This is a genomic window from Pseudomonas sp. B1(2018), from assembly GCF_003097365.1.
In the GTDB taxonomy this organism is placed as follows: domain Bacteria; phylum Pseudomonadota; class Gammaproteobacteria; order Pseudomonadales; family Pseudomonadaceae; genus Aquipseudomonas; species Aquipseudomonas laurylsulfatiphila.
This window is the reverse complement of sequence record NZ_PYUK01000021.1, coordinates 57,672-113,141: the sequence shown is the minus strand read 5'-3', so window position 1 is coordinate 113,141 and position 55,470 is coordinate 57,672. Positions and strand designations below refer to the sequence as shown.

General features: G+C 60.2%; 56 protein-coding genes (2 of these 56 running past the window's edge). 30 read left to right on the top strand and 26 right to left on the bottom strand.

Annotated elements, in window-relative coordinates; genetic code table 11:
* The 5 genes from C9422_RS26635 to C9422_RS26615 form a co-directional block, all read left to right on the top strand.
* Nucleotides 1-275, top strand: partial view of an amino acid ABC transporter permease gene (locus C9422_RS26635; protein WP_116582747.1) — the end only. Its footprint begins 367 nt before the window's first position; 275 of the gene's 642 nt are visible here — the last part of the coding sequence; its start codon lies off the left edge, out of view; the stop codon is at nucleotides 273-275.
* Between the two features lie 8 nt (nucleotides 276-283).
* Nucleotides 284-949 (top strand): amino acid ABC transporter permease, encoded by a 666-nt coding sequence (locus tag C9422_RS26630; protein ID WP_116582746.1) that lies wholly within the window; start codon nucleotides 284-286, stop codon nucleotides 947-949.
* On the top strand, nucleotides 942-1,718 hold the full coding sequence (locus C9422_RS26625) for an amino acid ABC transporter ATP-binding protein (protein ID WP_116582745.1): 777 nt from the start codon (nucleotides 942-944) through the stop codon (nucleotides 1,716-1,718). Before C9422_RS26630 ends, C9422_RS26625 begins: the two co-directional genes overlap by 8 nt.
* A gap of 90 nt (nucleotides 1,719-1,808) precedes the next feature.
* On the top strand, nucleotides 1,809-3,041 hold the full coding sequence (locus tag C9422_RS26620) for a diaminopropionate ammonia-lyase (RefSeq protein ID WP_116582744.1): 1,233 nt from the start codon (nucleotides 1,809-1,811) through the stop codon (nucleotides 3,039-3,041).
* A gap of 25 nt (nucleotides 3,042-3,066) precedes the next feature.
* Entirely contained in the window at nucleotides 3,067-4,236 is a 1,170-nt protein-coding gene (locus tag C9422_RS26615) for a M20 aminoacylase family protein (RefSeq protein ID WP_116582743.1), read from the top strand.
* A gap of 63 nt (nucleotides 4,237-4,299) precedes the next feature.
* On the opposite strand, the gene C9422_RS26610 is transcribed toward C9422_RS26615, so the two are convergent.
* Both C9422_RS26610 and C9422_RS26605 read right to left on the bottom strand, forming a co-directional pair.
* Nucleotides 4,300-5,082 (bottom strand): SDR family NAD(P)-dependent oxidoreductase, encoded by a 783-nt coding sequence (locus tag C9422_RS26610; protein ID WP_116582742.1) that lies wholly within the window; start codon nucleotides 5,080-5,082, stop codon nucleotides 4,300-4,302.
* A 121-nt stretch (nucleotides 5,083-5,203) separates the two neighbouring features.
* Nucleotides 5,204-6,124 carry a LysR family transcriptional regulator gene (locus C9422_RS26605; protein ID WP_116582741.1) on the bottom strand — a complete coding sequence of 307 codons (921 nt, stop codon included), beginning with the start codon at nucleotides 6,122-6,124 and terminating at the stop codon, nucleotides 5,204-5,206.
* A 148-nt stretch (nucleotides 6,125-6,272) separates the two neighbouring features.
* Here C9422_RS26605 and C9422_RS26600 point away from each other — a divergent pair, with 148 nt between their 5' ends.
* Nucleotides 6,273-7,178 (top strand): NAD-dependent epimerase/dehydratase family protein, encoded by a 906-nt coding sequence (locus tag C9422_RS26600; protein ID WP_116582740.1) that lies wholly within the window; start codon nucleotides 6,273-6,275, stop codon nucleotides 7,176-7,178.
* 292 nt (nucleotides 7,179-7,470) lie between these two features.
* On the opposite strand, the gene C9422_RS26595 is transcribed toward C9422_RS26600, so the two are convergent.
* The 8 genes from C9422_RS26595 to C9422_RS26560 all read right to left on the bottom strand — a co-directional run bounded on the left by C9422_RS26595 (nucleotide 7,471) and on the right by C9422_RS26560 (nucleotide 15,644).
* Nucleotides 7,471-8,451, bottom strand: a complete 981-nt coding sequence (locus C9422_RS26595; RefSeq protein WP_116582739.1) for a transketolase family protein — start codon at nucleotides 8,449-8,451, stop codon at nucleotides 7,471-7,473.
* A gap of 3 nt (nucleotides 8,452-8,454) precedes the next feature.
* Nucleotides 8,455-9,339: a transketolase gene (locus C9422_RS26590; protein ID WP_007979537.1), complete on the bottom strand. Its 885-nt coding sequence runs from the start codon at nucleotides 9,337-9,339 to the stop codon at nucleotides 8,455-8,457.
* A 79-nt stretch (nucleotides 9,340-9,418) separates the two neighbouring features.
* Nucleotides 9,419-10,522, bottom strand: a complete 1,104-nt coding sequence (locus tag C9422_RS26585; RefSeq protein ID WP_102699740.1) for an LLM class flavin-dependent oxidoreductase — start codon at nucleotides 10,520-10,522, stop codon at nucleotides 9,419-9,421.
* Between the two features lie 202 nt (nucleotides 10,523-10,724).
* Nucleotides 10,725-11,522, bottom strand: a complete 798-nt coding sequence (locus C9422_RS26580; RefSeq protein WP_116582738.1) for an SDR family NAD(P)-dependent oxidoreductase — start codon at nucleotides 11,520-11,522, stop codon at nucleotides 10,725-10,727.
* Between the two features lie 29 nt (nucleotides 11,523-11,551).
* On the bottom strand, nucleotides 11,552-13,051 hold the full coding sequence (locus C9422_RS26575) for a sugar ABC transporter ATP-binding protein (protein ID WP_116582737.1): 1,500 nt from the start codon (nucleotides 13,049-13,051) through the stop codon (nucleotides 11,552-11,554).
* 23 nt (nucleotides 13,052-13,074) lie between these two features.
* The gene (locus C9422_RS26570) at nucleotides 13,075-14,025 is read right to left on the bottom strand and encodes a sugar ABC transporter substrate-binding protein (protein WP_007979547.1); all 951 of its coding nucleotides are present in this window, start codon (nucleotides 14,023-14,025) and stop codon (nucleotides 13,075-13,077) included.
* A gap of 57 nt (nucleotides 14,026-14,082) precedes the next feature.
* Nucleotides 14,083-15,069 (bottom strand): ABC transporter permease, encoded by a 987-nt coding sequence (locus C9422_RS26565; RefSeq protein WP_116582736.1) that lies wholly within the window; start codon nucleotides 15,067-15,069, stop codon nucleotides 14,083-14,085.
* A gap of 59 nt (nucleotides 15,070-15,128) precedes the next feature.
* Nucleotides 15,129-15,644, bottom strand: coding sequence for a flavin reductase family protein (locus C9422_RS26560; RefSeq protein ID WP_102699744.1), 516 nt, complete (start codon nucleotides 15,642-15,644; stop codon nucleotides 15,129-15,131).
* 289 nt (nucleotides 15,645-15,933) lie between these two features.
* Between C9422_RS26560 and C9422_RS26555 the strand changes: the two genes are divergently transcribed.
* Nucleotides 15,934-16,860: a LysR family transcriptional regulator gene (locus C9422_RS26555; protein ID WP_178082438.1), complete on the top strand. Its 927-nt coding sequence runs from the start codon at nucleotides 15,934-15,936 to the stop codon at nucleotides 16,858-16,860.
* A gap of 159 nt (nucleotides 16,861-17,019) precedes the next feature.
* Here the strand turns inward: C9422_RS26555 and C9422_RS26550 are convergent, their stop codons facing one another.
* On the bottom strand, nucleotides 17,020-17,934 hold the full coding sequence (locus C9422_RS26550) for a pirin family protein (RefSeq protein WP_116582735.1): 915 nt from the start codon (nucleotides 17,932-17,934) through the stop codon (nucleotides 17,020-17,022).
* 123 nt (nucleotides 17,935-18,057) lie between these two features.
* On the opposite strand from C9422_RS26550, the gene C9422_RS26545 reads away from it, so the two are divergent.
* From C9422_RS26545 to C9422_RS26535, 3 genes are all read left to right on the top strand, one after another.
* Nucleotides 18,058-18,969, top strand: a complete 912-nt coding sequence (locus C9422_RS26545) for a LysR family transcriptional regulator (protein ID WP_116582734.1) — start codon at nucleotides 18,058-18,060, stop codon at nucleotides 18,967-18,969.
* Nucleotides 18,970-19,063: 94 nt separating this feature from the next.
* Nucleotides 19,064-19,879 carry an AraC family transcriptional regulator gene (locus C9422_RS26540; protein WP_116582733.1) on the top strand — a complete coding sequence of 272 codons (816 nt, stop codon included), beginning with the start codon at nucleotides 19,064-19,066 and terminating at the stop codon, nucleotides 19,877-19,879.
* Nucleotides 19,880-19,939: 60 nt separating this feature from the next.
* Nucleotides 19,940-21,061, top strand: coding sequence for a low specificity L-threonine aldolase (locus C9422_RS26535; RefSeq protein ID WP_371924859.1), 1,122 nt, complete (start codon nucleotides 19,940-19,942; stop codon nucleotides 21,059-21,061).
* 79 nt (nucleotides 21,062-21,140) lie between these two features.
* On the opposite strand, the gene C9422_RS26530 is transcribed toward C9422_RS26535, so the two are convergent.
* The 4 genes from C9422_RS26530 to C9422_RS26515 all read right to left on the bottom strand — a co-directional run bounded on the left by C9422_RS26530 (nucleotide 21,141) and on the right by C9422_RS26515 (nucleotide 23,724).
* The gene (locus tag C9422_RS26530) at nucleotides 21,141-21,398 is read right to left on the bottom strand and encodes an Atu4866 domain-containing protein (protein ID WP_116582731.1); all 258 of its coding nucleotides are present in this window, start codon (nucleotides 21,396-21,398) and stop codon (nucleotides 21,141-21,143) included.
* A gap of 15 nt (nucleotides 21,399-21,413) precedes the next feature.
* Nucleotides 21,414-22,151: an SDR family oxidoreductase gene (locus tag C9422_RS26525; protein ID WP_007979562.1), complete on the bottom strand. Its 738-nt coding sequence runs from the start codon at nucleotides 22,149-22,151 to the stop codon at nucleotides 21,414-21,416.
* Nucleotides 22,152-22,284: 133 nt separating this feature from the next.
* The gene (locus C9422_RS26520) at nucleotides 22,285-23,208 is read right to left on the bottom strand and encodes an NADP-dependent oxidoreductase (protein ID WP_116582730.1); all 924 of its coding nucleotides are present in this window, start codon (nucleotides 23,206-23,208) and stop codon (nucleotides 22,285-22,287) included.
* 75 nt (nucleotides 23,209-23,283) lie between these two features.
* Nucleotides 23,284-23,724: a DoxX family protein gene (locus tag C9422_RS26515; protein WP_116582729.1), complete on the bottom strand. Its 441-nt coding sequence runs from the start codon at nucleotides 23,722-23,724 to the stop codon at nucleotides 23,284-23,286.
* Nucleotides 23,725-23,877: 153 nt separating this feature from the next.
* Between C9422_RS26515 and C9422_RS26510 the strand changes: the two genes are divergently transcribed.
* A complete protein-coding gene (locus tag C9422_RS26510; RefSeq protein WP_116582728.1) occupies nucleotides 23,878-24,780 on the top strand; it encodes a helix-turn-helix domain-containing protein in 903 nt (300 codons plus the stop codon).
* Nucleotides 24,781-24,824: 44 nt separating this feature from the next.
* Here C9422_RS26510 and C9422_RS26505 read toward each other — a convergent pair whose 3' ends face one another.
* On the bottom strand, nucleotides 24,825-25,589 hold the full coding sequence (locus C9422_RS26505) for an SDR family NAD(P)-dependent oxidoreductase (RefSeq protein WP_116582727.1): 765 nt from the start codon (nucleotides 25,587-25,589) through the stop codon (nucleotides 24,825-24,827).
* 252 nt (nucleotides 25,590-25,841) lie between these two features.
* Here C9422_RS26505 and C9422_RS26500 point away from each other — a divergent pair, with 252 nt between their 5' ends.
* Both C9422_RS26500 and C9422_RS26495 read left to right on the top strand, forming a co-directional pair.
* Nucleotides 25,842-26,759: a LysR family transcriptional regulator gene (locus C9422_RS26500; protein ID WP_116582726.1), complete on the top strand. Its 918-nt coding sequence runs from the start codon at nucleotides 25,842-25,844 to the stop codon at nucleotides 26,757-26,759.
* 288 nt (nucleotides 26,760-27,047) lie between these two features.
* Complete coding sequence (locus tag C9422_RS26495) at nucleotides 27,048-27,941, top strand: LysR family transcriptional regulator (RefSeq protein WP_116582725.1); 894 nt, start codon at nucleotides 27,048-27,050, stop codon at nucleotides 27,939-27,941.
* On the opposite strand, the gene C9422_RS26490 is transcribed toward C9422_RS26495, so the two are convergent.
* The 3 genes from C9422_RS26490 to C9422_RS26480 all read right to left on the bottom strand — a co-directional run bounded on the left by C9422_RS26490 (nucleotide 27,929) and on the right by C9422_RS26480 (nucleotide 31,331).
* A complete protein-coding gene (locus tag C9422_RS26490; RefSeq protein WP_116582724.1) occupies nucleotides 27,929-29,101 on the bottom strand; it encodes a carboxymuconolactone decarboxylase family protein in 1,173 nt (390 codons plus the stop codon). The two genes, C9422_RS26495 and C9422_RS26490, sit on opposite strands and share 13 nt — an antisense overlap.
* 18 nt (nucleotides 29,102-29,119) lie before the next feature.
* Nucleotides 29,120-30,172 (bottom strand): alpha/beta hydrolase, encoded by a 1,053-nt coding sequence (locus C9422_RS26485; protein WP_116582723.1) that lies wholly within the window; start codon nucleotides 30,170-30,172, stop codon nucleotides 29,120-29,122.
* Between the two features lie 64 nt (nucleotides 30,173-30,236).
* Complete coding sequence (locus C9422_RS26480) at nucleotides 30,237-31,331, bottom strand: alpha/beta fold hydrolase (protein WP_116582722.1); 1,095 nt, start codon at nucleotides 31,329-31,331, stop codon at nucleotides 30,237-30,239.
* A gap of 204 nt (nucleotides 31,332-31,535) precedes the next feature.
* On the opposite strand from C9422_RS26480, the gene C9422_RS26475 reads away from it, so the two are divergent.
* Nucleotides 31,536-31,835 (top strand): DUF4189 domain-containing protein, encoded by a 300-nt coding sequence (locus tag C9422_RS26475; protein ID WP_116582721.1) that lies wholly within the window; start codon nucleotides 31,536-31,538, stop codon nucleotides 31,833-31,835.
* A 160-nt stretch (nucleotides 31,836-31,995) separates the two neighbouring features.
* Nucleotides 31,996-33,735 (top strand): dipeptidase, encoded by a 1,740-nt coding sequence (locus C9422_RS26470; protein WP_116582720.1) that lies wholly within the window; start codon nucleotides 31,996-31,998, stop codon nucleotides 33,733-33,735.
* A gap of 209 nt (nucleotides 33,736-33,944) precedes the next feature.
* On the opposite strand, the gene C9422_RS26465 is transcribed toward C9422_RS26470, so the two are convergent.
* Nucleotides 33,945-34,472 (bottom strand): GNAT family N-acetyltransferase, encoded by a 528-nt coding sequence (locus C9422_RS26465; protein ID WP_116582719.1) that lies wholly within the window; start codon nucleotides 34,470-34,472, stop codon nucleotides 33,945-33,947.
* Nucleotides 34,473-34,475: 3 nt separating this feature from the next.
* The gene (locus C9422_RS26460) at nucleotides 34,476-35,960 is read right to left on the bottom strand and encodes a PLP-dependent aminotransferase family protein (protein WP_116582718.1); all 1,485 of its coding nucleotides are present in this window, start codon (nucleotides 35,958-35,960) and stop codon (nucleotides 34,476-34,478) included.
* Nucleotides 35,961-36,076: 116 nt separating this feature from the next.
* Here C9422_RS26460 and C9422_RS26455 point away from each other — a divergent pair, with 116 nt between their 5' ends.
* The 5 genes from C9422_RS26455 (at nucleotide 36,077) to C9422_RS26435 (ending at nucleotide 42,591) form a co-directional block, all read left to right on the top strand.
* Nucleotides 36,077-36,841 (top strand): sulfite exporter TauE/SafE family protein, encoded by a 765-nt coding sequence (locus C9422_RS26455; protein WP_116582717.1) that lies wholly within the window; start codon nucleotides 36,077-36,079, stop codon nucleotides 36,839-36,841.
* A 176-nt stretch (nucleotides 36,842-37,017) separates the two neighbouring features.
* Nucleotides 37,018-39,144, top strand: coding sequence for a TonB-dependent receptor domain-containing protein (locus C9422_RS26450; RefSeq protein WP_116582716.1), 2,127 nt, complete (start codon nucleotides 37,018-37,020; stop codon nucleotides 39,142-39,144).
* Nucleotides 39,145-39,528: 384 nt separating this feature from the next.
* Complete coding sequence (locus C9422_RS26445; RefSeq protein ID WP_116582715.1) at nucleotides 39,529-39,990, top strand: MarR family winged helix-turn-helix transcriptional regulator; 462 nt, start codon at nucleotides 39,529-39,531, stop codon at nucleotides 39,988-39,990.
* Nucleotides 39,987-41,060, top strand: coding sequence for an HlyD family secretion protein (locus C9422_RS26440; protein WP_256590035.1), 1,074 nt, complete (start codon nucleotides 39,987-39,989; stop codon nucleotides 41,058-41,060). The genes C9422_RS26445 and C9422_RS26440 overlap by 4 nt, the downstream gene beginning before the upstream one ends.
* Entirely contained in the window at nucleotides 41,053-42,591 is a 1,539-nt protein-coding gene (locus C9422_RS26435; protein WP_116582714.1) for a DHA2 family efflux MFS transporter permease subunit, read from the top strand. Before C9422_RS26440 ends, C9422_RS26435 begins: the two co-directional genes overlap by 8 nt.
* A 62-nt stretch (nucleotides 42,592-42,653) precedes the next feature.
* Here C9422_RS26435 and C9422_RS26430 read toward each other — a convergent pair whose 3' ends face one another.
* Nucleotides 42,654-43,484, bottom strand: coding sequence for an oxidoreductase (locus C9422_RS26430; protein ID WP_116582713.1), 831 nt, complete (start codon nucleotides 43,482-43,484; stop codon nucleotides 42,654-42,656).
* A 130-nt stretch (nucleotides 43,485-43,614) separates the two neighbouring features.
* Between C9422_RS26430 and C9422_RS26425 the strand changes: the two genes are divergently transcribed.
* From C9422_RS26425 to C9422_RS26410, 4 genes are all read left to right on the top strand, one after another.
* On the top strand, nucleotides 43,615-44,526 hold the full coding sequence (locus tag C9422_RS26425) for a LysR family transcriptional regulator (RefSeq protein ID WP_116582712.1): 912 nt from the start codon (nucleotides 43,615-43,617) through the stop codon (nucleotides 44,524-44,526).
* A gap of 39 nt (nucleotides 44,527-44,565) precedes the next feature.
* Complete coding sequence (locus C9422_RS26420) at nucleotides 44,566-45,843, top strand: flavohemoglobin expression-modulating QEGLA motif protein (RefSeq protein ID WP_116582711.1); 1,278 nt, start codon at nucleotides 44,566-44,568, stop codon at nucleotides 45,841-45,843.
* A 167-nt stretch (nucleotides 45,844-46,010) separates the two neighbouring features.
* Nucleotides 46,011-47,579, top strand: coding sequence for a DUF3300 domain-containing protein (locus C9422_RS26415; protein ID WP_116582710.1), 1,569 nt, complete (start codon nucleotides 46,011-46,013; stop codon nucleotides 47,577-47,579).
* Between the two features lie 26 nt (nucleotides 47,580-47,605).
* Nucleotides 47,606-48,505: a DUF2950 domain-containing protein gene (locus C9422_RS26410; protein WP_116582709.1), complete on the top strand. Its 900-nt coding sequence runs from the start codon at nucleotides 47,606-47,608 to the stop codon at nucleotides 48,503-48,505.
* Between the two features lie 30 nt (nucleotides 48,506-48,535).
* Here C9422_RS26410 and C9422_RS26405 read toward each other — a convergent pair whose 3' ends face one another.
* A complete protein-coding gene (locus C9422_RS26405; RefSeq protein ID WP_116582708.1) occupies nucleotides 48,536-49,039 on the bottom strand; it encodes a GNAT family N-acetyltransferase in 504 nt (167 codons plus the stop codon).
* A gap of 144 nt (nucleotides 49,040-49,183) precedes the next feature.
* On the opposite strand from C9422_RS26405, the gene C9422_RS26400 reads away from it, so the two are divergent.
* From C9422_RS26400 to arsH, 4 genes are read left to right on the top strand one after another with little or no spacing between them, the layout of a single operon-like run.
* Nucleotides 49,184-49,531, top strand: a complete 348-nt coding sequence (locus C9422_RS26400; protein WP_116582707.1) for a metalloregulator ArsR/SmtB family transcription factor — start codon at nucleotides 49,184-49,186, stop codon at nucleotides 49,529-49,531.
* A 23-nt stretch (nucleotides 49,532-49,554) separates the two neighbouring features.
* On the top strand, nucleotides 49,555-50,838 hold the full coding sequence (locus C9422_RS26395; protein ID WP_007978309.1) for an arsenic transporter: 1,284 nt from the start codon (nucleotides 49,555-49,557) through the stop codon (nucleotides 50,836-50,838).
* 28 nt (nucleotides 50,839-50,866) lie between these two features.
* On the top strand, nucleotides 50,867-51,337 hold the full coding sequence (locus tag C9422_RS26390; RefSeq protein WP_102674275.1) for an arsenate reductase ArsC: 471 nt from the start codon (nucleotides 50,867-50,869) through the stop codon (nucleotides 51,335-51,337).
* Between the two features lie 11 nt (nucleotides 51,338-51,348).
* Nucleotides 51,349-52,044 (top strand): arsenical resistance protein ArsH, encoded by a 696-nt coding sequence (arsH, locus tag C9422_RS26385; protein WP_116582706.1) that lies wholly within the window; start codon nucleotides 51,349-51,351, stop codon nucleotides 52,042-52,044.
* A gap of 142 nt (nucleotides 52,045-52,186) precedes the next feature.
* Here the strand turns inward: arsH and C9422_RS32675 are convergent, their stop codons facing one another.
* From C9422_RS32675 to C9422_RS26370, 3 genes are all read right to left on the bottom strand, one after another.
* Nucleotides 52,187-53,008 carry a hypothetical protein gene (locus C9422_RS32675; protein ID WP_116582705.1) on the bottom strand — a complete coding sequence of 274 codons (822 nt, stop codon included), beginning with the start codon at nucleotides 53,006-53,008 and terminating at the stop codon, nucleotides 52,187-52,189.
* A 270-nt stretch (nucleotides 53,009-53,278) separates the two neighbouring features.
* The gene (locus C9422_RS26375; RefSeq protein ID WP_116582704.1) at nucleotides 53,279-53,665 is read right to left on the bottom strand and encodes a YkvA family protein; all 387 of its coding nucleotides are present in this window, start codon (nucleotides 53,663-53,665) and stop codon (nucleotides 53,279-53,281) included.
* Nucleotides 53,666-53,834: 169 nt separating this feature from the next.
* Nucleotides 53,835-54,287, bottom strand: a complete 453-nt coding sequence (locus tag C9422_RS26370; RefSeq protein WP_095967251.1) for an Lrp/AsnC family transcriptional regulator — start codon at nucleotides 54,285-54,287, stop codon at nucleotides 53,835-53,837.
* Nucleotides 54,288-54,438: 151 nt separating this feature from the next.
* Here C9422_RS26370 and C9422_RS26365 point away from each other — a divergent pair, with 151 nt between their 5' ends.
* Together C9422_RS26365 and C9422_RS26360 are read left to right on the top strand one after the other, a co-directional pair.
* Complete coding sequence (locus tag C9422_RS26365) at nucleotides 54,439-55,056, top strand: LysE family translocator (RefSeq protein ID WP_116582703.1); 618 nt, start codon at nucleotides 54,439-54,441, stop codon at nucleotides 55,054-55,056.
* Nucleotides 55,057-55,117: 61 nt separating this feature from the next.
* On the top strand, nucleotides 55,118-55,470 hold the 5' portion of the coding sequence (locus C9422_RS26360) for a MaoC family dehydratase (RefSeq protein WP_116582702.1). It continues 166 nt past the right edge of the window; only the first 353 of its 519 coding nucleotides appear in the window; it begins with the start codon at nucleotides 55,118-55,120; its stop codon lies beyond the right edge, outside the window.

Here is a 55,470-nt window from a genome sequence, read left to right as displayed (position 1 = left end):
CGGGATTGACCCTGCGACGCATCATGCTTCCACAGATGCTGACGACAAGTCTTCCCGGGCTTGTAAATGAAATGTCTCTATTGGTCAAAAGCAGTCCGGCGATAGCGATGATTGGCATCGTGGATTTAACCCGGGTCACCAACCGGATTGCTGCTGTGACCTACGATCCGCTTCCGCCCATCCTCGCGGCAGGCCTTCTTTACATTTTGATCATTGGTGGCCTTGTTCGCTTCCAGCGGATCGCAGATTCGCGCGCCAAGCGCCTGGCCATGTAGGGGACCCCATGAACGGAATTAAAATGCTGTGGGACAACCTGGATGTGTTCTCGGTTGGCCTCCAGAACACACTCATACTCTTTTGCGTATCGGCCGTGTTTTCATTTCTGTTGGCCTGCTTCATCGCCTTCCTGTTAGAAGGACGGGACAATATTCCCAGACGGCTTGTACGTGGGGGATTGGATCTCATGCGGATGCTGCCGTTTCTGATCTTTTTATACCTGCTTTATTACGGCCTTCCTAACGTTGGCATCAGCATGGATGTCTGGTCGGCCGGATTCATTGCATTGATTACTTATCACGGCGCTTATTTCGCCGAGATCCTCCGTGCGGCGAGAACTTCGTTACCTTCTGGCCAGGCAGAAGCTGCATGCGCTCATGGTTTCATCAACGCCAAGATGTATTGGAGAATCTTACTGCCGCAAATGGTGATGCGTTCAGGTCCGCTGTTTGGCAACCAATTAGTCTGCCTGCTAAAGGACACCGCCTTTTTATCGATCATCACCCTGATGGATCTAACCGCCGCAGCATCTGCAGTTCAAGCTAAATACTTCGTTCCGCTACCACCCTTCATATTTGTGATTGTTCTGTATTGGTCCATCACATTGTGTGTAGAGGCGTTATTACGTCGCCTGGGCCGGCGCGCGCAGAAAAGAGGATTGGTAAATGAATAAGTCAGCTCCAGTCGTTGAAATACGTGACCTGCATAAACACTTCGCCGGTATCGAGGTTCTTCGCGGGATCAATCTCAACGTTGAACGAGGACAAACCGTCAGCGTTTTAGGCTCATCCGGCTCAGGTAAGTCCACGATGCTGCGCTGCATCAACTGGCTGGAGGTTCCTGACGGCGGTGAGATTTACATCGGCGGGGATCGCATGGGGGTCAAGAGCGGTGGGGTTAAACCCATGTCAAACCGCGAACTTTCAGCCATGCGCGCTCGAACCGCCATGGTGTTCCAAAGCTTCAATCTCTGGCCGCATCTCACGGTGCTCCAGAATGTTACCGAGGCCCCTGTTCATGTCATGGGTGTTAGCCGAAAGGATGCCAACGATCACGCCGTTGCGCTGCTGGAAAAAGTAGGCCTGTCCCACAAGCACGATGCCTACCCCTGGTCTTTGTCGGGTGGACAACGACAACGCGTGGCTATTGCCAGAGCCCTGGCGATGAACCCTGAAGTCATTTTGTTCGATGAGCCGACCTCTGCTCTCGATCCGGAGCTTGTCGGAGAAGTCCTTGCGGTGATGCGCTCGCTGGCCGAGGACGGTTTCACCATGGTCATCGTCACTCATGAAATGGAGTTTGCGCGCGCCGTATCAAATGAAGTGGTCTTCATTGAAAAAGGACAGATCATTGAACGGGCTGCACCGGAAAAATTCTTCACGAATTCAGACAGTGAACGCGTACGTCAGTTTTTAGGGCACTACAGAACGGCGAGCGCATGACTGACCATGCCACTCGCTGATATTGCACCCAAAGCAACGCTATCCGCGCCCATCCACACGCCACTTCTCAATGAGTTACAAGGAACCGGTATGTTATTCGTAAATCCTCGCGCCTCTCGTTGCCCTTATCCTGCCGACCTCAAGGACGTCATGAGCGTCGACTCAGCACATGAATCACGAGACTGGCTATCGAGCTGGGAGCATCTGAGCCAGGACGCAACGCCGCTGTGGGAGCTTCCCGGCATTGCAACGGAGCTTGGTGTCGCACGGTTTTGGGTCAAGGATGAATCGACACGCTCACCCTTGGCCAGCTTCAAGGCACTCGGTGCCCCCATCGCGTTGATCAGGCTGATTCTGCGTCTCATGCCCCAGGAGTCCTTCGACCCCAAAGGGCTTATTACCGGCAGGTATCGGGAACGCCTTCGTGACTTCACCGTTATCAGTGCCACCGACGGAAATCATGGCCGGGCCCTGGCTGCCGCCGCTCAAAGCGTCGGCTGCAAATGCGTCATCGTCTTGCACGCCAATGTGAGTGCCGAGCGCGAGGCTGCCATTGCGGCGTACGGTGCTCGCATTATCCGTATTGAGGGCAACTACGATGAGTCTGTCGCGCATACGGCCAAGGTTGCTGAACAGAATGGATGGCCCGTCGTCTCCGATACGTCATACGAAGGTTACGAGATTGTCCCTCGTGATGTGATGCAGGGTTACGGCACCATCGCCGCCGAACTGATAGAGCAAACCACGGGGGATACCGCGGCACCCTGCCCCTTTACCCACGTCTTCCTGCAGGGGGGCGTTGGCGGAATGGCCGCCGGGATCAGCAGCTATCTCTGGGAGATTTATCAAGACCAACGACCTGCATTCGTGATGGTCGAACCCCGGCAAGCCGATTGCCTTTATCAAAGCGCGGTTCAGGGTCGTCCTGCCAAAGCGACAGGCTCGGTAGATTCCGTCATGGCGGGTTTGGCCTGTGGTGAAACCTCTCCCCTCGCCTGGCGATTCCTGGAGCCGAGCATCGATTTCTTTTTGACCATTGCTGACCACGAAGCTGTAACCGCGATGCGCAAGCTCGCTCAAGGGAGCGCAAACGATATTCCCATCGTTGCCGGTGAGTCGGGGGTGGCCGGTCTGGCGGCTGTTCAACTACTGGTGCGCGATCCAGAAGCAGCCAGAAAAATCGGCCTCAACAGTGACTCTCGAATCCTGATCATCAGTACCGAAGGTGCTACTGCACCGACAGTGTACGAAAGCCTGGTGGGTGAATCCGACGAAGCAGTGATCGACCGCCAGCGCCAATGGCAGAAACAAAAACATCTGTGATTCGAAGAGAGAAGGAGCACCTCCAGTGATCAACCAAGACGAATTCCACGCACAGCTTGTGAGCTGGCGTCATCACTTGCACCAACACCCCGAGGTCGGCTTCGAAGAGCTGCAGACCTCAAACTACGTTGCCGATGCGCTCACCTCTATGGGCCTGGAAGTTCACCGAGGTATTGGTGGCACGGGGTTGGTCGCGAGTCTGAAAATCGGTGATAGCCCGGCGGTCGTAGGCTTGCGTGCCGATATGGATGCGCTGCATATCCATGAAGATGCGCCGGGTCGCGATCACGCCTCCGTATCCGCCGGGAAGATGCATGCCTGCGGCCACGACGGCCACATGACGATGATCCTCGGAGCCGCGCGGCTATTGACCGAAAGTCGCGATTTCAACGGCACCGTGCGTTTCATTTTCCAGCCCGCCGAAGAACACGGCTGTGGTGCAAAAGCGATGATCGCCGACGGTCTGTTCGAGCGTTTTCCTGTTGATGCGATCTACGGTGCTCATAACATGCCCGGGCTACCCGCTGGATCGATCGCGACTCGCTCAGGGGGGATCATGGCCAGTGAAGATAACTTCGTTATTCGAATCAAAGGCCAGGGGACCCATGCGGCACGACCTCACATGGGGGTTGACCCAATCGTCATTGCGGCTGAAGTGGTGTTGGCGTTGCAGACCATCATTTCCCGAAACCTCGACCCGAGCGTTCCGGCGGTGATTTCGTGCACAGAGTTCATCACTGATGGAATCCGCAATGCGATTCCAACCCATGTTGTGATCAAGGGCGACACTCGCAGTTATGCGCCCGACGTCCAGGCCATGCTGGAAACGCGGATGCGAGAAGTTGCAGAAGGTATTTGCAGGCTCCACGGCGCTTCCTGCGAATTCGAATACTCCCATGAGTTCGCACCGACGGTGAACTGGGCACAGTGCACCCCCATCGCTGTTGCTGCCGCGACAAAAATCGTTGGCGCAGACAAGGTGAATGCTGAAATCCAGCCGATGATGATCTCGGAGGATTTTGGTGCCTTCCTTCAAGTCGTGCCCGGTAATTTTGTGTTCATCGGCAACGGCGAAAAGGCGGATGAAGGGGGCATTCCCCTCCACAACGCCAAATACGATTTCAACGACAATGTACTGACCACCGGTGCGCACTATTTCGCTGAGGTGGCCCGCACTGCCCTGTCTGCGGGATAGGCAAGAAGAGGACAGCACTGTGAAGTGCTGTCCTTTCGTCAGGGTGAGACAGCGGATACCCCTTCAAAGTATCGAGCGTATGGTTCCACCTTCAATGCGCATGGCCATGCCGTTGAGCGCCGGCGATGCTGCCAGGTGCAGGACGCTGCAGGCCACCTCTTCGGGCTCGATCATGCGTCTGATCAGGGATGTCGGTTCGGTCTCGTCAAAATAGTCGTGTACCACCTGTTGCGCCGAGATGCCCTTCTCTTCTGCGATTTCCCGGTGATAGCGCTTGACCGCCTCGGTATAGGTAGGCCCGGGGAGTATCGAGTTCACGCGCACCGCAGTGCCCTTGGTCAACTCCGCCAAAGCTCTGGAGATACCCAGCAGACAGGTTTTCATCGCGCCATAGTGAACCATCCACGGCTGCGGCTTGACGGCGGACTCACTGCTGATAAAGACAATCGACCCATGTCCGCGATTGAGCATGTCCTTCATGACAAGGCGCGTCATGCGCACACCGCTCATGACATTGACGTTGAAGTAATGAAACCACTGGGCATCGTCTGTTTCGAAAAAATCCCTGACCTCGAATATCCCGACATTGTTGATCAGGAAGTCGATCGGGCCGGACTCCAGGGCCATGTTGACCAGGCGCTCCGCCGCCCCGTCCTGCGTCAGATCGGCAACCAGGCCCCTGCTGGAGTCGCCCAGTTCTTGCACAGCAGCATTCACTTCGTCTGCCAATAGCCCGCTAATGACAACCTTTGCACCTTCGAGGATGAAGCGTTGGGCGATGGCCTTGCCAATGCCTGTCGCCCCGCCTGTGATGAGTGCGGTTTTGCCAGTCAGTTGATAATCCATGAAAGCGGCCTTGTTTGTTGTTATGCGCAAAATCTTGCCCCAGGCTCGGGCTGAAGTCTTTCAAGGGTTGCAGAAGACTGCTTTAACAAAACTCTGAAAATGGGGGCTTGACCTGCTGTCATTAAGGTCTGAGATGCGGGCCAATCCTTTCCAACAGAAAATCGATAAAAACCCTGACGCGATGGGGCAGTTGCTGTCCCGGGCCGATAAACACCGCATGAATCGCCTCGGTTTCACCGCTGTTGAATGGCTCCAGCAGCGGTATCAAACGCCCCGACTCGATATCGGCATTAATATGGAAGCTCGCGAGTCGAGCGATACCCAATCCCGCCAGCGCAGACTGGCGCATGCTCTCGCCATCGCTGAGCAAGGCATTGCCTTTGGGTTCAATCTCGATGCGCTGGCCTTCGGCGTCGCGATAAACCCAGGCCTGCGAATGACGATGAAAACCAAAGCTCAGCCGATTATGTCGCTGCAGGTCATCCAGGGTTTTCGGCTGACCGTACCGTGCGATGTACGCCGGTGACGCCACCGTGATCATTCGGCTTTCGCCCAGTCGACGCTGAACCAGGCTCGACTCCTTCATCGGTCCGGTTCGTATCGCGACATCTGCGCGTCGTTCCAGTAGATCCACAACGGTATCGGTCAACTCCACGTTCAGGGTGATGTCCGGGTAAGCCGCCAGAAAATCAGGCAATTGCGGTAACAAGCAATGCAGGCCAAAAGGAAGGTTGGCATTGACCTGAATCAACCCGCTAGGTTTGGCCACATTGGCAATATCACGCTCGGCGGAGTCAATCAGCTCAAGTATCCGCAGGCACTCATTGTTGAATCGCTCGCCTTCGGCCGTGAGCTCGAGGCGTCGGGTGGAGCGATGAAGTAAACGCGCACCCAGCCGCGTTTCCAATCGGGCGATCAACTTGCTCACCGCCGAGGGTGACATGTGCAGTAGCCGGGCAGCCTCGGAAAAGGTGCCTGCGTTGACGACTCGGGTGAACACTTCCATTTCGCCAGAGCGGTTGATGTCTTTGAGATTTAGCATGAACTGTATTCACAGATACTTGTAGTTAGAGCAGTCTAGCTCACAAACGGACCCCATCGTATCGTGAAGAGATTCCTTAACCAGGAATGACCGCGCCTTTGTTTCAAGTAGAGGCCGGGCAAACTCAAGATGCGAAGGAGACAGAACATTGAAAATTTTCGTTACCGGTGTGACCGGTTACATCGGCGGTTCGATTGCCAAATACCTGGTAGATGCGGGTCATGAAGTCACTGGCCTGCTGCGTAATCCGGAACAGCGCAGTGCGCTGCTGGCACTGGGCATCACCCCTGTGCTCGGCACCCTGGATGACGCGTTCATTCTTAGCGAACAGGCGCGTGCTGCAGACGCGGTCGTGAATGCGGCCAATTCGGATCATCTGGCCTCGGTTCAAACCTTTATCAGCGCCCTGAGCGGTAGCGGAAAAGTGCTGCTGCATACCTCAGGCTCCAGTGTTGTGGGGGACGATGCTCGCGGTGCTTATGAGCGTGCCGAGATCTTCACCGACGAGACGCCATTCACCCCCATGGACATCCGCAAGGATCGGGTTCACATCAACCAGACCGTGCGGCGCGCAGGTGTCGAACAAGGTATCCGCAGCATCGTGTTTTGCCCGACCATGATCTACGGTGAATCATTGGGATTGCCGGCAAAAAGCGATCAACTGCCCAAGCTGTTCGCGCAATCGCGCAAATATGGCGCCGGGGCCTACATGGGTGCCGGAGTACATCGCTGGTCCAACGTGCACATTGAAGATCTGGCAGAGCTTTATCGCCTTGCAATCGAAAAGGCCCCATCGGCCTCGTTGTTCTTCGCCGAAAACGGCGAAGCATCGTTCCTCGAAATCGCTACGTCGATCAGCAAATCACTTGGCTTTGGCGGCGAGATTCAAAGCTGGCCGGCTGATGATGCCATCGCAAAACTTGGAGATTGGGCGCGTTTTGCCATCGGCTCCAACAGCCGCGTGCGGGCAGTCAATGCGCGTACTCTGCTTGGCTGGAAGCCAAAGCGCGAATCGATTTTGCAGTGGATCGAAAACAGCGGAGTTCAATGGTAGTAACCGCTGACTGTCGAGATTCTGAAAGCTCACTTCGGTGAGCTTTTTTATGGGCTGGCGAATGCTGTTTCCAGGCAAATCCCACCCATAAAAAAACGTGCAACCAGGGTGATCGTCAATGAAGACCCTCGTTGCACGCCAGGCCCATTAAGCCTAAAGGGGAAATTCGTTATGGCGTTACTGCCGGTCAGTCATGTGGGAGCGAACCTGCTCGCGAAAGCGATGTATGCGTCGAATCATCGGCGACTGACACACCATCGCGAGCAGGCTCGCCCCCACCCGATATCAAGGCTTAACCCAACATCTCCCGCGCCACGCTTTCGATGCCCGCCGCATCCAGCCGGTAATGCCGATAGAGGTGAGTCGGCGGCGCAATGAGGCTGTACTCGTCGTAAATCCCATGGCGTCGCACTTTGACGCCAATACCTTCTTCGGCGATGACTTCACACACGGCGCCACCCAGACCGCCAATGATGTTGTGTTCTTCAACGGTAAGAATGGACCGGCTGTTGCGCGCAGCCGTCAGTACCGCTTCACGGTCCAATGGCTTGATGGTGGTCATATCGATCACGCCTACCGAACGCCCGGCAGCATTCAAGGCTCGCGCCGCTTCAAGGGCGGGGTGAACCGTGGAGCCGGTCGCGATGATGGTCAGTTCATCGCCCGTCAGGTGCACGGTTGCCTTGCCAAAGACAAAGTCCGGAACGGTTTCATACACCACCGGATCACGCCCGCGCTGGATGCGGAAGTAGATCGGTTGCGGGTAGTTGGCCGAAGCCAGGATCGCCGCCTTGAGCTGATTGCCATCGGCTGGAGCAACCACCGTGATATCGGCAATCGAACGCATGATCGCCAGGTCCTCGGTGGCGTGGTGCGAGGTGCCGTAGAAGCCCAGTGAAATCCCGGCGTGGTGGCCGATCAGGCGCACCGGCAAGGCTGAATACGCGACGTCCATACGGATCTGCTCGCAGCACAGCAATGGCAGGAAGGACGCAAAGGTCGCTACGAACGGCTTCATGCCTACTGCGGCCATCCCGGCCGCGGCAGATACCATGTTCTGTTCGGAAATACCGAACTGCACGAATTTCTCTGGATGCAGTTCGGCAAATTTAGAAAGGCCGTTGGAGTACTGAAGGTCGGCGGTTCCGGCAACGATTGGCTCGCCCCGTTCGACCAGTTCGATCAGGGCATCCGACAAGGCATTCAAGCTCGGTGTCTGGCTGTTCAGTTCCCGGTACTGCCAGGAGTTGTTCGACAGAGGTGCGGTATTCATGAGTTAGATCACCTTGCTTTTAATTTCGTCGATAGCACGTTGCGCATCTTCGGGATCGAGATACCCCAGGTGCCAACCCGGCTCGGTTTCCATGTAGGAAACCCCTTTGCCTTTGACCGTGTTGGCGATGACGCACACCGGCTGCGTGCGCGTCGTGTCGGCTTTGAGGCGTCGCAACAGGCTGGTGACTGCAGCGAGATCATGGCCATCCACCACGTGGGTCTCCCAACCGAAAGCAATCCACTTGTCCGCCAACGGCTCGATACCGATGACGTCATCGACATTACCGTCGAGCTGATAGCCATTGCGGTCGATGATCGCCACCAGGTTTGCAGTCTTGTGGTGGGCCGCCGACAGTGCCGCCTCCCACACTTGCCCTTCCTGCATTTCCCCGTCGCCGAGCATCACGTAAGTGGTGAACGACTTGCCCAGCATCCGCCCTGCCAGGGCCATGCCCAAGCCGCCGGACAGGGCATGACCGATGGAACCGGAAGAGAAATCCACACCGGGGACTTTGCGCATATCAGGGTGGTCGCCCAGGGGATTACCGAGACGCGTGTAGTTGTCGAGGATTTCTTTGGCGAAGAAGCCCCACTCCACCAACACTGGAAACAACCCGACGGCCGCATGCCCCTTACCCATCATGAAACGGTCACGGTCGGGCCATTTTGGCTCGGCGAACCGCAGGTCCATCACGTCGTAATACAACGCGGCGAACAACTCGGCGGCGGAGAACACTGAGGTGTAGTGGCCGACCTTGGCGATCTCGATCAGCCGGATGGTTTCCAGGCGAATGAACTGGGCTTTCTCTCGCAGTCGAGACAATTCGTTCTCGGTCAGTTCAAAAGCGTGATCCGCGCTTTCGCGGAAATTCGTCAAATCAGTCATATGTCGTGTCCAGGCGCAATACCAGAGTTTCGGCCGCATCCGCGACGCGGCCGCACATAAGCCCAGCGCAATCGGGCGATTACTGCGCTTTCAAGCGTGGCGTCATGTAGTCGTTGAGGCGCGGCATGACCTGCTGCGCGGTCAGCTGCATCGAGCGCCGCCACAGCGCTTCGTCGTCCCACTCGTGGAAGGTGGTCATCAAGGTGCCGAACGGCCCGGTCTGCTCACTGAACGCGACCAGTTGCTCGGTGACGGAATTGACGTCGCCGTAAATCACCATTTCCTTGATGCAGTGGTCGACCGTCACTTCCTCGTCGGTCATGTCGGGGCGGGTCTTGAAGATCTTGGTGTAATGGTTGGTGGCCAGGTTATCGATCATGTAGTCGAAGTAGCGCCGCAGCGTGCAGCTCTCTTGCGCCAGATAGTCTTCGGCCTGGGCCTGGGAGTCGGCAACGAACACCGAACGGGCCACTCGCCAATTATTGGCATCGGCCTTGATCCCGGCACTTTCCGCGCCCTGACAGTAAGCCAGCCAATGGGAAGCCACTGTTGCCGTCGGGTTGAAGTTGGCGGACATCAGGTCCCAATCCCTGGCGCCCGCAAGTTTTGCGGTGCCGGAAAACGGACTCATGGCCGTGGTTGCCACCCGAGGAAACGGCTTCTGGAAAGGCGTCGGCATGTAGCCGATCTCCAGTTCGTGGTGCACCGATTCCTTGAGGCTGACCTGGTAGTGCTGCGAGGAAAAATCATAGGGCGCGCCCGAGTTCCAGATCGCACGGATCATCTCGTAGCACTCCACCATCATCTGCCCACGGTCCTTGCCGTTGCTGCCGTACACCTCGAAGTCGGAAGCCAGCCCGCCCGGGCCGATGCCCATGATGAAACGCCCCTTGGACATGTGGTCGAACATCGCGGCATCGGCGGCGATTCGCGCCGGGAAATGGTGCGGAAGATTCAGCACTCCGGTGCACAGTTTCATGCGTTGGGTCAGCGGAATCAGGGTGGACAGAAATTGCAGCGCATTGGTAATCGGCTCGGTGCGCTGTGAGGTATGTTCACCGACCCAAAGCTCATCAAAACCGACGCTGTCGGCATGGACGGCACACGCGATGTCCTGATCGTACATCTCGTGATAGTCCCAGCCCTTGTGATGAAGTGGCTGCATGAACATGGCGAGTTTCATGTCGTTCTCCTGCTGTTTTCAGTGACCGGTGCACTGCGAAACTGTTTTCGCTGCACACCGTTTTCATGACGAGCGCTCGTTTCGCAGGCGTGCCAGTGCCCGCGCTGCAAGTCGCAACGTTCAAGGAATGGGTTAAATATCCGGGGCGATTGACGCGTGACTTCAGCGCGTACAACTCACCCTCAAATGCTTTGTTTGTGCTTCAACTTCCGTGCAGCAACCAGCCGCCGTCCACCAGCAAATCGATGCCCGTCACATAGGACGACAGCGGCGAAACCAGGAACAGCACGGCATCGGCGATCTCCCAGGGCTCGGCCGCCCGCCCCAAACCGATGTTGCCCAGCACGTTGTTCTGCCGGTGCTGTTCGAGCAGTTCCGGCTCCAGGTTGCCCGGCGTCGCGGTCAAGCCCGGAGAGATCGAATTGACCCGAATGTTGAAGGCACTCAAGTCCTTCGCCAGGCTCCGGGTCATGGCCAGAACCGCGCCCTTTGAAGCGTCATAGGTGCAGTGATTGGCCATGGGTCGGTGAGCGCAAATCGACGACAGATTGACGATCGCCCCGGCGCTTTTCTGCCGGCGCATTTGTCGTTGTACGGCCTGAGCGCCCAGAAACACCGCCCGCGTATTGATCGCGTGGACTGCGTCCCAGAAACCCGCATCGATGTCATCAACCGCCTGGAGCGGGTAGACGCCAGCGTTATTGACCCAGATATCCAGGCCACCGAAACGCTCGATCGCGGTGTCCGCCAACCCTTGAATGTCACTCGGACGACTGACATCGGTGGCGTGAAAGTCCACGGCGAAACCGGCCTCGATCAGTTCGCCGCTGCGCTCCGGCGCCAGACTGCCGATCAGTACATTGGCCCCTGCTTCGGCCAGGCGCCGACTGATGGCGAAGCCGATGCCGTTGCTGCCGCCGGTGACGACGGCGGTTTTTCCGGACAAATCCAGCAGTTCGGCAAAGGGCCGATACGGCAGTGCCTGGTACGGGTTCGACATGTTTGATCCTCCTCGATTAATGCCCGTCATCAAGCGGTGGCCAGGGTCATGATGCTGTCGGGGGCAATCTGCGGCCGATGCAGAATGCCCTGGGAACAGCCGCGCGCCATGACCATGACCCGATGGGACAGACCGATGACTTCCTCCAGGTCGGAACTGACGACAATCACTGACACCCCGGTTTTAGCCAGATTGATGATCAGTTCGTAAATCGCCGCGCGTGCGCCCATGTCGATGCCTCGGGTCGGCTCATCGAGGATGATGACTTTCGGATTGCGCGCGATCCATTTGGCGATCACCACTTTCTGCTGGTTGCCGCCGGACAACTTGTCGAGCATCTGCCCCGCCACGCCCTTGATCCCCAGCGTCGCAATGCGTTCACGAGCGAATGCCGCTACCCGGTGATTGGCCATGACGCCGCAAGAGCTGAGACTGTCCAGATTGCAGTAGGCCAGGTTCTCGGCAATCGTCTGGCTCAGCACCACGCCTTCGGATTTACGGTCCTCCGGGATCAGCACGACACCGGCATGGATCGCCGCCAGCACGTTATTGGCCGGCAGTGTCCGATCCCCAAGCATCACCCTGCCCTGGCTCAACGCACTCAACCCGGCGATCGCCTGAACCAGCTCCGTTCGACCGGCGCCGACGATACCGGCAATGCCGAAAATCTCCCCGGCCTTCACTGAAAATGACACATCGTGAAAGCGCCCCGCCTTGTCCGACAGATGCTCGACGCTCAATACCGACGCATCCCCTGGGGTCGGCAACTCCGGAAACAAACGGTCGATCGGGCGCCCCACCATCTGCGACACCAGGACGCCGACATCGGCCGCTCCGCTGTCGTGACGAGCGATCAGGTGACCATCGCGCATGACCACGACCTTATCGGCGATCCGCGCGATCTCATCCATGCGATGACTGATGTAGATGAAGGACACGCCCTCCTTCTTCAGTTCCTCGATCTGTTTGAACAGCAGGTCGGTTTCGTCCTTGCCCAGGGCTGCGGTCGGCTCGTCGAGAATCAACAGACGCGAGTTGAGCGTCAGGGCCCGGGCGATTTCCACCAACTGCTGGGCGGCGATTTTCAGTTGCCGCACCGGTGTATCCGGCGAGATATCCAGACCCAGGCGCCGCAGTTGCGTCTCTGTTTCACGGAACATCTTCTTGCGGTCGATGAGGCCGTCGCGGGTCGGCAGATGACCGAGGAAAACGTTCTCCGCCACGCTCAGGTCAGGCAGCAGGTGGACTTCCTGATGGATCATGTTGATCCCCAGCGCCATCGCAGCCCCCGGTCCACTCGGTGCATAGGGTTCACCGGCCAGGAACATCGTGCCTTTGGACGGCGTCAGTGCGCCGGCGACGATGGAGGAAAAGGTCGATTTACCCGCGCCGTTTTCCCCCAGCAATGCCACTACTTCTCCATAGCCGATATCCAGGCTGATATCTTCCAGCACCCTGACCGAGTTGAATGACTTGCCGATATTGCTTGCACGGAACAACGGCGCCTGGGTGGTATTGATCGCACTCATGACTTGCCCTCCCTTCACCGGTCTCAAGGATGCTGCTCAAGGAAGGTTGCTGCGTTTTCCCGGGTGGTGACGAAGGCCGGCAACAGCTGAGTCTTGGTGACCGGTTTGCCTTGCTGCAGATCGACCGCGGTACGCAACGCGGTACGACCCATTTCCACGGCTTGTTGCGTGATGGTCATGTCCAGTTTTCCATCGCGAATCGCTTCCAGGGCAGATGGCAAACCGTCATAACCGAACACCCAGACCTTGTGATCGATGTTGGCCACCTTTACCGCCTGAGCCGCACCGAGCGCCGGCGCATCGGAACGTCCGATGAACACGTTGATCTTCGGGTTCTTTTGCAGCATGTCCTGGGCGACCTTGAAGCCGTTGTCCTGCAGCCAGTCAGTCGGTTTGCGGTCGATGATCTTCATCTCCGGGGCCTCGGACAGCACCGCATCCAGGCCTTTGGCCCGAGCGACTTCAGTGGAATCGCCAAGAGTCCCTTGCAGCAGGCCGATTTCAGCCTTGCCGCCCGTCAACTTGATCATTTGCCGGGCCAGTTCGCCCGCCGCGGCCAGGTTGTCGGTAGAGATGTAGGCATCGCATTCGACGTTTTTCGGAAAGTTGTCAATGCAGATCACCGGCACACCCTGCTGTCGCGCCAGGCGCACAGGCACGGCCGAAGCAGCGCTACCGGTGGCGGTGTAGAGCAGCACATCGATGCCTTTGCTCAACATGTCCTGAATCTGACTGACCTGGCGCGCGGGATCGGCCTGTGCATCGGCCACCAGCACATTCTTGATGCCGAGGGTCTTGGCTTGCTCCATGACACCGTCTCGAACCATCAGGTAGAACACCCATTGCAGGCTCGGGATCGACATCCCCACGGTGATTTCGTCCGTCGGTTTGCTTTGAGCGTAAGCACCGGCCGACATCAGGCAACCCAGCAATGGCAACCACAGAAAACGAAGCGAAAAAGCAGACAGGTTCATGTTTTTTACCTTTTTATTGTGCGTGGAACGAGGCGGGTGTTGGCCAATGACCCGGGTTCAGTCGGCCTTGCGCTTGAGCAAGTCGAGCATCACCGCGAAAGCGATCACCGCGCCGATGACCACTTGCTGGACGAAGGGAGAAATACCGGCCAGGTTCAGGCCGTTGCGCAAAACGCCGATGATCAATACGCCGATGATCGTGCCGACCACACTCCCCGCACCGCCCTTGAGGCTGCCACCGCCGATCACCACGGCAGCGATCACATCCAGTTCGTATCCGACACCCGCGCCGGCACCGGCGGTGTCCAGACGGGAGGTCATGATGATGCCGCCCAGTGCCGCACAGATGCCGGAGATGATGTACACCGCGCTGGTGTAACCCTTGACCCGGATACCCGCGAGCTTGGCGACCTTGCTGCTACCGCCGATGGCATACAGGCTGCGACCGGGCACCGTGAACTTGAGAACGAACCAGAACACCAGCGCCAGCACCACGAAACAGCTCACGGTGAGTGACAGCACGCCGCCATAGCGAATAACCGAGAGGTTGCTGAACCACTCCGGAAATCCGCTGACTTGCGCGCCGTCCGTGACCATATAGGCCAGGCCACGTGCTATGGACATCATCGCCAGCGTCGCAATGAATGATGGCAGGCCAGCCCGAACCACCAGCAAGGCCGTGGTCGACCCACACGCTGCACCAACGGCTATCGCTCCGAGCATGGCCGCCCACATCGGCAGGCCGAGAACCTGTTCGAGCCAGCTCATGACCATGATCGCTACCGCCAGCACTGCACCCACCGACAGATCGATGCCACCGATGAGAATCACCAGCGTCATGCCCAGCGCCATGATGCCCAGCACCGTCACTTGATCCAGCACATTGAGCAGGTTGCTCAAGGTCAGAAAACTATCGGTAAAAAAGGTCAATACTGCACATAACAATAAAAGCCCGACCATCGGCCCCGCCACACTGTTATCCAGTCCGACCCACTTTGGAACCGACCCGGGCAGTCTTGTTTTTGCCAACAACTGATTATTCATACCCACATCCACTTCTTATGTAATTGTTATAAGATCGAGCAGTACGCGCCAACTACAAATTAACGACCCAACTCCCTGTAACGCCCCTCCATATAAAGAAGTGGCTCGTCCAGTGGCTGCGTGATGACATAAATGACGTTGCCGATAATCACCGTGTGCGTGCCGTGTTCAATCTCCTGCACTACTTCGCAAAAGATCGCAGCCTGGGCGTCGGCCAAGTAACGAATACCGTGAACACCCGTGCGCCAGTCACCCTCGACAAAACGTCGTTCGCGCAGATCGGGCTGGCTGAATATTTTGCAGATCGGTTCGTGCTGACTTTGCAGCATGTTCACGCAGAACAGCCCGGAACGCTTGATGATCGGTGAGGCACTTGCGCTGCGATTGACACAGATCAGGGCCGACGCAGGGTCCATCGACACCGAGGAAAAGGCAGTCGCAGCCAGGCCGTGGGGCTGACCATCGTCATCAAGTGTGGTGATCAGGGTTATAGAAGAGGCAAAGCGTCCCATTGCCAATTTGAACTGACCGGCCAGGTCTATCGAAGGGGCGGCCTCTTGATATTGAACGCGCATAGCATAAACCCTCTTTTTATTGTGACTCACAGGCACTGGCTAGCATTATTAACAATCAACCGGACTTTTCTATTCGATTTTAGGAAATTGACTCTTCACTAAAGCTGAAAGATGAACCAAACAACAAACACATTTGAATTCGTTTCACAGACACCCTCAAACCCCTATTCCAAAGCGCTTGCGAACTTATTCACCTTGTCCGTCGACTCTTTGACCAGATGGTTTTTACTGAATAATTGGCTGATACTTTGACAGCAATAAAAAGCAACTTTCACGAGGCGAAATCCCCATGGTCGATCGATTGCAGGACATGCGGCTGTTTCGCCTTGTCGTTCAGACAGGTTCACTTTCAACGGCGGGTCGGCAAATGGGCCTGTCGCCCGCGGCCATGAGTGGTCGACTCAAGGCGATGGAGGACTTCTATGGATTGCGCTTGCTCAAGCGCAACACCCGAAGCTTGAGCCCTACCGCCGAAGGGCAGTTGCTGTTTGAAAATGCCCAGAGAATTCTCGAGGAGGTCGACACCCTCGACAGCATCATCAAAAACGGCCACAGCGATTTGCTGGGCACTATTGGCCTGACGTGCCCTACCGATCTGGGTCGGCAGTGGATCAGCCAACTGGTCGATAGCTTCATCAGCGAAAATCCCCATATCCGCATTCGCCTTTTTCTCACTGACCGCGTACTGGACTTTGTCGAGTCCGGCTCGGACATTGCGATCAGGTTCGGCGACCTTCCGGACAGCACACTTATCGCGCGCTCCCTTGGAGTGGACCGGCACATAGTTTGCTGTTCTCCGCAGTATCTTGAGCAGCACGGCGCGCCGCTCAACCCTGAAGACCTGCAGCATCACAACTGCCTGGTACACCTGAGTGCAGACTTCACACTTGATCGATGGAAATTCATGGATAAAGGCGTGCCGACCACCATTCAGGTCAAGGGCAATCGGCTGGCCAACGACGGTTTCACCTTGCGCCAATGGGGCGTTCAAGGCTTGGGGATCATCTGGAAGTCAGCCTGGGAGGTGGCGGACGACATACAAGCCAAACGGTTGGTCCCGCTGCTTGAAGACTATCAATGCCCCAGCACCGGGTTTCACCTGCTGACCGAGGGTGGAAAAAAGCTGCCGTTACGGGTCAAGACCTTCGTCGATTTTGCCGTGCAGTACTTCAAGAAACTCGACACGCCGTCCCGATACAGCCTGCCCTCCCCCTGACAAGACCTGCTCAAGACATCGGCCTTGATCTGACGAACAGAGCACTGTTGGAGCCACCGTTGGAGTCCACAGGCGTAAGGCTTCGCGATACAGCGAAGCCACAGTTCCATCTCAAAATCCTTCGACCGGCACCACTTCGGCCAGGTCAGCACATCCGGGCTATTTGAAAACCGGCACGCTGCCTGAGCCGTCGGGCTTTTTCAGATACTCACGCAACCGGGCGCCAATCTCGGCGATTTTCGCCTCCCCCGCCCGCAAGGCTTGCGGATTGGTATGCACCGAGTAGTTGCCAAGTGCCAGGTCATAGGGATGGGGTAACGCCGAGCCGATCACGAAGACCGTGTCCTTGTGCATGGCCTTGAGCGTGACGGCACCGCTACCGGGTTCGAAGATCACCATTTCTCCCGCCATGACCACCCCGGGCTCGCCAAGGGATCCGCGGCTGACGCTCAACCACAACGACTCATGACCATCGGGCGGCACATAGCGCCAGGATTCCCCGGCACGCAGCGTGACCAGCAGATAATTGATGCCGGCGGGAGCGCGGACCGGACTTTGAACGCCCTGATAGGTGCCGAGAATCACCCGCGCCGGCCCCACTTCGGGCATCGCGCTCGACTCCAGGTACTGGCTGTCGACACTGGCGTTTTCCAACGCTGGCGGCAGCGCGACCCACAATTGAAAGCCCTGGATCCGTTTCGATGTCCCCATCGACATTTCCTTGCCGTGCCAGACCCCGCCTCCGGCCCGCATCCACTCGACACCGCCGTAGTCGATCATGCCCTTGCCCGAATCCGCATCCTCGAAGCGCAGGTTGCCTTCAGTAATGACGGTGACGGTGGCGATGCCCGAGTGCGGATGCATGGGCATGCCGTTGATGAACGAGCTCTCACCTTCGAACAGGTCCAGGAACACAAACGGCTTGATCAGCTGGCCGAGATCACCCGGGCTCATCAATCGGACAATAGCGCCATGCCCGCTGCCTGTGGTGCGGTAGCTGATTGCCCGATAGGAGTCGGTTTCACGCGCAGTGCCCGGAGCAACCGCGTTGTAAGGCTGTGGCAGAACATTCATCAGGATCACTCTAGACAGGAGGCCTCGCGGCCCGATACCCCAGACAATAGAGCGAGGCCGATTACTTGATTAGCCGGTACAATTGGATTGCACTCGTCCACCCATGTCAGGAATGACCGGCCCATGCTCGACCTCAACGACATCGCGATGTTTGTCCAGGTGGTCCGCTGCGGCAGCTTTGCCGAGGCGGCGCGCCGGCTGGGCATGCCGCCCAATACCCTGAGTCGCCGCATCCAGCAGCTCGAAGCGCACCTCGGCACACGGCTGCTGCAACGCTCGACCCGCAAGCTCACGCTCACCAGTGCCGGCCAAGGCTTTCACGAGCGTTGCGTGGGCGCCGTCGATGGACTGCTCGAAGCGGGACAAGCGTTGATGACCGGCAGCAACGAACCCAGCGGGCTGGTACGCGTGGCGGCTCCCGCTGACTTTTTCGACTTTTTCCAGATGGAGTGGGTGAGCGGGTTTCTGGCCGCGCACCCGCGTGTGCGGCTCGATTTCGTGCTCAGCGACGCGAAGGCCGACCTGATCGCAGAACAGATCGATGTCGCCTTTCGCGGCGGCCCCTTGCGCGATTCCGGCTTTGTCGGGCGCCAGATCCTTGATCCGCGCAGCGTCGGCATGGTGGCCAGTCCGGCCTACCTCGCGGCGCGTGGCGCCCCCCGCACCTTGCAGGACCTGGCGGACCACGACTGTGTGATCTCCGCACAGCCGGGCGGTCACGCCACCTGGCGCCTGGTCGGTCCCGAGGGCGAGGAAGAAGTGCAGGTTGCCGGGCGCTTCAGCGGCAATACCGCCCAGGCATTGCGCAAAGCCGCCGTGGCCGGGCTCGGCATCGCGTTGCTGCCGCCCGTAATGGCCAGGCTGGAGGTAGAGACCGGCACACTGATCCCGGTGCTGCCGCAATACCAGCCCAAAGGCTATGGCCTGAACGTGCTGTATCCGAGCCGCCGCCAGCTGCCGCTGGCGGTATCGGCATTCATCGGGCTGGTGATCCGGAAGATGAATACGGCAGACTCACCGCAGGTGCCTCGGTAACCACCCCCGTTACTGGCACCCCATGGATCTGAACCGCGGGAGCACCTAGACTTTGTGCACCCCTGCCCTCCTCGTCGATTGTTGAACGGGTCCCATGACTGAGCATGCCAAGTACCATCACGTGTCCGAAGTACCAGGCCTGGTCTTGGGTTCTGCACGCTTTGCGGATGTCGGCTTCGACCGCCATTACCACCTCGATTTCCACATTGGCTTTGTCACCGAAGGCATCCAGCGTCATCGTTCGAAAGGCGAGTCGTTTCTTTTGGGGCCGGGACGTATTGCCCTGATGCCGCCGGGTGAAATTCACGATGGTGCGTCCGAAGGCGGCGGCGCCTATACGCTCAAGACGTTCCGTCTGTCCCAGGCACTGATCGCGGACATGACCGAGGAGATCAGCGGTCAACCGAAGGAGCTTGAGTTGAGCAGTGTGTTGCTGGAGGACGCGCGGCTTGTCGGCAACCTGCGCGGGCTGCACGAAGCGATGCAGCAGGACGTCGGCCCCGGCAGCCTCGCGGTGCAGACGCAATGGATCACCCTGCTTGAACACCTGTTGCGCCAGTCACGGGCAATCACGCCCGAAAGCATTCCCGGATCGCTCTCAGCCCTGCAATGGTCCCGCGTCAGGGACTATTGTTTCAGCCACATCGATCAGCGCATCACGCTCGATGATCTTGCCGGACTGTGCGGTCTGGGCCGATTCCCGTTCCTCAAGCAATTCAAGCGGACCATCGGCATGACGCCGCACGCGTGGCTGCTTCGGCTGCGTCTGGAACGGGCGTGTGGCCTGCTATCGCGCAGCGGCCAACCGATCGTCGATGTCGCCCACGCCGTCGGCTTTTACGATCAAAGCCATTTCAACCGCGCCTTTCGCCAGGCATTCGGCGTCGCCCCCTCGCGCTACAGGACTTAGGGCGTCGCATCAGGCGACCGTCAATTTTTTACAAGCGCGACAACCGTCCCTCTCCCTAGGATGCGCCAATCCAGGCGAAACACCTTCGCCTGCGCAGCCGAGAGTTGGATGATGAACGGTGAAACAAGCAGACCGCCCGCCCTGGGTTTCTCAAGTGACAACATCGCAGGCGCATCGCCGGAGGTGGCACACGCCCTCGTGAAACACTGCACGGGCCAGGCGGGCCCCTATGGCAGCGACGAGTTGACGGCGCAGGTCCAGCGCAAATTCAGCGAGATCTTCGAGCGCGACGTGGAGGTCCTTCTCGTGCCCACCGGCACCGCCGCCAACGGCCTGTGCCTGAGCGCGATGACACCACCCTGGGGCAATATCTATTGCCATCCCGCCAGTCATATCAACAACGATGAATGCGGCGCGCCTGAGTTCTTCTCCAACGGCGCAAAGCTGATGACCATCGACGGCCCGTCGGCCAAGCTGGACATCAACCGACTGCGTGAGCGCACCCGCGAAAAACTGGGTGACGTGCACACGACCCAGCCCGCCTGCGTCAGCATCACCCAGGCCACCGAAGTTGGCAGCGTCTACACCCTGGACGACATCGCGGCCATCGGTGAGGTCTGCAAGTCGGCGTCCCTCGGGTTCCATATGGATGGATCCCGATTCGCCAACGCCCTGGTGTCCCTGGGTTGTTCGGCGGCAGAGATGACCTGGAAGGCCGGCGTGGATGCCCTGTCGTTTGGCGCCACCAAGAATGGCGTGCTGGCGGCGGAAGCCATCGTCCTGTTCAACGCCTCCCTCGCCACCGAGATGAGGTACCGCCGCAAGCGTGCAGGCCATCTCTTCTCCAAAATGCGTTTTCTTTCGGCGCAGATCGATGCGTACCTGACCGATGATCTCTGGCTGCGCAATGCCCGCAAGGCCAACGATGCCGCCCAGCGCCTGGCGCAGGGGCTTGCCGGGCTGAGCGGCGTTGAAGTGCTGGGCGGCACCGAGGCGAATATCCTCTTCTGTCGGCTGGACGCTGCCGTGATCGATGCACTGCTGAAGACCGGGTTCGTCTTCTACCATGATCGCTGGGGCCCCAACATCGTGCGTTTTGTCACCTCGTTCGCCACCACCGCCGAGGATGTCGATCACCTGTTGAGCCATGTGAGGCGAGTGGTGAGGTCGGTACACGCATAACGGGCGCAATACTCGATGACCGATGGCGGCGGTGCTCACTCTTAGTCAAATGAGCACCCGCCACTGCGGCGTCGGGCGTCTACATCTGGCGGTAAAGAATCATGCCCGCGTGATACAGAATCCCGTCGCGGAACTCCCCGTCAGCCGTGAAGCCGGTGTCATCGACGTACTCGATGTGGTCACCCTCCAGCCAATACCGACCCTGGTAGGCACTCGTCTTGCGGCCCCGGGCTTCATCGTATCGGCCGCCCGGTAACAGTTCATGGCGGATGAGCCCGTCTGCCGTGACCCACAGACCAACGTACTTATCCTGATCAGCAGATTTTTTCCTCGTCATGTTCAGGTCCTCCGTTCAGAACGCGCTGGCGGTCGGGCGGACAATCAGCTCACTGACGTCCACATCGGCAGGTTGTTCAATGGCGTAAGCGATCGCCCGAGCGACCGCCATTGCAGGGATGGCGATCTTGCGGAACTCGCGCATCTCGGCCCGCCCGCCTTCATCGGAAATGCTCTCGGCCAATTCGGACTCGGTAACCCCAGGAGAAATCACGGTGACACGAATGTCCCCGCCGACCTCCTGGCGCAACCCTTCCGAAATGGCGCGCACGGCAAACTTGGTCGCGCAGTAGACCGCCGCTGTCGGGCTCACGGTGTAGGCACCGATCGAGGCGATATTGATGAACTGGCCTGATTGCTGTTTTTGCATCAGCGGCAAACCGGCCGCGATACCATGCAAGACCCCGCGAATATTGACGTCGATCATCCGGTCCCACTCGGAGACTTTCAGCGCCTCGAGTTTCGACAGCGGCATCACCCCGGCATTGTTGACGATCACATCGACCCGGCCATGCAGCTTCAACGCAAAGTCCACAAACCCTTGCATGTCGTCTCGGCGGGTGACATCCAATGCCTGGAAGTGAGCGACTCCACCGCTCGCGTTGATCTCGCCACAGAGTATTTCGAGGCGCTCGGTACGACGTGCCCCGAGCACGACATGCGCGCCCTTGCTGGCCAACAGGCGCGCTGTCGCCTCGCCTATACCACTGCTCGCGCCGGTGATCAGAACGATTTTTTTCGAGATGTTCGACATGACCCTATTCCCTCACTTGAGTGTCTGGTGACGCGAGAGCGGTGTCTCGCTGCCAGTCCAGATTAGGAATAACGACGGTCGGCCAGTTAGTCAGATCCTTCTGACAACTTGCCTGATCCTGTCGGGGAACACCTTACTTCGTTGCGTCGAGGACAAGCCTGCCCTGTAAATGCCGGCCCATGCTTTTCTCGATCGCCACTTTCGCCTCACTCAACGGGAATGCCTCGACGTCGACCCTGAGGTGTCCCTTGTCGAACAGTTCGGCAATCAGCGAAAGCTGCCGGCCATCGGAGCGGGTGGCAAAGTTGGCCGGGGTCACACCGTAGTCGTTGGCCAGCGACATGTTCGGCAGGCTCACGGGCGATACCAGCACGCCGTGTTTTTTCAGCACCGCAAAGGAACGGGTCTGTGTGTCGCCGCCCACCAGGTCCAGTACCACATCGACACCGGACACCAGCTCTTCGAATGCCTGGGTCCTGTAGTCGATGGTGTAATCAGCGCCGAGGTCTTTCAGGTAAGCGTGATTGTGCGCGGAGGCCGTTGCGTAGACTTCAGCCCCCAGGTACTTGGCCATCTGCACGGCCATGCTGCCCACGCCCCCGGCCGCGGCGTGGATCAACACTTTCTGTCGACGTTGCACACCCGCGTGTTCGGTCAGGGCCTGCCAGGCCGTCAGGGCCGTGGCGGGGACAGCGCTGGCCTGCAAGGCACTGAGTGATGTGGGTTTCAGCGCCAGTTTTGCAACCTGGGCGACGGCTTTGCTCGCATAACCCCCGACGATGTTGATGAAGCCGAACACTTCATCGCCGAGGCTGAACTCAGTGACGCCCTGCCCCAGCGCGATCACGGTACCGGCCACTTCAACCCCCGGGGTAAAGGGCAGCGGCAAAGGGATGAACGCTTTCATGGCACCGGAGAGGATCTTCCAGTCAATCGGGTTAACTCCGGCTCCGGCGACATCGATCAGTACTTCACCGACACCGGCCACCGGGTCGGCAATGTCTTCCAGACGTAAAACTTCAGGGCTGCCGTATTCGTACACGCGTATGGCTTTCATGGAGGTCTCGACTATCGAAAAAGAAGGGAGAAGAACATTGCGCTGCGAGGGGCTGGCCTTCGCAGCGCGGGGCTATCAACGACGGCGAGCGTCGAGGCTGAAACGACCGGCACCGAAGGCCACGACCTGCAACAGGCCACCCGCCATCGCGATGTTCTTGAAGAAGTGAATGAACTGGTTTTGATCGCCCAGGGCGTTATGGAAGGCCAGTGCGGTAAACACGCTGAACACGGCCAGTACAGCGGCAACGGTGCGGGTGCGGTAACCGGCGATCAGTGCCAGGCCACCACCGATTTCAACGACGATCGCCAGCGCCAGCGCCAATTGCGGAAGCGGAAGACCGACTGAGCCGATGTAGCCGACCATCATGGCCGGAGCGGCCAGTTTCGAAAAACCGGAGAGGATGAAGATTGCGCTGAGCAGTACGCGGCCGATCAACGAGGCCGAAGCCTGGGTGACGTCGGAACGGCTCTGTTCAGCGGTGGCGGAATGAGCGATGTTTGCGGAAGTCGTCATGAGGCATTTCCTTCAATGGGGTGCGATTCGACATGAACCGCCCTGTTGAGGAAATGTTGCTCCTGGACAGCTCATCTGAATAGACGACTAATTTAGATCATTAGATTCGATAAAATAGACAAGATAATCCCCCCATCGAAAGGGAGCTCAATCGTGCAAACCGCTGAGCGAACGTCTGCAACAGGCCTGGAGGCCCACATTCGCGGTCAGCGCCTGGCCGCCTCCGACGAGGTTTTTTCCAACGATGTGCTGGTGCAGATCTTTACCCGCGAGCGCATCGAGCAAAGCGTTGTCGTTCCCGCCGTGGCTGAGCCGCTGATTGTCTGGGTACTTTCCGGGAGCGCCACCATTGAGGAACGGGAGGCAGGCGAAGCGTGGCGGGCGAGTGAAGTGACACAGGGGGATTTTTTCCTCACCACCAGCGCCATGCCCTACGAAATGCGCTGGCAAGTGACCAGTGCGGAACCCTTTGTAGTGATGCACATTTACCTCGGCCTGCCCCTGCTGGAACGAGCGATCCAGGAAACCGGCAAACACGTCACGGGTTCGATTTGTCTGCGTGAAATATCCGGGGGGCGTGACGAGACTTTGTCGTTGTTGTTCGAACAATTCAGAGTCGAACTGCAATCTCGGGGAGAAACCAGCCCGCTGCTGATGCAAGGCATCGCCCAGTGCATCGCCGTACACCTGGCGCGCCATTATCTGGATGCGCAAGCCGATAACATCGTTCAGCGCAACGCCCTGCCGGCCTTCAAGCTCAAGCGTGCGGTGACTGCGATGGAGGCGTCGCTGGGTGAGACGTTTTGCCTGGGGGATCTGGCCGACGCAGCCGGGATGAGCGAGTACCACTTCAGCCGCCTGTTCAAACGCGCCACGGGGCTTTCACCCTCGCGCTACTTCATCCGGCTGAGAATGACCAAGGCCAGGCAACTGCTGATCGAAACCGACATGAGCATCATCGATGCGGGACTTGAGGTCGGCTACAGCAGCGCCAGCCATTTTTCCCAGACATTCAAACGGGAGGTCGGCGTCCCGCCCAGTCATTACCGCAAATGAAAACGCGGCACGGCGCACGCCATGCCGCAACTACAACCGGCCAATCAACTGCCCACGGGAATGCTCATGCCGCCATCGGCCATGACCACCGAGCCGACAATGAAACTCGCGCGCTCGGAGGCCAGGAACGCCACGATCTCGGCGATTTCATCGGGCGAAGCCGCACGGCCGATCGGTGCCGACTTGCCGTGCTCTTGCAGGAAGCCCGGGCCATCTTCCATGAAGTGATTGAGCAGATTGGTGACCACGTCGCCCACGCCAATCGCGTTGACCCGAATACCGTGCTCTATCGCTTCCAGGGCCTGGGTTCGGGTCAGTTGAGCCAGAGCCCCTTTCGATGCGGTATAGGCCGCGATGCCCGGGAACGCGAAGTAAGAGGCATAGGACGCGATGTTGACGATGGCGCCTGACTTTCGCTTCATCATTTCCTTCGCCGCTTCACGGGAATGGAGGAACGCACCCGTCACGTTGGTCTCCATCTGCCAGCTCCAATCCTCGCGCGTCATCTCGACCAGAGGCTTGTAGATGATCCGCCCCGCGTTGTTGACCAGCACATCGAGCTTGCCGAAGTGTTGAACGGCCAGGGCAACCGCTTTTTCCGCCGAGCCATCGACCGTGATGTCGGCCACGAATGGCACCAGGCCCGGACGCTCGAGGGCGTTCACTTCAGGGTTGATGTCTTCGGCAATGACCTTGGCGCCACGGGCATGGAACAGCTCGGCGATGGCACGGCCGATACCGCTGGCGGCGCCCGTGACAATCACGACTTTGCCGGCGATCTCGTTGGGGGTAGCAATAAAATCAGTCATCTCGTTTCTCCTGGCAAGAGAGCAGCTGAACCATTCCAGCCGCTGCGCATACGCCTGAACGTATGCGGGGTGTCGCTTTCGACGACTCAACTGTCGCCGATCACGGTTCGCCACTCTTTAGGAGCCTTGTTCAACCTGTCGCGGTTTTGCGCTTATCTGCCTGGTGTTTCATTTTTCCAGCACACCGGGCGGATGCATGACGCTATACGATGTACCGGGATAATATTGGCCATTACGTTCGAGGAAATTGGCATGATCTCTGACCCCGGAACACCGACACTGGACCAGCTGCGCGTGTTCCTGACGGTCGTGGAAGTCGGCAGTTTTGCCGCGGCGGCCAGAAAACTGCACCGGGCCACCTCGGTCATCAGTTACTCGATCGCCAACCTGGAAATGCAGCTCGGCGTGTCGCTGTTTGACCGTCAGACCACCCGCAAACCCCAGCTCACCGATGCCGGCCGCACCGTGCTGGCCGAAGCCAGGACCATCGCCAACGGTATTCATGGATTGCGCGCCAAAGTGAAGGGCCTGCTCCAGGGGCTCGAAGCCGAGGTTCACGTGGTACTCGATGTGATGCTTCCCCCCGACCGGGTGGTGGACGCACTCAAGTCCTTTCGCGAAGAATTCCCGACCGTTGCCCTGCACTTGCATATGGAAGCCCTCGGCGCCGTCACTGAGCTGGTGATCAACCGTGGCGCGATCATCGGCGTCAGTGGGCCCATGAATGAAGGCATCGACGGTATCGAAAGAATGGGCGTCGGCAGTGTCGAGCTGATTCCGGTGGCCGCCCCGAATCATCCATTGGCATCGAGCGACTCGAATGCTCCGGGCGCCGGGCGAGAGTTCACGCAACTGGTGCTGTCCGACCGTTCGGTGCTGACCAAGGACAAGGATTTCGCCGTGCTCAGCAACCGCACCTGGCGGCTGGCGGACCTGGGCGCCAAACACATGCTGCTGCGTGAAGGCATCGGCTGGGGCAACATGCCAGCCCCGATGGTCCAGGAAGATCTGCAGAGCGGCCGACTCGTGCAACTGAACATTCCGGAATACAAAAGCGGCCAATATTCCTTCGACGTCATCTACCGCACGGATCTGCCACCGGGGCCGGCGGCGCGATGGTTGATTGACCGCTTCGTCCAACAAGGCTCGGCGCAGGCGGCATCGGCTTGAGGATGGAACTTGTCGATTTTCTGGAAATCCCGGGGGAACACAGATTACGAAATATCTGTAGGAGCTGCCGAAGGCTCGGGCCGCGTTCGGACGATCTTTTGATCTTGCTTTTGCGATCTGGAGATTGCTGAAGATCAAGATCAAAAGATCGCAGCCTTCGGCAGCTCCTACAATTTCCCGGAATTACGTGATGGACCATTTTTTGACCAGACCGTGAACGTTCCAGGGCAACACCATTACTCACTTCAGATGGCATAATCGCAACCGGTTCATAACAGGTGCGAATCAATGACCGTCGAAAGCTACGACCAACTGGCGATCTTCTCGGCCGTGGCACAGGAGCGCAGTTTCACCCGTGCCGCCGCCAGGCTGGGTATGTCGCAGCCGGCCTTGAGCCGCGCCATGCGCCAGCTGGAGGATCGACTGGGTGTCCGGTTGCTGTCTCGCACCACGCGCAGCGTTTCGCCGACTGAAGCCGGCGAGCATCTGCTGCGGGTGATCGCCCCCAGGTTCGAAGAGATCGACAACGAACTGGCCCTGCTCAGCGCGTTCCGCGACAAGCCGGCGGGCAAATTGCGGATCACGGCCGGCGAGCATGCAGCGATCACGGTTCTGCACCCCGTACTGGCCAAATTGCTGCCGGACTATCCTGACCTCAACATCGAAATCATCGTCGACTACGGCTTTACCGACATAGTGGCCGAAGGCTTCGACGCTGGCGTACGGTTGGGTGAGCAGGTCGCCAAGGACATGATCGCCATGCGCATCGGCCCCGACATGCGCATGGCGGTGGTCGGCTCCCCCGCGTATTTCGCCCGATATTCAAAGCCCGTCGTCCCGATCGATCTGATGCAGCACAATTGCATCACTTTGCGCATGCCAACTCACGGTGGGCTGTATTCGTGGGAGTTCGAGAAGAATGGCCAGCCAGTGAACGTCCGCGTCGAGGGCCAACTGGTGTTCAACAACATTGCCATGCGCCTGCAGGCCGCCCTGCAGGGGTTGGGCCTGGCCTACATGCCGGAAGACCAGGTGCAGGAGCATGTCGCGCAGGGCCGGTTGATCCGCGTGCTCACGGACTGGTGCGAGCCGTTCTCTGGCTACCACCTCTATTACCCGAGCCGGCGGCAGAGCTCGCCGGCCTTTACCCTGCTGCGCGAGGCCTTGCGCTATCCGGGCTGATTGGCCTGAGTGGCGTCCAGCGCCTCGGCGGCGCGCTTGGCGGCTTCAGCATCCCCCTGATCGGCCAGTAGCCGGGTCAACTGACGTAATTGCCCGACAGTCAGGCCGACCCGCAGGCTGGCGGCCATGTGCGAGCGCAGTTGTGACTCTACGCCCGGCGTGGCGGCCAGCGCCGCGACGGTCGCCAGCTCCCGACTTTGCCAGTCAAGGTTGTCGCGCTCGAAAATGTCGCCGAACAGATGCGTTTGCAGGTACTGATTGATGACAGGGACGAAGTCGAACAGCGGCCCCTGGACAGGCGCCCCGGCAATACGCGTCTGGTTGGCCTTGCCAACCGCCAGCAACTCATCGCCGACGGGAATGGTGCGACCGGGCTCGCGCCCCGCAACATCCTCGATACCCCCCTGTTTGCGTGCCTGGACCACGTTCATCAACTCGCCAAGGGCATTGAGGCTGCGCGGAAAACCGCTGTAGGCGTAGAGCTGCACCAGTATTTCCTTCGCCTCGCTGACCGTCAGCCCCGCATCAAGCCCCTGGTTAAGGGCCGCGTTGAGTCGGGGAATATTGCTCGTGGCCATGGCGGCGGCAATCAGCGGGATGGCCTGCTGCCTGGCGGACAATGTCTCGGAAACGGGTTGCGTAGCAGGCAAGGATTGCGGCGCAACAGAACGCTGGGCGCTGTACTGGGCATCGGTGACCTTCTCCAGCCATTGCACGCTTTTGCCCTCTACCGAACCGGTCACGGCCAAGTGCGTCATGCGGCTCGTCGCAGCGGCACCATGCCAGTGCTTGACGCCCGGCGGGCAGACAATCACATCGCCTGGATGGATTTCCTGCACGGGCTTGCCCCATTCTTGCGTCAGGCCGACACCGGAGGTCACCACCAATCGCTGGCCGGCAGGATGGGTGTGCCAGGCCGAACGCGCGCCCGGCTCGAAGGTGACGTAGGCACCGGATGCATTGTTCTCGCCCGTGGCAGGAAACAACGGATCGACGCGCACCTGCCCGGTGAAATAATCCGCCGGGCCGGCGACCGAAGCCTGGCTGCCTGCCCGACTGATCTGCTGGGCGGCCCTGGACTCACTGACACTGTCGGCCCCTGCTGCGCCGGCAAAAGGCGCCGCGGCGCACACCGCGATGCCAAAAAGCGTGTTTTTCATGATGAAGGATCCCTCGAGTCAGAGTGTTCTGGCGTAGAACGCGTTCAACTGGCCAATGGCGACGTCCACATACTCAGGCACCCAATAGGTTTCGATATGGGTCGCGCCATCGATCGTGAACAGTTTCTTGTCCCCGGTCCCACTGGCCTTGGCGAACGCCTGCTCCGACATGTACAGGCTGTCGGCCTTGCTGCCGGCGATCATCAGCAAGGGTTGGTCGATCAGCTCGATCTGGTCAGTGGCATCGAAGCTCATCAGGTCCAGCAGGCTGCTCTGGGTGTAGCGGAAGGTCGAGTTCGGATGGGCGTGGGTCTTGCCGTAATACTCGAAACCCTGCCGATACAGATCGAATGGCAGTCCGGCGATCTGTTCATCGGTCAGTCTGGCGTCGCCGACGTAGAGCACCTCCCCGCCCGCCGCTTCCTGCGCGCGGGCGGCCGAAGCCTGTTGCAAGCGCTCCTGGATCGTCGACAGTTGCGAGTCCCGGTAGCCATTGCGACGCACCAGCCCGGAGTTGAACATGCTCAAGGTCGCGATCGACTGGAAGCGCTTGTCGGATTGCGCCGCCTTCAATGAATACCCCCCGCCGCCGCAGATACCGAGCAAGCCCAGTCGCGCGCTGTCGACGCCCGGATAGCGGGCGATGAAGTCCGCCATGCCATGGATGTCCTCGATGCGGTACGCGGGCTTGTCGATGTTGCGCGGCTCGCCACCGCTGGCCCCCTGATACGCCGCATCCGCCGTGATCGTGATGTAGCCCTGATCGGCCAGGCGCTGGGCATACAGGCCGGCGACCTGCTCCTTCACCCCGCCATTGGGATGCGCCACGACGACGGCCGGGTATTGCTTCGTCGCGTCATAATTGGCCGGGGTGTAGACGTTGGCGGCGATGTCCAGGCCGTTGAGTCTGTAGGTGACCGGATGGATGTTGACCTTGCCCGGCTCGTTCTTCACCAGCGCGCCTGCGTAGGTCAAGGTGTAGGGATTGTGTTTGTAGTCTGCGGCCTCGGCGTCAACGCCCGACATGCCGATCATGGCGGCCATGAGTGTGGCCTTCAGCGTGGTTCGCATCTTGTGAATACTCCTGACTATTCCAGTTTCCAAGGGTGTGCGGCAGCGATTGCCCTGCTCGGTATCAATCGAGGTTTTTCTCGGCGAGAAACTGCGAAACCAGGTCCGCGATCTCGACGTTGTTCAAGTCCGAAAACGGGAAGTGGCTGTTGCCCCTGATACCGATCTCCGGCAAGTGAATGAGCCGCACGTCGCCGCCATGGCGGTTCACGGTGTCACGCCACAGTCGCGCCATCTCGAGCCGGGCACGCCAGCTGTCCTGTGCCGGTAAACGAACCGGCTTGTCGGGGATGTTGTCGCCGTAGATGATCAGGATGGGGATGTGCGTCAGCGCTGCGAACTGCGCCTTCGATACGACCTGCGCCGAGAGTGTGTCGAACGCGCTGGGAATCGGCGCCGGCACCTCGCCTTCGGGAAACACGAAGCTGCTACCCGGCTCGAACGCGACGATGCCCCGCACCTGTTGGCTCTTGATCGCGGTCATCCAACCGGGTCCACCGCCCTGAGAGTGGGTGAACAGGATGGCGGGCCCGGTCTTGTCCAACAGCGCGGATACGCCATCGGAGGCGACTTCAATGTCATAAGGGCCGGTGTTGGGTGTCATCGAACGGAAGAATTGCTCCAGCGCCTGCGGCCCACGGGGGAACTGACTGCCCTCGAAGGTTTCGGGCCACTGTCCGATGCGGAACTGGTTGAACCACAGTTGCTCGTCCGGCACTGGCTTGATCGTCGTTTCCACCAGGCTGCGCCCCGCATCGCCACGGCGCGGTTGGTCAATCAGGTAGGTGGAGAACCCGCGCCGCAGGAAGATGTTCTGGAAGCCTTCGCGGCCATCGGCCGTGGTTTCCCAGGACTTCGCCGATTGCCCTGCGCCATGCCACATGACGATGGGCAAGGGGTGCGCATCGACCGGTACCTGATAGAACGCATACACATGGTCGCCATGGTAGGTCTGGCCGTCAGGCATCAGCGGTTTGTAAGGATCAAAGCGACCCGGCTGGGTGATCAGTCCCCCGCCGGCAATCAGGCTTCCTTGATCCTTGATGATCAGCGGGCTGCGCTCGGCAGCTTCCACGAGCGCCCCGCCAGTCAGGGTGAGACAGAACGTGCCCGCCCTGACGGCGGCATGTGCGTACTTGCGGATGGAATCCCGGGTCATGAGTGGCTCTCGACGTATAATCGCAGAGAGGCAAACTACCGCCCAGGCATTAATTAATGAATAGACCCAATCGGATAGCAGTAATACCAAAAACACATAATTCTATTGATTGAGACAGGTCCAGCCGAAGGTGGAGGATGCCCTGAAAGAGGCCTAATCTGAATAGACACGACCTTGATCGCCTCTTGATACAGGGGAACCGGAATGACGGGACAGACTGCACGCCAAGGCTCGTCATGGCTCCTGCTTTCCCTGCTCGCCGCCAATCTGGCGCTGACAGCCGGATGCTCAGGCAAAACCAACACGGCTCGCTATTCAGCCTCGAACACCGGCTCAGCCTGCTATGCAAAAGCCCTCCCCACTGTCGGCGAAGGTGGCCTCGCCTGGGGCGACACGCTGAACATGGCTCGCCAGAAATCCCTGAATAACTGCATCCGCTATGCCGGCCGATCGGGCGGCACGCCGAATACCTGCCAGGTGGTGTTGGCGGAATGCAAACACTGATAGAGCGGTTTTTCGTTTCTGCGTCGCTTTTGCATTTCTGTGCGACAGATCCCACTTCAGGGGCTCCCGTTTCACACGCGCATGGTGTTAGTTTTGAAATGTTTCTGATCAGACGATCAGATATTTCTTACAACCCGCCTGCAAAGGAATGCCCCCAGCAATGGATTTTTCATTCAAGCACCTGGCTGCGACCACCCTGATGCTCGCCAGCCTTTCGTCGTTCACCAGCGTTGCCCACGCCAACATCACACCGCAACAGAACGCGATCATCCTCAAGACGTTCAATGATGCTTCGGTCAAGGATTTCCGCCAGTTCCTGCAAACCCTGGCCAAGAGCGATGTCGCCAAAACCGATGATCTCGGCCCGGCCATCAGTGCCTTCCTCGGCAACAAGACGCTGTCCGCTGAGCAGCAGAACGAAATCCATCGTTTGCTCGGTCTTTACGCCCGGGTGAAATACGGCAGTGCGGCCACCGAAACCTTGAAGGAACTGGTGGCCATTCCGACCGTGCGCGTGGACGGCGTTGACCAGCACGACAACCCCGAATTCCTCAAGATCGCCGAGAAGATCAAGGGCCTCGCCCAGGCGTTCAACCTGAACTTTCGCAACATCGACAACCGCGTGTACGAGATCTCCCTCGAAGGCAAGGGCGATGAAGTCGTGGGCATTCACGCCCATGCCGATGTGGTGCCGGTGACGCCGGAGAACTGGGTGCTGCAGGACGGCACCCGCCTCGATCCGTTCAAGGTCACCCTGGTCGGCGATCGAATGTATGGCCGCGGCACCGAAGATGACAAGAACGGCATCGTGGTGGCGCTCTACGCCATGAAGATCATCAAGGAGGAGCAACTGCCGCTGGCGCGCAACTTCAAGCTGCTGGTCGACACCACCGAAGAAACCACCGGTGATGCCATCCCCTACTACTTCGAGCGCAACCCGACGCCCAACTACAACCTGGCGCTGGATGGCGGCTACCCGGTGGTGATCGCAGAGAAAGGCTACGGCACCGTCATGGCGAGCTTCGCCAAGCGTGCTGGCGAGGGCAAAGGCGCAGAAATCATTTCGATGACCGGCGGCCTGGCCACCAACCAGATTCCGTCGACATCGGTCGCGACCCTGGTGACCGACAAGCCCGCCGAACTGGCTGCCGGCCTGCAAAAGGCCGGCACTGAGTACGCCAAGCAAAATGGCGGCAACTTCGAATTGGCCGCCAAGGTCGACGGCAAGGACGTCAAACTGACGGTCACCGGCGTTTCCGCCCACTCCTCCGAGCCCGAGTCCGGCGTCAACCCGGTGGCCAGGATGCTCGACTTCATCAATAGCCTCGACGGCAAGGTCGCGCTCAAGCACAACCAGTTCACCGACGCTGCCCGCTACGCCGCCGACAACTGGGGGCTGGACTACCTGGGTGGCAAGCTGGGGGTCGGTTTTGCCGATGAGTTCATGGGCCCGCTGACCACGTCCCTGACCTATGTCGGGATGGATGACAAAGCCTTCAAACTCGCCGTCAACCTGCGCGTGCCGAAGGGCAAGACGCCAGAAGCGCTCAAGTCCGAAATCGGCGCAAAGCTGAACGCCTGGAGCAAGAAGACCGGGATCGCGCCGACCTTCGACCTGTCGATTGCCGAACCGATGTACCGCAACCCCGAGGGTGAATGGGTCAAGGCCCTGCTCGCGGTGGCCAGCGAAAACCTCGGCATGGAACACAAGTTCGGCACCTCCGCCGGCGCCACGTCCGTGCATGAGTTGCCGAACGGCGTGCAATTCGGCCTGGCCATGCCGGACGTCAAGTACACCGGTCACAACGACAACGAGTTCAAGACGACCGAGCAGTTCCTCCTGGACTTGCAGATCGTGACCGAGATGATGGGCCGCATCGGGCAATTGCCGACGCTTTGATCGGTTCTTTCCCTGATTTGGACTCGGACGCGGTCCCTTTGTGGGAGCTGGCTTGCCAGCGATGGTCGTCAACGATAACGCGTGTTAGCCGGATAAACGCGGCGCACGTGAGTCCATCGCCAGCAGGCTGGCTCCTACAGTTTTTCGGGAATGTGTGAAGAAAATCTCCCTTCGGACCCGCCCTCCCGGCAGGTCCGGTTTGATCCCGGCTACGGAACCCGGGGTACCCGCCACGACATGGCGCAGCGGCTCTCGGGCTCAAAACCGCAGCCGTACTCTTGTGCCAGGATGTCTGCAAGGCGCTTGCCCAGCGTTGCACCAGCGGTGACCTCAAACCCCAGCCGCCGGTAAAAGGGCGCGTTCCACGGCACCTGTGTGAAGGTCGTCAGCGTGACACAAGCCAGCTGATTCAAGCGTGCATATTCCATCGCCGTTTCAACCAGTCTTCGTCCCCAGCCCTGCCCTTGCACGGACTGTTTGACCGACAGTTCATGGATATGAAGATCGCTGCCGTGGCGTTCTGCACTCAGGAAACCCATGGGCCGAGCTTGCGCATCGACAGCCACCCAGCAAGTCGATAACGCGATCAACTGCCTGTGACGATCGACTGTCATGGTGGCAGCGTCCGCCAGCCAACCCAGCTCATCGATCGAGCGGAATGCCTGAGCGGCGCAACGCTCAACAGGCGGCAACAACGGTGCATCATCGGGTACAGCCAGGCGAATGTGTGCAGGCATGAGTCAGCTTTTCTCCTCGACGTCCCGAATCACGGCAGCAAGAATGCGGACCCCGTCATGAACTTGCTGCGGTGTCAGGCCGGCATAGCCCAGAATGAGTCCTGCGGGTCGCTCATGCTCTGCGCACGAGGGTTCGGCAAACAGCGGCGAGAGCGGATAAACGCCAACCCCGCGTTCGAGCGCCAGCGCCTGTAGCCTGGGCTCATCCTGAGCGCGCAGTGCCGATAACAGCAGCACGCCATGCAGGCCCGCCGCCATGCCGACCAGTTGCCCGCGCCCCGCCAGATATTGCTCGACGGCCTCCAGCAAAGCCCTTCGCCGCAGCTCATTGTCCCGGCGCAGACGGCGTACGTGGCGCTCATAAGTGCCACTCTCGATCAACGAGGCGAGCACGTTTTGCTCCCAGCGCGGTGAGTGACGATCGGTCAGCCGTTTGGCTTCACGGAAAACATGCACCAACTCCCGTGGCAGCACCAGATAGCCCAACCTCAGTTGCGGTGAAAGTGCCTTGGAGAAGGTCCCGACATAAATGACGCGGGCTTGCGTGTCCATCGATTGCAGCGCGTCGATGGGTCGCTGACCGTAACGAAACTCGCCGCCGTAATCGTCCTCAATGATCCACGCACGATGTCGACTCGCCCATCCCAGCAGTTCCAGGCGACGCGCGACAGGCAGCACCGCCCCCATGGGAAACTGGTGCGACGGCGTCACATAGGCCAGGCGCACGTGATCATCTTCCGGCAGAGCGCCGGTATTTAGCCCAAAGGTGTCGACGGACAGGGGCAGCGCCACGGCGCCCACCGCCTCAAAGCAATATCTGGCCATGCGGTAACCCGGTTCCTCGAAGACGAACCCATCGCCGGGGTTCAATAACAGTCGGGCACACAGGTCAAGTCCCTGCTGCGAGCCATGCACGACGAGGATTTGCTCCGCATCGCACGTCAGGCCTCGTGCCCGTTGCAGATAGCCTTGCAGGGCGCTGCGCAAACGCGCCTCCCCTTCGGGCTGCCCATACGCAAGGCTCGGCTGGCGCTTGACCAGTTCGGCACGATAGGCACGCTGCCAGCCCAGGGCCGGAAAGTCCCTTGAAGCGACCGAACCGTAGCGGAAATCGATGCGCGCACCCGGCGATGCCATGCTGTAGGGCTTCAGGTCGGCAACGCGCTGCCCGTACAGGGAAAGCGCAGGTGGTAGCGCTTTGTGCCGCACCGCGTTCCCCCTGGCGTGCCCGGACGAGGGAATGATCATGCTCGCGACCGTGGCAGCCTTACCCGTCGATGTCGCGACAAAGCCCTCGGCTGCCAGTTGCTCGTACGCCGCCGTCACCGTGGTTCGCGACACGCCGAGCTCGGCCGCCAGTGCCCTGGTCGACATCAGCTTCGTACCCGCTGCGAGCGTGCCCTCTTCGATCTGCGCCCGCAGCCTGGCATAGATACGGCGCTGCACACCGCGCAAGGATGCATCCGGCCCATCTGAAAACTGGCCCATGGAAAAACCTCAAAACTGGCACTTTCTGTGAAGCAGGTCGTGGTCGACATTATGAATACCCGGCCACCCGGAATGAAATCCCCATTTTCAACCGACCACTGCAAGGAGACCGCCTCTTGGAACTGGAACTGACCGCCACCACACTCCTTGTCACCTTCGCCGGGGTCTTTCTGATCTGCTTCATGAAAGGCGCGTTCGGCGGCGGCTTTGCCATTGTCGGCATTCCGCTGCTGTCGCTGGTGATGGACCCGATCACCGCCGGCGGACTGCTCGCGCCGCTGTTCATCGCCATGGACCTGTTCGGCCTGCGCTACTGGAAGCCGTCCACCTGGTCAAAACCGGACCTTCGTTTGCTGGTCCCCGGCCTGGTCGTCGGCATTGGCGTCGGCTATTGGCTCTTTCGCGTGATGGACCACCGCGCAGTCGCCATTGTGATGGCAGCGATCACACTGATTTTTGTCGGCCTCTGGTTCAAGGCCGGTGGAGAAGTCAGCGTACGTCCGCGCTCATCGCCCAAGGCGGTGGCCGCGGGTGTCACCTCGGGCATCACGACCATGGTCGCGCATTCAGGTGGACCACCCTTGGCGATGTACCTGTTGCCGCTGGGTCTGAGCAAGCAACTCTATGCCGGCACCACCAGCCTGTTCTTCACGGTGGGCAATCTCCTCAAGGCGGTGCCCTGGCTGCTGCTGGCCAAGCCCACGGGAAACGTGCTGAGCCTGATGCTCATTTGCCTGCTCGCCGTTCCCAGCGGTGTCTGGCTTGGCTGGCGGCTGCACGCCAGACTGGATCAACGCCAGATGTACCGCGCCTGTTACGGCTTGCTGGTGGTCACCGCCGTGAAGCTGCTTTGGGATGGCATCGGCGGCTACATCGCCTGAGACTGTCCCGCCATCTGAACGTATTGCTCAGCCTGACCCGGACTCGGGCATTGCAGTGGCGTCAACGCCACTGGAAATATCCGGTGGGCAAAAAACCAAATTGCCATGTGTTCCCTTCGTTCATTCTTGCGTCGCACTGTTCATTGTCCGTTCCCTGTACGTCTGGAGTTTCCCCAATGCCCTCGCCTAATTCCTTGCCCGCCGCGCTGCTGGGCCTGGCCCTTGTTTGTCCGGCCATGACCGAGGCTCAGGGCCTTGAACTGGGGCAAGTGCTGATCGGGGCCGAAGACCAGAGTGACGAAGACCAGGGGATCGAGGACGCCAGGGCCCGGCTGGCCCAGGTACCCGGCGGTACCAATGTGGTCGACATGCGCCGTCCGCTGCAGGGCCGTGTGGCGAGTAACCAGGATGTGCTGGCTTATCAGCCCGGGATCTATGCCCAGTCGGCGGGCAATGAGGGGGTGAAGATCTCGATCCGCGGATCGGGCATCAACCGTGCACCGGGTGCCCATGCCTCGGGGCTGTACACCATGCTCGACGGTCTGCCGCTGACCGGCCCTGGCGGCACGCCCTATGAACTGCTGGAACCGCTGTGGCTCGACCATGTGGAAGTGTTGCGCGGCGCCAACGGTTTCGACCGCGGTGCCCTGGCCTTGGGCGGGGCCATCGATTACGTCAGCCATACCGGCTACAACGCGCCAAAGTTGCAGGTACGCTACGCAACGGGCAGTCACGGGTATCAGCAGCGTCAGGTCAGTTCCGGACAGGTGCTGGGTGACTTCGATTACTACGTGGCCATGACCGACGCAAACGCCGACGGCTACCAGGACCACACGGCCAGCGAGAGCCAGGGCGTGATCGCCAACTTCGGTTATCGCTTCAACCCGAACCTGGAAACGCGCTTCTACCTGCGCCACCGCCAGACCGACAACGACCTCGCGGGACGGGTGACCAAGCACTCCATCGAGCACGATCCACGGGCGGCCAACCCCGCTTACGTGGCGCGGGACGACCGCCGCGACGAGCCCGGCAGCACCTTTATCGGCAACAAGACCACCTGGTACCTCGATGACGATTCGAGCATCCAGACCGGCCTGGTCTACCACGACTACCCCATGGACTTGCGTGAGGGGCCCAACCGCCTGAAGGTGGCGTACACGGACGTCAGCGGCACGTTCGACTACAAGCGCCGCGACACCCTCTGGGGCCTGCAAAGCCAGAGCACCCTGGGCCTGCGGGTGACCAAACACCTGCCCAACTCAGGGGCCAGCGAGTTCGTGCGCATCCCCACCGGCAACACCGCCGGTTATGCACCGGGCACGCTGATGCGCAACTTCACCTACCAGGGCTCGGACACGGTCCTGCATGTCGGCAACGACCTGGAGATCGCCGACGACCTGTGGCTGACCACCGGCATGGCCGCCATCTACACCCGCCGTGAAAGCGACGTCACCTATCCGCAGGAAGGCGGCAAGACCAGCCTGCACGACTGGGACTATGCCCCGCGCGTGGGCTTGCGCTACCAACTGACACCTGACCTGCAACTGTTCGGCAATCTCAGTCGCTCGGTCGAGGCGCCGCACCCCTGGTCGCTGATCTATAGCTCCAACATTCGCTTCCCCGCCGGCAGCGGCCCTGCCACAGGCGCCCAGCGCGATCCGGTCAAGCTGCAAAACCAGACCGCGACCACCCTGGAAATCGGTGGTCGCGGTGACAGCACCCTGGGCCAGTGGAGCCTGGCCTGGTACTACGCCCAGGTGCACCACGAGTTACTCTCGGTGTTGCCGGACGCCAATGCCACCACACCGTACGAGCTCAACGCCAGCCCCACCGTGCACCAGGGCGTCGAAGCCAGCCTGCTGAGCCCGCTCTGGTCGCCGGGCGATGGCGGCCAGTTGAGCCTGCGCCAGAGCTACACCTTCAGTGACTTCCACTTCCGCGACGATGACCGCTTCGGCGACAACCGCCTGCCGGGCCTGCCGATGCACTATTACCAGGGCGAACTGCGCTACGACTGGCCGCAAGGCTTCTTCGCCGCGGTCAACACGCAATGGGTGTCCAAGGTGGCGGTCGATTACGCCAACAGCTACTACGCCGATCCCTACGCCATATTCGGCGCGACCCTGGGCTACAACGCGCCCAAGGGCGACTGGCAGACCTGGCTGGACCTGCGCAACCTGACCGACAAGCACTATGCCGCCACCGTCACGCCAGGCTACGACGACAAAGGGCTGGACGCGGCACGCTCCACACCCGGCGAGGGCATGGCGATGTACGTCGGGGTGTCGTGGAGCCTGCTCTGAGATAAACCTCTACACGGACCTTGTAGCTGCCGCAGGCTGCGATCTTTTGACTTTTAACGAGCCCAAATCAAGATCAAGAGATCGCAGCCTGCGGCAGCTCCTACAGGGGTGTATGGCAGAGGTAAAAAAACGGCGCTCTGGGGCATCCCAGTGCTGGTCAACGGATGCGCACCTGACCTTTCGTGTAGGAGCTGCCGCAGGCTGCGATCTTTTGACTTTTAACGAGCCCAAATCAAGATCAAAAGATCGCAGCCTGCGGCAGCTCCTACAAGGGGTGTTGGTTGTTCACGGAATCGATTCACCTTGATTATTCGGCAAATATAGATAGCTGACTAATTACAAGCTCAACTATGATGAGCTAACTACTCCGCAGCAGACTTCACCATGACCGACATATTGACCCTTGGTTTTGCCCTGCATGACAGCGCCCGGCTGATGCGCAAGCGGTTCGAGCAACGCGCGCGGCATGTGGGCCTCACTCGCTCGCAGTGGCAAGTGCTGGCCATGTTGTCGACCCATGAAGGCATCCATCAGAAGGGGCTCGCGGACCTGCTGGAACTGGAGTCGATCACCCTCGTGCGCCTGCTGGACAAGATGGCCGAGCGCGGTTTGGTCGAGCGACGTCGTCACCCCACGGACCGGCGCCTGTCCCTGCTGTTCTTGACGGAACAGGCCCACCCGCTCCTGGAACTCATGCGCGACATGGGCCGGACGACTCGCCAGGAAGCCACCCGCGGATTCTCTGCCGAGGAGGAACAACTGCTGCTGCAGATGATGAAGCGGATGAGGTCGAATCTGATCGAAGCCTGCAGTCTTCCCGTCGAAGAGTCGGAGTCGTCGTCATGATTGAAAGACGCCAGTTCGTGCGCACCACGCTCTTTGCTTTGTTACCCATCGCGCTGGTGGTCGGCGGTTACCTGTATGTCACCGGCGGGCAGATCATTTCCACCGACAACGCCTACATTCAGGCCGATCATGTCGGCGTCTCGACCGATGTCTCGGGGCTGGTCGCCTCGGTGGAGGTCAAGGACAACCAGCGGGTCGTCAAGGGTCAGGTCCTGTTCACCCTGAAGCCCGAGCCCTTTGAGATTGCGCTGGCCAGTGCCAGGGCGCAGTTGAATAACGTGCGCAATCAGATCCTCAATCTCCAGGCCAATTACAGGCAAGCGCAGGCCGAGATCGACCAGGCGCAAATCGACCTCGCCTACTACCAGGCCAGCTTCCAGCGCCAGCAAACCCTGCTCAGCGTCTCTGCGGTTTCCAAAACCAACTACGACGATGCCAAGCACGCGCTGGACAGCACCCGGCAGAAAATCACGGTGGCCAGGGCCACGGCGCAAATGGTGCTGGCACAACTGGGCGGAACCATCGACACCCCCGTCGAGCAACAGTCCACCTATCTGATTGCCCAGGCCGCCGTCGACGAAGCCCGGCGCAACCTGGACAACTCGGTGGTCAGGGCTTCGTTCGACGGTGTCGTGACCAACGTCGATTCGCTGCAGGTCGGTTCCTACCTGCAGCCACCCCAGTCGGGCATCAGCCTGGTGTCGGCCGATCGCCTGTGGGTCGCTGCGTCCCCCAAGGAAACCGAGCTGACCCACATGAAACCCGGTCAACCCGTCCAGATCAGCGTCGACAGCTACCCCGGCGTGCAGTGGCACGGCACCGTCGACAGCATCAGCCCGGCGTCGGGTTCAAGCTTCTCGCTGCTGCCCGCGCAAAACACCACGGGCAACTGGGTCAAGGTCGTGCAACGGATTCCCGTGCGCATCAGCATCGATGATGCCGGGGAAAAACCGCCGCTGCGCACCGGCATGAGTGTGCAGGCCGAGATCGACACCGGCTCGGCCCGCGGCCTGCCGCACCTGTTCTCGGGGCTGCTGGCGAGCAAGGCCCCGGCCCTGGCTCATGAGTAACCCGGCGCCGACCGAACCGGTGGCCCATCGCGGGATGATCACCGCCTGCGTCGTGCTGGCGGTGATCATGCAGGCGCTCGACACCACCATCGCCAACGTCGCCCTGCCCTACATGCAAGGCAGCATCTCGGCCAGTTCGGACCAGATCAACTGGGTGCTGACGTCCTACATCGTTGCCGCCGCAATCATGACCCCGCCGTCGGCTTTCCTGGCCCGGCGCTTCGGGCGCAAACGCGTGCTGCTGTGGGCGATTGTCGGCTTCGTGGTCTCGTCGATCCTGTGCGGCCTGGCGCAATCGCTGGAAGAAATCATCCTCGCCCGCCTGCTGCAGGGCCTGGCGGGCGCGGCGCTGGTGCCGCTGTCCCAGGGCATTCTGCTGGACATCTACAGCCTCAAGGAACGCGGTTCAGCCATGGCGCTGTTCGGCGTATCGGTGATGGTCGGTCCGGTGCTGGGGCCGATGCTCGGCGGCTGGCTGACGGAAAATTTCAGTTGGCGCTGGGTGTTCTTCATCAATTTGCCCATCGGTATGCTCGCGCTGGCCGGGATCGTCTATTACGTCAGCGAAACCACCACCGACACCTCGAGCCGCCTGGACTGGCTCGGCTTCGGCTCGCTGAGCGTGGCGATCATGGCCCTGCAACTGTTTCTCGACCGGGGCGAACAACTGGGCTGGTTCGCTTCCGGTGAAATCCTCGTCGAAGCCATAGTGGCCGCTGTCGCCTTGTATGTATTTCTGGTCCACACCTTCACCACCGACAGACCATTCATCAGCCCGCAGCTGTTCAAGGACCGCAACTTTTCGATCAGCGTCGTGTTTATCTTTATCGTCGGCATCACCTACCTGGCCTCACTGGCGCTGATGACCCCTTACCTGCAAACCCTGATGGGTTATCCGGTGCTGACCGCCGGCATGGTGATGGGCCCCCGCGGCCTGGGCACGATGCTGACCATGTTCCTCGCCGGCCGCCTGTTGGGCAAAGTCGATACCCGCCTGTTACTGCTGATTGGCCTGGGCTTGTCAGCCCTGTCGATGGGGCTGATGACCGGCTGGACGCCGGATGTGTCGATGCAAACCGTCATCTGGGTCGGCTTCATCCAGGGCACCAGCCTGGGCATGCTGTTCGTGCCATTGACCACAGTTGCCTTCGCGACCCTGCCCGCCTCCTTGCGCGCCGAAGGCACCGGGCTTTACAGCCTGTCGCGCAACGTCGGGTCCAGTGTCGGGATATCCATCGTCACCGTGCTGCTGACCCAGAACATCCAGGCCAACCACGAGCAGATCGGCGCCTACGTCACGCCCTTCAACCGCGCCTTCGACGCAGGGTCGATCAAGAACTACCTGGACCCGATGGCCGCCTCCGGCCGCGCCGCCCTGGACGCGCTGGTCAATGTACAAGCCAGCTGGATCGCCTACGTCGACGACTTCAAGCTGCTGATGCTGTTGTCACTGGCGGTCATGCCGTTGTTGCTGATTATCAAGACCCCGAAGACCCAGGCCAACGAAGCGCCGGCCCCCGTGATGGAGTAAAGACCGATCTTCACAAACGCAAAAACCGGGGCCCGCCCGGTTCTTGCGCCACTGGCGCCGCGTCAGACCTCGAAGTCGGTGGACAGCGCCAACGCTTTCCATTCGCTCAACTCAGCCTCCACAAAGCGGTTTTTCGCCTCGATGCGTGCCACGGTGTCGCTGCCCAGCGCCAGGCGTTGTGGCGGTTTCGGCGCGTTGACCAGCGCGAGCATCGCTTCGGCAAACTTCACCGGATCCCCAGGCTGCGCATGGTTGGCGCCTTCGGCAAACTGGCGCATCTTGCCGACGGTTTCCTCGTAGTCCGGCAGTTCCAGGGCGGTCTTGATCAGCGACTGCTCGTCCAGGAAGTCGGTGCGGAAGAACCCGGGTTCGACAACCGTCGCATGGATGCCCAGCGGCGCCAGCTCCTGATGCAGCGCTTCGGTAATGCCCTCCACCGCAAACTTGGTGGAACCGTAGACGCCCCAGCCCATGTAGGCCTGATAGCCGCCGATCGACGAGATATTGATCACATGACCGCTACGCTGGCGACGCATGTGCGGCAGTACCGCGCGGGTGACGTTGAGCACGCCGAACACGTTGGTGGCGAACAGGCGCTGGGTTTCGCTGGCGCTGGTCTCTTCCACCGCGCCCAGCACGCCGAAGCCGGCATTGTTGATCAGCACATCAATGCGCCCGAAACGCTTGATGCCCTCGGCGACCGCCTGATGTGCCTCTTCCTCGCGGGTGACGTCCAGCCGCACGGCGAGCAGGTTCGGGTGATCGCCCAAGCGGTCAGTGATGTCTTGTGGTTGACGAGCGGTGGCAATCACAGCGTCGCCGGCACGCAGGGCGTGTTCTGCGATGAGGGTGCCAAAACCACGGGAAGCGCCAGTAATGAACCAGGTACGCATTTCAACTCCTCCTGTCAGCGACCCGAGCGTTGTTGCCGGGCCTTCTCGATGAGTTGATGCCACTTTAAGGCTGTGCTACTGATGTGATAATCCCAGCAATTTTGCATGCCTTTGTGAATGGTGCTCATAAATGAAATCCCCCTCCACCGCCGACCTGTCGATCTTCCTGTGCATCGCCCGGCACCTGAACTTCAGCCGGGCAGCGGTCGAACTGGGTCTGACGCCCTCGGCACTCAGTCACTCATTGCGAGCGCTGGAGAATCGCCTGGGCGTACGCCTGTTCAATCGCACGACGCGCAGCGTGGCGCTGACCGACGCCGGGGAACGCCTTTTCGCACGGCTGAAACCAGCCTTCCGGGACATCGATGATGCCTTGGAAGACCTCAATAGCTTTCGTGACAAGCCCTCAGGGAACCTGCGCATGACAGCAGGTCGACAGGCCTGTGAGCTGGTGCTCTTGCCGATCGTCAGCCGGTTCCTCAAGGAGTATCCGGATATCCGCCTTGAGATCGTTGAAAGCGACGCCTTGGTCGACGTGGTGGCTGGGGGTTTTGATGCGGGGGTACGTTTTGGCAACCGTCTGGAAGCCGACATGGTCTCGCGGCCTGTCGGACCGAACATGCGCTCGGTAGTCGTGGGCTCGCCGGCATTCTTCGAGCGACATGCCGCCCCCCAAAAACCCGAGGACTTGCATGGCGTCCCGTGCATCCGCCATCGCTTCCCCAGCGGCTCGCTGTACCGCTGGGAATTCGAACGCGGCGCGATCACCCAGGAAATCGACGTCAGCGGCCCGCTCACGCTCGGCGATGTCAGCCTGATGATCGGCCCGGCACTGCAGGGTGTGGGGCTGGCCTACGTGTTCGAGGACATGGTCACCGCGTACCTGGCCGATGGCCGCCTGATCCAGGTGCTGGCCGATTGGTGCCCCTTTTACCCGGGCCTGCACCTGTATTACCCCAGCCGCCGTCATGTGCCCGCAGCGCTCAAGGCCTTCATCGACTTTGCCTGTACGGCTCGACACGCCACCGCCCGCGACGACTAAGCTTTTTGTAACCTCACCTCGTCCCTCAAGGAGCTATCCATGAGTGCCGCTGCCCTGTCCGAACTCGATGCCGCCCTGCCCGGCCTGACCCGCAAGATCCGCGTGCTCGATGCGCTGTCCTGGCCCGATGGCGTCGAGGAGGACTTCCTGGCGAAATGGCGCAGCGGGCGGGCCACGCTGCCCAATGTCAAGTTACAGCCCCGCGACCACAGCGCCGACATCGCCGCCCTGGAAACCTTTATCAGCCATTGCGATGTGGGGCATCCGGCGGGGAACTACCTGGCCCTGACCGCCCGTAGCTATGCCACGGCCGGGCAGATGCTGGGGGCCATGGGGACTCCCGCCTTTACCCAATACTCGTCAGCGCTGTACCGGCGTCCGGATTTCCATTATTCGCGCCTGCAACTGAGCATGCTCGACGCGGCCCGGTTCTTCCTCGACACCACCGAGGCCTTGCTCGGGGGGGCACGCATTCCACCCTGCCCCGCCGAGATCCCGGCCAAGGTGTTCGCCGCCTGGATTCAACCGGAACTGGACCGTTTCTTCGGCGCCGGACAGATCACGGTCGTGCTTGATCCGAACCTGGCCGCCAAGGCCATTGCCGGATCGAGCCGCATTCGCCTGCGGGCCAGTGCGCTGTTCACGGAGCTGGACAAGCATCAGCTGTTGCAACACGAGGCCTTCGTGCATGTCGCCACCGCACAGAACGGCGCGCGGCAGCCCAACCTCACCAGCCTGGGCCTGGGCGCACCGCGCACAACCCAGACCCAGGAGGGCATTGCCACCCTGGCCGAACTGTTCACCGGCAGCATGGACATCAACCGCCTGCGTCGCCTGGCCCTGCGCGTGCTGGCCGTCCAGCAGGCGCTGGAGGGCGCCGATTTCATCCAGGTATTCGAAGGATTTCTGGCGGCCGGGCAGACGCAGGAGGAATCCTTCCGCTCTACCCAACGGGTGTTCCGCGGCGCCGATCTGCGGGGCGGTTCAGCCTTTACCAAGGATGCCGCTTACCTGACCGGGCTGCTCGGCGTCCACACCCTGCTGCGCATTGCAATCCGCGATAACCGGCCGGAACTGATCGGGCATCTGTTTGCAGGGCGCCTCAGCCTGGCGGACACGGTGCGCCTGGCGCCATTGTTCGAATCCGGCTGGCTCAAGGGGCCGACCTACCTTCCGGCCTGGGCCTCTGATCTGCGTCTGCTGGCGGCCAACCTGGCCTTCTCGGCGTTCATCTCCCGGATCAAGCTGGATGTGCTGGACCTGGACGTGTTCATGGCATTTGCCGAGGAACACGAAAGCGATGCCAGCGCACATTGATCAGAATCAGACCTGGATCACAGCGTTTCAAAGCCAGCCGAGGTCCTTCAAATGAGCTGCTACCATTAGGAAGCGGTGTCGAGGCGCAGCTCTGTGGCTTGCAGGGTCGGCTTTGACCTGCCAGGGATTGATCCACTCATTTCAAGCCTGACCACATGGGGGGTGCAATGCACATTCCATTTCTTTACGCGTTGTCGGCCGTACTGTTATTGAGCGGATCTTCCAGCCTGGCACTGGGTGCGGGTGAGACCGCTGCCGCACCCGCCCCGGTTCCGGCACCCGCCGCAGCCCCCGTACCGGCAAGCACGCCCACTGCAGCGCCCGCCGCCCAAGTGACGAAGGATCCAGTGTTCAACCAGGAACAGCTGGACCAGATGCTGGCGCCCATTGCGCTTTACCCGGACCCTCTGTTTGCACAGGTGCTGATGGCCACCACCTACCCCGGGGAAGTCGGCGAGGCCGTCAGCTGGTCCAAAGCGCACCCGGACGCCAAGGGTGACGACGCGGTCAAACAGGTGGCGAACCAGCCCTGGGACCCGAGCGTGCAGGCACTGGTCGCTTTCCCGCAGGTTCTGGCAACGCTGGGGCAGGATCCCGTCTGGGTGCAACGCCTGGGTGATGCCTTCCTGGCGCAGCCCGACGATGTCATGGAAAGCGCGCAACGCTTGCGTCGCCAGGCACAGGCAGCCGGTAATCTGCAGAGCAACCAGTATCAGAACGTGACGATCCAGAATGTCGCGGCGCCAGCACCTGCAACCACGAATGCGGCACCGGCTCCAGCGCCAGCACCGGCGCCTGCTGCTGAACCGGCGCCGGCCAGCAGCTCCACCATCATCATCCAGCCTGCCGATCCGCAGGTGGTGTACGTCCCCACGTATAACCCGACGACCACCTACGGCACCTGGCCCTACCCGGCGTCGCCGCCGGCGTACTATCCACCGCCACCGGCCTATTACCCTGGCCAGGCCCTGGTGGCCGGACTCGCGTTTGGCGCCGGCGTGGCGATCATTGGATCGTTGTGGGGGGAATGTGACTGGGGCAATAACGACATCGACATCGACGTCAATCGCTACAACAACATCAACGGCAACAACCGGATCACCAACAACAAATGGCAGCACAACCCGGTGCACCGCAATGGCGTGCCCTATCGAGACAATGCGAGCCGCGCACAGTACGGCCGCCAACTCAACGGTGCCAGTCAGCGTGAAGCCTATCGCGGGGACACTGCCCAGCGCGCCCAGGCCCGTGAAAATGCCCGCAGTTCAATGGACAAGCACGGTATCGAACGACCTGCCACCAGCAACCGCGAAGCCCGTGACCAAACGCGCAAGCTCCAGTCCGGGGCCGCGGACGGCAATCGGGTACAGGCTGGTGCGGACAGGCCCAGGGCGGCTGACAGAGGCCAGGGTACCGCCAGAAATACCCGGGAAAACCAGCAGCCCAGGCCCCAGGCCCGCCAGGAACCCAGAAACCAGACCGCCCAGTTGAACCAGCGCAGGGAAGGCGCCGCGCAGACGCGGCAGGCGCCGAACAAACGACCGGCCGCCAGTGCCGGCAGTGCCCGCAACAATGCGTTCGCCGGCGCACGCTCACCGTCCCAGGCCAACGTCCAGGCCAATCGTGGCCGGGCCAGCCAGGCATCCGCCCATCGCCCCAGTGCCGCCCGCTCGGCCGGTCACCAGGTCAGTCGGCCGTCCAATCCACCAGCGCGTCAAAGGGGGGGCCGTCGTTGAAAAACCATCCTCGAATGAAAGGACTCATGGGCTTGCTGCCTCCTGTCCTTGCGGTAGCTGCCGGGTTGCTGTGGTCGTGCATGGCGACGGCGCAGCAAGCCTTTCCAACACCGGAAAAGGCTGCAGAAGCCTTGGTCCAGGCACTGGGTACGGAACACGCCGACCAGGCACGCCTGACGGAACTGCTCGGCAGTGACTGGCACAACTACGTCCCGCGTGAAGGCGTGCAGCGCAAAGACGTCGATGCGTTTTTGCAGCAATACCGCGAGCAACACCACATTGAAAAAAGCGGTGACAACAAGGGCATCCTGGCGGTCGGCCCCGATAATTGGACACTGCCGATCCCCCTGGTAAAAGTGGCGAACGGCTGGCGCTTCGACATGAAGGCCGGCAGTGCCGAGATCCGCGCACGCCAGATCGGCCGCAATGAACTCGACGCAGTGCAATCGGTGCTGGCCTATCACGACGCCCAGATGGACTATGCGTCAGTCGATCGGGACGGTGATGGCGCACTCGAATATGCGCAGAAAATCTTCAGCACCCCCGGCAAGCACGACGGACTCTATTGGGCACCAGACGATAGCGGCCAGATCAGCCCGCTGGGGCCTTCGTTCGGCAAAGCCATTGCCGACGAAGAATGGCATGGCTACCGCTTCCGCATCCTTCATGGCCAGGGGCCTTCGGCACCGGGTGGTGCCTACAGTTACCTCATCGGCGACAAAATGAGCCGCGGCTTTGCCCTGATTGCCTGGCCGGCGAAATACAACGACACCGGGGTGATGAGCTTCATGATCAGCCACGAAGGCCAGGTGTTCGAAAAAGACCTGGGGCCCGAAGGTGAAAAACTGGCGCTGGCGATGAAGCGCTTTGACCCCGATGACAGCTGGCAGGAGGTGGCGGCAGATCAGGATCAGGATCAGGAGTAGCCCGCCGCAACCTGCTACGGGCTTGCAGAACTATTGAAACGACAGGACGAATCGCTCTTCGCGGCCCGGGCTGTCGTCACGGCCAGGTTGCTCAAGCTTGAATCCGCACCGGTCCAGTACCTTTCTGGAGCCCAGGTTTTCCTTGTAGGCATAGGCCACCAGTTGCGCAAGTCCCCAGCGCACCTGTGCCTGCTGGATCAGATGCCTCAGCGCCCGTGTTGCCAACCCCTGCCCGCACACGCGCTGATCGACCCGGTAGCCCACTTCGGCAGACCCCATCGCCAGGTCGATGCTTTTCAGATTGGCTCGACCAACGATTGCCTGGCTTGAGTCCTCGATGACAAACGGGTGCCAGGCGCCGCTGGCCAAACCCGACAGATAGCTATCGATATGATCGGCGACACCGCGCAACGAATAAAACGCTGGGTCGCGCGCATCGATATGCGATTCGAACCATTCACGGTTGCGGATTTCGAACGCCAGTAAAGCCTCAGCGTCAGTGGTTTTCAGCTCGCGAACGTTAAACGAATCCATGCACTGCATCTCCTTTGCCTTGTGTCGAAACAGCGCAAGTCTATCGCATACCTGAACATCCCCGCCTTTCTTGAGCCTTGGCGACTTGCACAAAACATATGGATAAACGTATATTCGAATAACCATATGTACAGAGCCACGCCAATGCTCAACCCTGCCGTCGTATTCAAATGCCTGTCCGACGAAACCCGCGCCCGGGCCACTTTGCTCATCGCCCGTGAAGGCGAGTTATGCGTGTGTGAGCTGGTCTATGCCCTGGACGATAGCCAGCCGAAAATTTCCCGCCATCTTGCCCAGCTTCGCGGATGCGGCCTGCTTCTGGACCGTCGCCAGGGGCAATGGGTGTATTACCGGCTCAACCCTGATCTGCCGGCGTGGGTGCGTGATGTTCTGCAGACCACGCTGGCAGCGAACGCCGACTGGCTCAAGGACAACAGCACCCGCCTGAACGCCATGGGCGACCGCCCTCTCAACACTGCCGCCTGCTGCTGACCCTTCAACCGTCGAGAATCCACATGCTGACTGCGTTTTCCATTTTCCTGCTCACCATGGTGTTGGTCATCTGGCAACCCAAGGGCCTGGGCGTCGGTTGGAGCGCCTCCCTGGGCGCCGTTCTGGCCCTGCTGGCAGGCGTCGTGACGCTGCACGATATTCCGCTGGTGTGGGCCATTGTCTGGAACGCCACCGCGACCTTCATCTCGCTGATCATCATCAGCCTGTTGCTCGATGAGGCCGGGTTCTTCCAGTGGGCCGCCTTGCATGTGGCACGCTGGGCCAAGGGTGACGGACGACGCCTGTTCGTCTTCACGATACTGCTGGGGGCCGGCGTCTCCGCGTTGTTTGCCAATGACGGCGCCGCCCTGATCCTGACCCCCATCGTTGTTTCAATCCTGCTCGCACTGCGTTTTTCGCCAGCGTCCACCCTGGCGTTCGTCATGGCGGCCGGCTTTATCGCCGACACGGCGAGCCTGCCCCTGGTGGTGTCCAACCTCGTCAACATCGTTTCGGCGGACTACTTCGACCTGGGGTTTGCCGAATACGCGGCCATCATGGTGCCGGTCAATCTGGTTGCCGTGGCGACCACCCTTGTGGTGCTGTACCGGTTTTTCCGCCGTGACATTCCCCGGCACTACGCGCTCGATGACGTGATGGATCCGCGACGCGCCGTGCGTGATCCCCTGACCTTCCGCGTCGGCTGGATCGTTCTGGCCCTGTTGTTGGTCGGGCTGTTTGCCCTGGAGCCCCTGGGCATTCCGGTCAGCGCCATCGCAGCGGTCTGTGCCGCGCTGCTGTTCGCCGTGGCGGCGCGCGGGCATGTGATTTCCACCCGCCGGGTGCTGCGTGAGGCGCCCTGGCAGGTCGTGATCTTTTCCCTGGGCATGTACCTGGTGGTGTACGGGCTGAAGAACGCCGGACTGACCACCTACATGACCATGGCCCTGAACCGCATGGCCGAGTTCGGCATCTGGGGCGCCGCGCTGGGCACCGGCCTGCTTACGGCCTTGCTGTCATCGGGCATGAACAACATGCCCACCGTGCTGGTGGGCGCACTGTCGATTCAAGCCAGTGACGCCACCGGCGTAGTGCGTGAAGCCATGATCTACGCCAACGTCATCGGCTCTGACCTGGGCCCCAAGATCACCCCCATCGGCAGCCTGGCCACCCTGCTCTGGCTGCATGTTCTGGAGCGCAAGGGCATCCGCATTACCTGGGGTTACTACTTCAAGGTCGGCGTGGTCCTGACGCTGCCGATCCTGCTCATCACCTTGTCTGCCCTGGCCTTGCGCCTGAGCGTCTAGCCCTGTGCGCCTGCAAAGAGGAGTCACCATGCGCGTTCTGTTTATGTGTACCGCCAACAGCTGTCGCAGCATCCTGTCCGAAGCCATGTTCAACCATCTCGCGCCAGAAGGCTTCGAGGCGATCAGTGCCGGCAGCTTCCCCAAGGGACAGGTGCTGCCCCGCAGCCTGAGCACCTTGCAAGAGGCCGGCATTGCCATCGACGGCTTGAGCAGCAAAGGCAACGAGGCTTTCGAAGCCAACCCGCCGGACATCGTCATCACGGTCTGCGACAAGGCTGCCGGCGAAGCGTGCCCGGTGTACTTCGGACCGGCACTGAAAGCCCATTGGGGCCTGGAAGACCCCTCGGACATAACGGGTGATGAAGCACGGATAGCGGCGGCGTTCCACTCAACCCTGGCGCGCATCGAAACGCGCTGCCGGGCGTTCCTCGAACTGCCTTTTGCACAACTTGACCGCGATGCATTGAAGCGCGAACTCGAACGCATCGGCACGCTTTGACCGGAGCCCTTATGACCCATTCCCTGCCCAATCTCGACACGGCACTGACCCCACCCATCGCCCATGGACGCAACGACCAGCACAAGCCGCGCATCCTGTTGTTATACGGCTCGACTCGTGCGCGGTCGTTCAGTCGCCTGCTGGTCGAGGAAGCAGCCCGGTTGCTCGAACACTTCGGCGCCGAGACGCGGATCTTCAATCCATCCGGCCTGCCGCTGCCGGACGACGCGCCCTCCGATCACCCGAAAGTCCAGGAACTGCTCGAACTGATGCAGTGGTCTGAAGGACAGGTCTGGTGCTCGCCAGAGCGCCACGGCTCGATGTCTGCAGTGTTCAAGGCGCAGATCGACTGGGTGCCGTTGGCGTTGGGGGCCATTCGCCCAACCCAGGGTAAAACCCTCGCGGTCATGCAAGTCTGCGGCGGCTCCCAGTCCTTCAATGTGGTGAATCAGCTTCGTGTGCTGGGACGCTGGATGCGCATGTTCACCATCCCCAATCAATCTTCGGTGCCAAAGGCTTTTCTGGAGTTTGACGACGCCAATCGCATGAAACCCTCATCGCTGTACGACAGGGTGGTGGATGTCATGGAGGAACTGGTGAAATTCACCCTGCTGCTACGGGATCGCCCCGACCTGGTTGACCGCTACTCGGAACGCAAAGAGTCCGCGCAAGATCTGACTCAGCGCGTGAATCAGCGGTCGATCTGACTGTAGAGATTTGGCTCGATAGCCGAAAAAAGTCGCAAACCCATGACGTTCCAGGGCTTGCGACTCTTTGCCGATACGTCCCTCAAGTTCGCGGGACGTTTTCTACGGTATGCCTGCCGTGTTCATTGCAGAACGTACAGGCTCAGTTCTCTACCTCGACCGCGTCGAAATCCGCTTCGTCAGGAGCATCCGCCACATCCCTTCTGGCGTCCTTCGCCTCAACTTTGGCGGCCTCTCTGGCTGCCTTCGCGTCGGCTTTGGCGGCGTCCCGAGCGTCATCCGCGGTAGCCCGGGCAGCATCCCGGGCGGCATCTGCGTCGGCCTTGGCCGCGTCCCTCGCAGCATCCGCAGCGGCACGGGCAGCGTCTCTGGCAGCATCTGCGTCATCGTCCGCTACGCCAGCCGCTCTTGCGGCATCCCGGGCGGCATCTGCTTCAGCCCTGGCGGCGTCCCGAGCGGCATCTGCGGTTGCTTTTGCCGCATCACGAGCTGCATCCGCAGTCGCTCTTGCCGCGTCCCGGGCGGCATTGGCATCAGCCCTTGCAGCGTCCCTGGCTGCATCCGCGGCATCGTTGTCAGCGTCGTCCGCGTCGTTGTCATGGGCATTGCCCGGACCTTTGTTCCCGGCTACACCACCATGGTCAGCGTCGCCGCGTCCCGGGCCTCCATGACCGTCACCGTCATGGCCTGCGGCGCCATGATCGCCACCCTCTCCTCCATGGCCGCCGGCACCGTGACCGCCGTCACCACCACCGTGGCCACCGCCGCCGTCACCGCCACCGTGACCACCTCCGCCGTTTCCGCCACCGCCATTACCGCCACCGTGACCACCACCGCCTCCACCGCTGCCGCCATCCTTGGCATACACGCTGGAGAAACTACCGATGTAATCGGGCACCAGGACAGTCGATGCCGACAGGACGCCACCGATGGCCAGAGCCAATAAACATTTCTTGAGCAGCATGATGCACCTCCGCATGGAGTTGCGAACCCATCTCCGTATCGAACGCAATGTCCAGTGAGTTCCCGGCCGCCCCTTGGAGCAGCCGGCCAACCGGCACAGCCATCAATCTGCAACATTGACGAGCTATTGCGGTATACGCACGATCCCTCAGAGCCAGTTGGCATCGTTGCGTGGGAAACATTCCCACATATTTTTTTGGATAAGTGCTTTCAGCCCGAGTTCAAAAAAATAGAATCAGCACTGACGCATGGGTTGAGCAACAACTCCGGCTCACAGCAACCAAGCTGCCAAACTGACCGCAGCAACGAACCAGACCAATACAACAATCACCGCAGCAATTCTGTTCGCTGGCCGCTTCCTGTGGCTTTTCTCCCACTCACTCGCTTTGAACCGACACTCCTCGAGCACCTGTGCAGGCATCAAGCGAATAGCGAGCAGAATGCCAAGCGGCAAAATGATCACATCGTCCAGATACCCAAGCACAGGAATGAAATCGGGAATGAGGTCGATTGGACTCAGTGCGTACGCCACGACAAAAACCGAAATCCATTTGGGTAACCAGGGGGTTTGCGGATGCTGGTAGCAAAACCAGAGAACCATCGTCTGTCGTTTCAGGTTTCTGGCCCAGCCCCGTAAACGATCAAGCAGGTGTTTCATATCGGCATCGTCTGTACTTGAAGGGGCGTGCCTGCGAGCGTAGCGCCTTGGGTGATTGACAGCCATGAGTCGAGAGGGCTGCAGCCAAAAGCAGCCAGCCGTGACCGGCATGGAACGGCCAAAAGCGGTCGCTCCCGACGCTCATGAAGAACCACATGCAGCCTGTCCATCAGAAAGGAAGGGGCCTGTCCTGGACGACCCGTTTCATGACGAGCGTCGAGGTCAGCCGTTGCACGTTGGGTAACGTCGAGAGGCTCTCATCGTAAAGTCTCTGGAAGGCCGGCAGATCCTGGGTTACCACGTGCAGCAGGTAGTCCGGCTCCCCAAACAGACGCTGGGCATCGACCACCTGGGGTATTTCGACGAGCGCCGTCTCGAAAGCTTCTACAGCTTGCCTGTCACCCTCCCGAAGTGTGGCAAACACCATGGCGGAAAAGTTCAGGCCGAGTGCGCCAGGGTCCAGTCGTGCGCGATAACCCAGCAACACTCCAGACTCCTCCAAGGCCCTGACTCGCCGATGGCACGGGGAAAGGCTCAGGCCCACGCGCTCGGCCAGTTCGGTGACCGACAGGCGACCATCCTTTTGTAGCTCGGAAAGAATTTTTCGATCAATCCTGTCCATATAGAAGAATCTCCCAAACAGAGCCGTTTTGATGACCATCTTTGAAAGTAAATTCTAACAAGATTTCATTATTCTTCCTTCAATCATTCATTGCCGTGCAGCGCTGAAAACGATGCAGATGCGGCCTTTGACTCAAGGAGCAGGTAGCGTCATGACCTTTAGCGTTTTCGTTGCGTTCTGGGCAGTATCGATTCTGTTCATCATCACGCCGGGCGCCGATTGGGCCTACGCGATTTCGGCAGGGCTGAAGCATCGAGTCGTCCTGCCCGCAGTGGGCGGTCTGTTATCCGGCCATTTGATCGCCACCATGATTGTTGCCGGCGGTGTGGGCACATTGGTCGCCAACCATCCTGTGGCCTTGTCGGGGCTTACGGTTGCCGGAGCGGTTTACCTGCTTTGGTTGGGCGCCAACATGCTTGCCCGCCCTTCTACACCTCACGCGGATGAAACTCAGGCGTCGGGCTCATGGAAGCGCTGGGCGCTCAAGGGGCTTTGCGTGAGCGGGCTGAATCCGAAAGTGTTCCTGCTGTTCCTGGCGCTCTTGCCTCAATTTGCCGACGCGACCGCTCCCTGGCCCGTACCGATACAAATGATTGCGTTGGGACTCGTCCACACTGTCAGTTGTGGCGTGATCTACCTGCTGGTCGGATTTGGCTCACAAGTCATTCTTCGGGCGCGCCCTGCGGCCGCTCAACGAGTCAGCCGATTTTCTGGAGCCGCCATGATCATCATCGCGCTGGTGCTGCTGATCGAACAGACCCGCGGTTGATCCTTGATCGGCAATGCATTTTGCGTTTTAGCCACTGCTTCACCGCTACCATGGAGCGCTTATGAAAAGCCCGAGAGAACGTGCCGCCGATGGTCTCCAGGTCGGTGACCGATTCACCATAGTCCGCTGTTTTACAGAGGATGACATTCGTCAGTTCGCGCAAATCTCTCGAGACTACAACCCCGTTCACTGCGATGCGCGCTACGCGCAACTGCGCAGGTTCAAGGCGCCCATTGCCCATGGCCTTCTGACCGCCAGCCTCGTCACCGAAATTGGCGGGCAAATCGGCTGGCTGGCGACAGGGATGAGTTTCCAGTTCAAGCATCCCGTTTACGCGGGAGAACAGATCACCTGCCATTGGCTCGTCACTGACATCGATGAGCGGGGTCGCGCAAAAGCCGAAGTCATGATTTT

What these genes read in the sequence shown, in the direction of transcription:
- C9422_RS26630 (WP_116582746.1), top strand. Translation starts at nt 284, where the DNA reads ATGAACGGAATTAAAATGCTGTGGGACAACCTGGATGTGTTCTCGGTT.
- C9422_RS26625 (WP_116582745.1), top strand. Translation starts at nt 942, where the DNA reads ATGAATAAGTCAGCTCCAGTCGTTGAAATACGTGACCTGCATAAACAC.
- C9422_RS26620 (WP_116582744.1), top strand. Translation starts at nt 1,809, where the DNA reads ATGTTATTCGTAAATCCTCGCGCCTCTCGTTGCCCTTATCCTGCCGAC.
- C9422_RS26610 (WP_116582742.1), bottom strand. Translation starts at nt 5,082, where the DNA reads ATGGATTATCAACTGACTGGCAAAACCGCACTCATCACAGGCGGGGCG.
- C9422_RS26605 (WP_116582741.1), bottom strand. Translation starts at nt 6,124, where the DNA reads ATGCTAAATCTCAAAGACATCAACCGCTCTGGCGAAATGGAAGTGTTC.
- C9422_RS26595 (WP_116582739.1), bottom strand. Translation starts at nt 8,451, where the DNA reads ATGAATACCGCACCTCTGTCGAACAACTCCTGGCAGTACCGGGAACTG.
- C9422_RS26590 (WP_007979537.1), bottom strand. Translation starts at nt 9,339, where the DNA reads ATGACTGATTTGACGAATTTCCGCGAAAGCGCGGATCACGCTTTTGAA.
- C9422_RS26585 (WP_102699740.1), bottom strand. Translation starts at nt 10,522, where the DNA reads ATGAAACTCGCCATGTTCATGCAGCCACTTCATCACAAGGGCTGGGAC.
- C9422_RS26580 (WP_116582738.1), bottom strand. Translation starts at nt 11,522, where the DNA reads ATGTCGAACCCGTACCAGGCACTGCCGTATCGGCCCTTTGCCGAACTG.
- C9422_RS26575 (WP_116582737.1), bottom strand. Translation starts at nt 13,051, where the DNA reads ATGAGTGCGATCAATACCACCCAGGCGCCGTTGTTCCGTGCAAGCAAT.
- C9422_RS26570 (WP_007979547.1), bottom strand. Translation starts at nt 14,025, where the DNA reads ATGAACCTGTCTGCTTTTTCGCTTCGTTTTCTGTGGTTGCCATTGCTG.
- C9422_RS26565 (WP_116582736.1), bottom strand. Translation starts at nt 15,069, where the DNA reads ATGAATAATCAGTTGTTGGCAAAAACAAGACTGCCCGGGTCGGTTCCA.
- C9422_RS26560 (WP_102699744.1), bottom strand. Translation starts at nt 15,644, where the DNA reads ATGCGCGTTCAATATCAAGAGGCCGCCCCTTCGATAGACCTGGCCGGT.
- C9422_RS26555 (WP_178082438.1), top strand. Translation starts at nt 15,934, where the DNA reads ATGGTCGATCGATTGCAGGACATGCGGCTGTTTCGCCTTGTCGTTCAG.
- C9422_RS26550 (WP_116582735.1), bottom strand. Translation starts at nt 17,934, where the DNA reads ATGAATGTTCTGCCACAGCCTTACAACGCGGTTGCTCCGGGCACTGCG.
- C9422_RS26545 (WP_116582734.1), top strand. Translation starts at nt 18,058, where the DNA reads ATGCTCGACCTCAACGACATCGCGATGTTTGTCCAGGTGGTCCGCTGC.
- C9422_RS26540 (WP_116582733.1), top strand. Translation starts at nt 19,064, where the DNA reads ATGACTGAGCATGCCAAGTACCATCACGTGTCCGAAGTACCAGGCCTG.
- C9422_RS26535 (WP_371924859.1), top strand. Translation starts at nt 19,940, where the DNA reads ATGCGCCAATCCAGGCGAAACACCTTCGCCTGCGCAGCCGAGAGTTGG.
- C9422_RS26530 (WP_116582731.1), bottom strand. Translation starts at nt 21,398, where the DNA reads ATGACGAGGAAAAAATCTGCTGATCAGGATAAGTACGTTGGTCTGTGG.
- C9422_RS26525 (WP_007979562.1), bottom strand. Translation starts at nt 22,151, where the DNA reads ATGTCGAACATCTCGAAAAAAATCGTTCTGATCACCGGCGCGAGCAGT.
- C9422_RS26520 (WP_116582730.1), bottom strand. Translation starts at nt 23,208, where the DNA reads ATGAAAGCCATACGCGTGTACGAATACGGCAGCCCTGAAGTTTTACGT.
- C9422_RS26515 (WP_116582729.1), bottom strand. Translation starts at nt 23,724, where the DNA reads ATGACGACTTCCGCAAACATCGCTCATTCCGCCACCGCTGAACAGAGC.
- C9422_RS26505 (WP_116582727.1), bottom strand. Translation starts at nt 25,589, where the DNA reads ATGACTGATTTTATTGCTACCCCCAACGAGATCGCCGGCAAAGTCGTG.
- C9422_RS26500 (WP_116582726.1), top strand. Translation starts at nt 25,842, where the DNA reads ATGATCTCTGACCCCGGAACACCGACACTGGACCAGCTGCGCGTGTTC.
- C9422_RS26495 (WP_116582725.1), top strand. Translation starts at nt 27,048, where the DNA reads ATGACCGTCGAAAGCTACGACCAACTGGCGATCTTCTCGGCCGTGGCA.
- C9422_RS26490 (WP_116582724.1), bottom strand. Translation starts at nt 29,101, where the DNA reads ATGAAAAACACGCTTTTTGGCATCGCGGTGTGCGCCGCGGCGCCTTTT.
- C9422_RS26485 (WP_116582723.1), bottom strand. Translation starts at nt 30,172, where the DNA reads ATGCGAACCACGCTGAAGGCCACACTCATGGCCGCCATGATCGGCATG.
- C9422_RS26480 (WP_116582722.1), bottom strand. Translation starts at nt 31,331, where the DNA reads ATGACCCGGGATTCCATCCGCAAGTACGCACATGCCGCCGTCAGGGCG.
- C9422_RS26475 (WP_116582721.1), top strand. Translation starts at nt 31,536, where the DNA reads ATGACGGGACAGACTGCACGCCAAGGCTCGTCATGGCTCCTGCTTTCC.
- C9422_RS26470 (WP_116582720.1), top strand. Translation starts at nt 31,996, where the DNA reads ATGGATTTTTCATTCAAGCACCTGGCTGCGACCACCCTGATGCTCGCC.
- C9422_RS26465 (WP_116582719.1), bottom strand. Translation starts at nt 34,472, where the DNA reads ATGCCTGCACACATTCGCCTGGCTGTACCCGATGATGCACCGTTGTTG.
- C9422_RS26460 (WP_116582718.1), bottom strand. Translation starts at nt 35,960, where the DNA reads ATGGGCCAGTTTTCAGATGGGCCGGATGCATCCTTGCGCGGTGTGCAG.
- C9422_RS26450 (WP_116582716.1), top strand. Translation starts at nt 37,018, where the DNA reads ATGCCCTCGCCTAATTCCTTGCCCGCCGCGCTGCTGGGCCTGGCCCTT.
- C9422_RS26445 (WP_116582715.1), top strand. Translation starts at nt 39,529, where the DNA reads ATGACCGACATATTGACCCTTGGTTTTGCCCTGCATGACAGCGCCCGG.
- C9422_RS26440 (WP_256590035.1), top strand. Translation starts at nt 39,987, where the DNA reads ATGATTGAAAGACGCCAGTTCGTGCGCACCACGCTCTTTGCTTTGTTA.
- C9422_RS26435 (WP_116582714.1), top strand. Translation starts at nt 41,053, where the DNA reads ATGAGTAACCCGGCGCCGACCGAACCGGTGGCCCATCGCGGGATGATC.
- C9422_RS26430 (WP_116582713.1), bottom strand. Translation starts at nt 43,484, where the DNA reads ATGCGTACCTGGTTCATTACTGGCGCTTCCCGTGGTTTTGGCACCCTC.
- C9422_RS26425 (WP_116582712.1), top strand. Translation starts at nt 43,615, where the DNA reads ATGAAATCCCCCTCCACCGCCGACCTGTCGATCTTCCTGTGCATCGCC.
- C9422_RS26420 (WP_116582711.1), top strand. Translation starts at nt 44,566, where the DNA reads ATGAGTGCCGCTGCCCTGTCCGAACTCGATGCCGCCCTGCCCGGCCTG.
- C9422_RS26415 (WP_116582710.1), top strand. Translation starts at nt 46,011, where the DNA reads ATGCACATTCCATTTCTTTACGCGTTGTCGGCCGTACTGTTATTGAGC.
- C9422_RS26410 (WP_116582709.1), top strand. Translation starts at nt 47,606, where the DNA reads ATGGGCTTGCTGCCTCCTGTCCTTGCGGTAGCTGCCGGGTTGCTGTGG.
- C9422_RS26405 (WP_116582708.1), bottom strand. Translation starts at nt 49,039, where the DNA reads ATGGATTCGTTTAACGTTCGCGAGCTGAAAACCACTGACGCTGAGGCT.
- C9422_RS26400 (WP_116582707.1), top strand. Translation starts at nt 49,184, where the DNA reads ATGCTCAACCCTGCCGTCGTATTCAAATGCCTGTCCGACGAAACCCGC.
- C9422_RS26395 (WP_007978309.1), top strand. Translation starts at nt 49,555, where the DNA reads ATGCTGACTGCGTTTTCCATTTTCCTGCTCACCATGGTGTTGGTCATC.
- C9422_RS26390 (WP_102674275.1), top strand. Translation starts at nt 50,867, where the DNA reads ATGCGCGTTCTGTTTATGTGTACCGCCAACAGCTGTCGCAGCATCCTG.
- arsH (WP_116582706.1), top strand. Translation starts at nt 51,349, where the DNA reads ATGACCCATTCCCTGCCCAATCTCGACACGGCACTGACCCCACCCATC.
- C9422_RS32675 (WP_116582705.1), bottom strand. Translation starts at nt 53,008, where the DNA reads ATGCTGCTCAAGAAATGTTTATTGGCTCTGGCCATCGGTGGCGTCCTG.
- C9422_RS26375 (WP_116582704.1), bottom strand. Translation starts at nt 53,665, where the DNA reads ATGAAACACCTGCTTGATCGTTTACGGGGCTGGGCCAGAAACCTGAAA.
- C9422_RS26370 (WP_095967251.1), bottom strand. Translation starts at nt 54,287, where the DNA reads ATGGACAGGATTGATCGAAAAATTCTTTCCGAGCTACAAAAGGATGGT.
- C9422_RS26365 (WP_116582703.1), top strand. Translation starts at nt 54,439, where the DNA reads ATGACCTTTAGCGTTTTCGTTGCGTTCTGGGCAGTATCGATTCTGTTC.